Annotated in this window: 51 protein-coding genes (2 of these 51 cut by a window edge); 39 read left to right on the top strand and 12 right to left on the bottom strand. The window is 62.3% G+C overall.

Features of this window, described 5'->3' with window-relative positions; all coding sequences use genetic code 11:
- The 8 genes from LFT44_RS19325 to LFT44_RS19290 form a co-directional block, all read right to left on the bottom strand.
- Window positions 1–457 carry the 5' portion of a fumarylacetoacetate hydrolase family protein gene (locus LFT44_RS19325; RefSeq protein WP_236800141.1) on the bottom strand. 110 nt of this gene lie to the left of the window's left edge, so the window shows 457 of its 567 coding nt (coding positions 1–457); its start codon is at window positions 455–457; the stop codon falls past the left edge of the window.
- A 527-nt stretch (window positions 458–984) separates the two neighbouring features.
- A complete protein-coding gene (locus LFT44_RS19320) occupies window positions 985–1497 on the bottom strand; it encodes an NADPH-dependent FMN reductase (RefSeq protein ID WP_236800140.1) in 513 nt (170 codons plus the stop codon).
- A gap of 73 nt (window positions 1498–1570) precedes the next feature.
- Window positions 1571–2365 (bottom strand): carbon-nitrogen hydrolase family protein, encoded by a 795-nt coding sequence (locus tag LFT44_RS19315; RefSeq protein ID WP_236800139.1) that lies wholly within the window; start codon window positions 2363–2365, stop codon window positions 1571–1573.
- A gap of 60 nt (window positions 2366–2425) precedes the next feature.
- Window positions 2426–3115 carry a GntR family transcriptional regulator gene (locus LFT44_RS19310; protein ID WP_236800138.1) on the bottom strand — a complete coding sequence of 230 codons (690 nt, stop codon included), beginning with the start codon at window positions 3113–3115 and terminating at the stop codon, window positions 2426–2428.
- A gap of 106 nt (window positions 3116–3221) precedes the next feature.
- A complete protein-coding gene (locus LFT44_RS19305) occupies window positions 3222–4304 on the bottom strand; it encodes an LLM class flavin-dependent oxidoreductase (protein WP_236800137.1) in 1083 nt (360 codons plus the stop codon).
- Window positions 4305–4456: 152 nt separating this feature from the next.
- Window positions 4457–5803, bottom strand: coding sequence for a purine-cytosine permease family protein (locus LFT44_RS19300; RefSeq protein ID WP_236800136.1), 1347 nt, complete (start codon window positions 5801–5803; stop codon window positions 4457–4459).
- 226 nt (window positions 5804–6029) lie between these two features.
- Window positions 6030–6968, bottom strand: coding sequence for a cyclase family protein (locus LFT44_RS19295; RefSeq protein ID WP_236800135.1), 939 nt, complete (start codon window positions 6966–6968; stop codon window positions 6030–6032).
- A gap of 2 nt (window positions 6969–6970) precedes the next feature.
- Window positions 6971–7270, bottom strand: a complete 300-nt coding sequence (locus LFT44_RS19290) for a Dabb family protein (protein WP_236800134.1) — start codon at window positions 7268–7270, stop codon at window positions 6971–6973.
- A gap of 127 nt (window positions 7271–7397) precedes the next feature.
- On the opposite strand from LFT44_RS19290, the gene LFT44_RS19285 reads away from it, so the two are divergent.
- The 11 genes from LFT44_RS19285 (at window position 7398) to LFT44_RS19235 (ending at window position 19225) form a co-directional block, all read left to right on the top strand.
- Window positions 7398–8312 (top strand): LysR family transcriptional regulator, encoded by a 915-nt coding sequence (locus LFT44_RS19285; RefSeq protein WP_236800133.1) that lies wholly within the window; start codon window positions 7398–7400, stop codon window positions 8310–8312.
- Window positions 8313–9264: 952 nt separating this feature from the next.
- A complete protein-coding gene (locus LFT44_RS19280; protein WP_236800132.1) occupies window positions 9265–9972 on the top strand; it encodes a FadR/GntR family transcriptional regulator in 708 nt (235 codons plus the stop codon).
- A complete protein-coding gene (locus LFT44_RS19275) occupies window positions 9969–10841 on the top strand; it encodes an SMP-30/gluconolactonase/LRE family protein (RefSeq protein WP_236800130.1) in 873 nt (290 codons plus the stop codon). Before LFT44_RS19280 ends, LFT44_RS19275 begins: the two co-directional genes overlap by 4 nt.
- A gap of 57 nt (window positions 10842–10898) precedes the next feature.
- A complete protein-coding gene (locus LFT44_RS19270; RefSeq protein WP_236800129.1) occupies window positions 10899–11975 on the top strand; it encodes a substrate-binding domain-containing protein in 1077 nt (358 codons plus the stop codon).
- Window positions 11976–13514 (top strand): sugar ABC transporter ATP-binding protein, encoded by a 1539-nt coding sequence (locus LFT44_RS19265; RefSeq protein ID WP_236800127.1) that lies wholly within the window; start codon window positions 11976–11978, stop codon window positions 13512–13514.
- Entirely contained in the window at window positions 13511–14476 is a 966-nt protein-coding gene (locus tag LFT44_RS19260) for an ABC transporter permease (RefSeq protein ID WP_236800126.1), read from the top strand. The genes LFT44_RS19265 and LFT44_RS19260 overlap by 4 nt, the downstream gene beginning before the upstream one ends.
- Window positions 14473–15444 (top strand): ABC transporter permease, encoded by a 972-nt coding sequence (locus tag LFT44_RS19255; protein WP_236800124.1) that lies wholly within the window; start codon window positions 14473–14475, stop codon window positions 15442–15444. Before LFT44_RS19260 ends, LFT44_RS19255 begins: the two co-directional genes overlap by 4 nt.
- 73 nt (window positions 15445–15517) lie before the next feature.
- Complete coding sequence (locus tag LFT44_RS19250) at window positions 15518–16567, top strand: Ldh family oxidoreductase (RefSeq protein WP_236800123.1); 1050 nt, start codon at window positions 15518–15520, stop codon at window positions 16565–16567.
- Window positions 16564–17532: a C-terminal binding protein gene (locus tag LFT44_RS19245; RefSeq protein ID WP_236800121.1), complete on the top strand. Its 969-nt coding sequence runs from the start codon at window positions 16564–16566 to the stop codon at window positions 17530–17532. Before LFT44_RS19250 ends, LFT44_RS19245 begins: the two co-directional genes overlap by 4 nt.
- Window positions 17533–17660: 128 nt before the next feature.
- The gene (locus LFT44_RS19240; RefSeq protein WP_236800120.1) at window positions 17661–18266 is read left to right on the top strand and encodes a bifunctional 4-hydroxy-2-oxoglutarate aldolase/2-dehydro-3-deoxy-phosphogluconate aldolase; all 606 of its coding nucleotides are present in this window, start codon (window positions 17661–17663) and stop codon (window positions 18264–18266) included.
- Window positions 18263–19225, top strand: a complete 963-nt coding sequence (locus tag LFT44_RS19235) for a sugar kinase (RefSeq protein ID WP_236800118.1) — start codon at window positions 18263–18265, stop codon at window positions 19223–19225. Before LFT44_RS19240 ends, LFT44_RS19235 begins: the two co-directional genes overlap by 4 nt.
- A 394-nt stretch (window positions 19226–19619) precedes the next feature.
- On the opposite strand, the gene LFT44_RS19230 is transcribed toward LFT44_RS19235, so the two are convergent.
- Entirely contained in the window at window positions 19620–20624 is a 1005-nt protein-coding gene (locus tag LFT44_RS19230; RefSeq protein ID WP_236800115.1) for an Lrp/AsnC family transcriptional regulator, read from the bottom strand.
- 259 nt (window positions 20625–20883) lie between these two features.
- Here LFT44_RS19230 and LFT44_RS19225 point away from each other — a divergent pair, with 259 nt between their 5' ends.
- The 15 genes from LFT44_RS19225 to LFT44_RS19155 all read left to right on the top strand — a co-directional run bounded on the left by LFT44_RS19225 (window position 20884) and on the right by LFT44_RS19155 (window position 40271).
- Window positions 20884–21804, top strand: coding sequence for a polysaccharide deacetylase family protein (locus LFT44_RS19225; protein ID WP_236800114.1), 921 nt, complete (start codon window positions 20884–20886; stop codon window positions 21802–21804).
- A complete protein-coding gene (locus LFT44_RS19220; RefSeq protein ID WP_236800113.1) occupies window positions 21801–23114 on the top strand; it encodes an MFS transporter in 1314 nt (437 codons plus the stop codon). The genes LFT44_RS19225 and LFT44_RS19220 overlap by 4 nt, the downstream gene beginning before the upstream one ends.
- Window positions 23111–23920, top strand: coding sequence for an SDR family NAD(P)-dependent oxidoreductase (locus tag LFT44_RS19215; RefSeq protein ID WP_236800112.1), 810 nt, complete (start codon window positions 23111–23113; stop codon window positions 23918–23920). Before LFT44_RS19220 ends, LFT44_RS19215 begins: the two co-directional genes overlap by 4 nt.
- Window positions 23910–24929 (top strand): ketopantoate reductase family protein, encoded by a 1020-nt coding sequence (locus LFT44_RS19210; RefSeq protein ID WP_236800110.1) that lies wholly within the window; start codon window positions 23910–23912, stop codon window positions 24927–24929. Before LFT44_RS19215 ends, LFT44_RS19210 begins: the two co-directional genes overlap by 11 nt.
- A complete protein-coding gene (locus LFT44_RS19205) occupies window positions 24926–26122 on the top strand; it encodes a M20 family metallopeptidase (protein ID WP_236800107.1) in 1197 nt (398 codons plus the stop codon). Before LFT44_RS19210 ends, LFT44_RS19205 begins: the two co-directional genes overlap by 4 nt.
- A gap of 94 nt (window positions 26123–26216) precedes the next feature.
- On the top strand, window positions 26217–27299 hold the full coding sequence (locus tag LFT44_RS19200) for an NADH:flavin oxidoreductase/NADH oxidase (RefSeq protein WP_336885631.1): 1083 nt from the start codon (window positions 26217–26219) through the stop codon (window positions 27297–27299).
- 135 nt (window positions 27300–27434) lie between these two features.
- Window positions 27435–28583, top strand: coding sequence for an o-succinylbenzoate synthase (menC, locus tag LFT44_RS19195; RefSeq protein ID WP_236800103.1), 1149 nt, complete (start codon window positions 27435–27437; stop codon window positions 28581–28583).
- Between the two features lie 1214 nt (window positions 28584–29797).
- Window positions 29798–30970 carry an FAD-dependent oxidoreductase gene (locus LFT44_RS19190; RefSeq protein ID WP_236800101.1) on the top strand — a complete coding sequence of 391 codons (1173 nt, stop codon included), beginning with the start codon at window positions 29798–29800 and terminating at the stop codon, window positions 30968–30970.
- Entirely contained in the window at window positions 30967–32118 is a 1152-nt protein-coding gene (gene torT / locus LFT44_RS19185) for a TMAO reductase system periplasmic protein TorT (protein ID WP_236800100.1), read from the top strand. Before LFT44_RS19190 ends, torT begins: the two co-directional genes overlap by 4 nt.
- A gap of 41 nt (window positions 32119–32159) precedes the next feature.
- Window positions 32160–33773: an amidohydrolase gene (locus tag LFT44_RS19180; protein ID WP_236800098.1), complete on the top strand. Its 1614-nt coding sequence runs from the start codon at window positions 32160–32162 to the stop codon at window positions 33771–33773.
- Window positions 33770–35266 carry a sugar ABC transporter ATP-binding protein gene (locus LFT44_RS19175; protein WP_236800097.1) on the top strand — a complete coding sequence of 499 codons (1497 nt, stop codon included), beginning with the start codon at window positions 33770–33772 and terminating at the stop codon, window positions 35264–35266. The genes LFT44_RS19180 and LFT44_RS19175 overlap by 4 nt, the downstream gene beginning before the upstream one ends.
- 32 nt (window positions 35267–35298) lie before the next feature.
- Window positions 35299–36294, top strand: coding sequence for an ABC transporter permease (locus LFT44_RS19170; protein ID WP_236800096.1), 996 nt, complete (start codon window positions 35299–35301; stop codon window positions 36292–36294).
- 90 nt (window positions 36295–36384) lie between these two features.
- Complete coding sequence (locus tag LFT44_RS19165; protein WP_236800094.1) at window positions 36385–36984, top strand: helix-turn-helix domain-containing protein; 600 nt, start codon at window positions 36385–36387, stop codon at window positions 36982–36984.
- Between the two features lie 342 nt (window positions 36985–37326).
- The gene (locus LFT44_RS19160; protein WP_236800091.1) at window positions 37327–38808 is read left to right on the top strand and encodes an NAD-dependent succinate-semialdehyde dehydrogenase; all 1482 of its coding nucleotides are present in this window, start codon (window positions 37327–37329) and stop codon (window positions 38806–38808) included.
- A 314-nt stretch (window positions 38809–39122) separates the two neighbouring features.
- Window positions 39123–40271, top strand: a complete 1149-nt coding sequence (locus LFT44_RS19155; protein ID WP_236800089.1) for a GGDEF domain-containing protein — start codon at window positions 39123–39125, stop codon at window positions 40269–40271.
- Window positions 40272–41158: 887 nt separating this feature from the next.
- Here the strand turns inward: LFT44_RS19155 and LFT44_RS22025 are convergent.
- From LFT44_RS22025 to LFT44_RS19145, 3 genes are all read right to left on the bottom strand, one after another.
- Window positions 41159–41287, bottom strand: a complete 129-nt coding sequence (locus LFT44_RS22025) for a hypothetical protein (RefSeq protein WP_272910874.1) — start codon at window positions 41285–41287, stop codon at window positions 41159–41161.
- A 270-nt stretch (window positions 41288–41557) separates the two neighbouring features.
- On the bottom strand, window positions 41558–42820 hold the full coding sequence (locus LFT44_RS19150; protein ID WP_236800087.1) for an MFS transporter: 1263 nt from the start codon (window positions 42818–42820) through the stop codon (window positions 41558–41560).
- 142 nt (window positions 42821–42962) lie between these two features.
- On the bottom strand, window positions 42963–44543 hold the full coding sequence (locus LFT44_RS19145) for an IclR family transcriptional regulator domain-containing protein (protein ID WP_236800085.1): 1581 nt from the start codon (window positions 44541–44543) through the stop codon (window positions 42963–42965).
- Between the two features lie 151 nt (window positions 44544–44694).
- On the opposite strand from LFT44_RS19145, the gene LFT44_RS19140 reads away from it, so the two are divergent.
- The 13 genes from LFT44_RS19140 to LFT44_RS19080 all read left to right on the top strand — a co-directional run.
- Window positions 44695–45978 (top strand): Rieske 2Fe-2S domain-containing protein, encoded by a 1284-nt coding sequence (locus LFT44_RS19140; protein ID WP_236800083.1) that lies wholly within the window; start codon window positions 44695–44697, stop codon window positions 45976–45978.
- Between the two features lie 28 nt (window positions 45979–46006).
- Window positions 46007–47176 (top strand): zinc-dependent alcohol dehydrogenase, encoded by a 1170-nt coding sequence (locus LFT44_RS19135; protein ID WP_236800081.1) that lies wholly within the window; start codon window positions 46007–46009, stop codon window positions 47174–47176.
- A 29-nt stretch (window positions 47177–47205) separates the two neighbouring features.
- Window positions 47206–47721, top strand: a complete 516-nt coding sequence (locus LFT44_RS19130; RefSeq protein WP_236800078.1) for a hypothetical protein — start codon at window positions 47206–47208, stop codon at window positions 47719–47721.
- A 2-nt stretch (window positions 47722–47723) separates the two neighbouring features.
- Entirely contained in the window at window positions 47724–48701 is a 978-nt protein-coding gene (locus LFT44_RS19125) for a PDR/VanB family oxidoreductase (protein WP_236800076.1), read from the top strand.
- 882 nt (window positions 48702–49583) lie between these two features.
- Window positions 49584–50588, top strand: coding sequence for an ABC transporter substrate-binding protein (locus LFT44_RS19120; protein WP_236800074.1), 1005 nt, complete (start codon window positions 49584–49586; stop codon window positions 50586–50588).
- Window positions 50585–51412: an ABC transporter ATP-binding protein gene (locus tag LFT44_RS19115; RefSeq protein ID WP_236800072.1), complete on the top strand. Its 828-nt coding sequence runs from the start codon at window positions 50585–50587 to the stop codon at window positions 51410–51412. Before LFT44_RS19120 ends, LFT44_RS19115 begins: the two co-directional genes overlap by 4 nt.
- Before the next feature lie 38 nt (window positions 51413–51450).
- Entirely contained in the window at window positions 51451–52200 is a 750-nt protein-coding gene (locus LFT44_RS19110) for an ABC transporter permease (RefSeq protein ID WP_236800071.1), read from the top strand.
- Window positions 52197–52994 carry an ABC transporter permease gene (locus tag LFT44_RS19105; protein WP_236800070.1) on the top strand — a complete coding sequence of 266 codons (798 nt, stop codon included), beginning with the start codon at window positions 52197–52199 and terminating at the stop codon, window positions 52992–52994. Before LFT44_RS19110 ends, LFT44_RS19105 begins: the two co-directional genes overlap by 4 nt.
- A 49-nt stretch (window positions 52995–53043) precedes the next feature.
- Window positions 53044–53706, top strand: a complete 663-nt coding sequence (locus LFT44_RS19100; protein WP_236800069.1) for an N-carbamoylsarcosine amidohydrolase — start codon at window positions 53044–53046, stop codon at window positions 53704–53706.
- Window positions 53707–53730: 24 nt separating this feature from the next.
- Window positions 53731–54903, top strand: a complete 1173-nt coding sequence (locus LFT44_RS19095; protein ID WP_236800068.1) for an MFS transporter — start codon at window positions 53731–53733, stop codon at window positions 54901–54903.
- 64 nt (window positions 54904–54967) lie between these two features.
- Complete coding sequence (locus LFT44_RS19090) at window positions 54968–55834, top strand: aldo/keto reductase (protein WP_236800065.1); 867 nt, start codon at window positions 54968–54970, stop codon at window positions 55832–55834.
- 119 nt (window positions 55835–55953) lie between these two features.
- Window positions 55954–57408 carry an aromatic ring-hydroxylating dioxygenase subunit alpha gene (locus LFT44_RS19085; RefSeq protein ID WP_236800062.1) on the top strand — a complete coding sequence of 485 codons (1455 nt, stop codon included), beginning with the start codon at window positions 55954–55956 and terminating at the stop codon, window positions 57406–57408.
- 2 nt (window positions 57409–57410) lie between these two features.
- On the top strand, window positions 57411–57671 hold the 5' portion of the coding sequence (locus LFT44_RS19080; protein WP_236800061.1) for a 3-phenylpropionate/cinnamic acid dioxygenase subunit beta. It continues 336 nt past the right edge of the window; only the first 261 of its 597 coding nucleotides appear in the window; the start codon lies at window positions 57411–57413; its stop codon lies beyond the right edge, outside the window.

Genomic DNA, 57671 nt, shown 5'->3' with positions numbered 1-57671 from the left:
CGGGTTCCGGTGCCATCCACTTCGTCACGTGAACTAAGCACTCCACCACGCCGGAGCTAAGGTTAAAGGTTCGTGAGCGAGCTTCGGCCCGGCCATTGACCGTGACATTGATGCCAAGGTTCCCCGGATCCGCGATATCAGTTTCAATCCACGGCCCTAACGGGGTGAAATGATTTCCTGATTTGGCTTGAAAGAGTCTTTCGTCAATCACCGCCCGGGCGGCGTTGGTGGCATCGTTGGCAATGGTATAGCCCAAGACATGATCCAGAGCATTTTCCGCCGTAAGGGCAAAAGCACTCTTACCAATAACGACGGCAAGTTCACCTTCCACGTTCACAGCGCCCACCCGCCAGGACGGCTCGATAACATCATTCGGGCCAGCAACAGTGTGGACTGACTTGAGCCAAGGCTGTATAGGCAGCGGGGTGATAATCGTCGTTGTGCCCGATTCCGACAATAACTGCCGGGCAGGCTGGGGCCAGCAGCTTCGCCTTCCGGGCGGATGTTACTGGACCCAAGAATGTTGGAACCGGAGCAAACGGATCATCTATGTGATGCCATTCCTCATTCAGGTAGATGGGATGCCGAATGCCTTCGCTGGTCAATAGCCGTGCCATTCGCATTGCGTTCTCATTCTCTCGCCGTGCCCCGGAGCCCCAGCGCTAGTCGGGACAGGCCAAACCCAGTGGGAGCGGCGCAGTAGTGGTCGGATCAATTGGCGTCGGCGTCACTGATACCTATGGATCGCGCGTGGAGGCCTAGCCGGCGCCGTGGATAGTTGGTCATGACGCTGAAGGAATCCGGGCGTTAGGTCGAGACGGAGTAGAAGGACTGGCAGGTAAAGCCGATCAGCCGTCCTCGTCATGCCGCTGATGATGGTGTTGCTGTAAGCGTAGTGCCCGAGCGTGGCACGGAAGACCCGCGGATCAAACGCCGAGTCTGGACCCTCGCAGGGTTGGGACGAGAGACGTGCTGTTCCTCCACTCAGGCACCAGGCGCGGGCAATGACGCGGCGATGCCCGCGGCACGGCTGAGATTAGCCGCGTACTCCGCCGCCGCCTGGGTAATAATTTCGTCGAGGTTCTCCATCTGGCTGGACACGAAATAGAAGCCACGGCCCGGGACCACCGCGCCGAGTTCGACCAGAAGCGGTGCGAGGCTTACCGACGGACCCAAGGCGTGGGTGAGATCACCCCCGGTATGGAGCGGAATTGCCGTCACCCCGGCCAGACCATTCGCCGAATACCTGTCCAAGAAGGCCTTGAGAAGACCCGTATAGGTGGCCTTGTAAGTGGGAGACGCGAAGACCACGAAGTCGCTCTCCGCGACGCGGCCGTTCAAGGCCGCCATCTCCTCGGAGGGCCACGCGAAAATCTCCGCCGTGTGGTCCGCCAGATCGATGATCTCCAGCTTGTAACTGCCTGGCGCGAGGAGCTTCTCGACGAGGCTCTTCGCTACTTCCAGGGTCCGCGACTTGGGTTTGGGGTTGCCTACCACGATCGTAGCCTTTAGCGTCATTGTTTGTTCTCACTTCTTCCTAGTCAGTGCGTAGTTGCGGCTTAGCCGAGCCCTAGAACTGGCGTGCATTGACCAGCACTGGAAGTTTGCTGCGGACGTCGTAGAGCTGTGACGGTTCGATATCGACAACGATCAGTTCAGGTTTGCCCCCAAGTTTCGCCAGTTCGGTTCCCAGCGGAGAGATCACCGCGCTGCGACCGATCCCGGTGGGAGCAGCGCCCGCGGTGTCGGCACCGATAGTTTCGGGGTCCCCTTGGCCGCAGGCGACCACGAAAGTCGTGCTGTCCAGTGCGCGGGCCCGGACCAGCAGGTCCCATTGTTCAGCCTTGCCTTCACCTGTACCCCAAGAGGCACACACGATATTGACCTGGGCTCCCGCTCTTGCGTTGGCCGAAAACAGGGCGGGGAAGCGCACGTCGTAGCAGGTGGCCAAGCCGAAAACCGTCCCATTGAATTCAAAGGTCACAGGACTTTCGCCGGCGTCGACGCTTTCGGACTCCGCGAAGCCAAAGGCATCGAAGAGGTGGACCTTGTCATAAGAGGTATCAACCCCCGGTCCTGTAACCAGCAGGGTGTTCCGTACCCGTCCGTCCTGTCCGGGCGTGAACATTCCGGCCACAATCACAATGCCTAGGTCCTTGGCGATTTCGCGCAGTTCCTCCGCCCAGGGGCCGTCGAGAGGCTCAGCGACATCAGCCAGGGAGTGGCCAAAAGCCCGCATGACTGCCTCGGGGAACACGACGAGCTCGGCCCCGGCCGTTTTGGCTTCGGCGGCATAGTTCCGGACGAGATCGAGGTTTCGCGCCGGGTCGGCGCCGCTGACGATCTGGGCGACTGCGAGACGCATGGAAGAGCTCCCATCTATTGTGTGCAATTCGAGGTGTCAAAGGGGACGGAGGTATGCCGGTCAGGCTCGCAGCAGGACGTTCCGGATCGCGGCGAGATGCTCATCGATCGCCTTTTGCGCCTGGAAAACATCGTCTGCCACCAGGGCGTCGAGAATCTCCTGATGTTCGGTACATATCGTGTTGCGGCGACCGACGGTTGGGCACACGACCGAGACTCCCGCCAAGGTTTGCCGGACGTGGAGGTTGCTGTAAGTACGGGAAATCAGTTCGCTTCCGGCGGCGTCGATGAGTTGTTGGTGGAACAACGTGCCAAGCCGCATGAAATGGCGGGCCGCCCCCGGGTCCTCGTTCTCTGAAATTGCGACCTGGAGGTCGAGTGTGTCCTGCATCCGGTCCGCGGGGACCCGCTGTTCGGAAATTACCAGCCGCGAGGCATGGCCTTCCAGGATGCTGCGAAGTTCCATGAGTTCGGAAATCTCCCTGCCGGAGATGGCTGGCACGTAGGCTCCACGTTGTGGAATCAGCTCGACCAGCCCCTCCGAGACCAGAAGCATGAGTGCTTCGCGTACCGGGGTGCGGGAAATGCCCAGCTCGGCGGCGAGGTCCGCTTCCTTAAGGAATTGACCCTGTAATTCCGGATCAGTTAGGACACTTTCGCGCAGGTGCACATAGGCCTTGTCACGGCCTGACGCAGCCGTTCCCGAGATCTTTCCCATGCCGAGGCCTCCGAATACGTTGCGTGGATACATACCAAGCCCCGCTGGCGCAAAGGGCCACCTAGGCGGTTACCCCCAGGCGGCCGGGCGAGGCACGCCACGTGCTCGTCCGACCGCCTGGAAGGAGGCTTCAGCCGTCTTATGCCGGCTGAAGTGCGGCGAGCTTCTCGCGCACCAGAGGCAGTACCTTCTCACCGAAAATCTTGATGTCAGAGACGTAGTCGACGAACGTCATGAGCACGCCGGCGACTCCCGTATCGCGCTCCATTGTCGCGATCTGTTCGGCCACGTTCTCATAGGAGCCGTGAAGTACCGGGAAGCTCATGAAGGTCAAGTTACCTTCTTCTGCAGGCGCAGTGAGCCCTGCGACAAAGTGTTCGCTGGTGCCTCCTGTCTGAGGATCGAGCGCCGCACTGCCGGCAACGTTCTTCAGCGCCTCCATGTCCCGACCGTCGACGATGTGCTTAGTCTTTGCGAATGCCTCTTCGTCGGTCTCGGCGGCAATGATTGTAAAGAGCGCGTAGGTGCCGACTTTCCGCCCAACACGCTCTGCTTCCTCAAGCATCGGCTTCGTGATCTGGGGCAGCAGCTCACGGTCGCCGAAGACGAAATTGTAGTCACCGTGGTGCGCGGTATACACCTGCCCCTTCCTGGACTGGCCAGCCGTGACGATGGGGAGTTCACGACCCGAGCTCGGCAGGCATGTGGCGTCGTTGATGTCGAAGAACTCCCCCTTGAACGTGGTGCGCCCATCTCGCCACAGTCCACGCATGATCTGTACGTATTCCGAGGCGTAGTCGTACCGCTTGTCGTAGTATTCATCACCGGGCCATAAGCCCATTGGGTCGTATTCAGGGCGGTTCCAGCCGGTGACGAGGTTCACTCCACCGCGACCCTTTGCGACCTCATCGAAGGTCGCGAGCTGGCGGGCCGCGATCACTGGAGGGATACCGAGGATCGGAACCGTTGCGAACACATCGATCTTGCTGGTGAGGGCGGCGATGCCAGTAGCCAGGACGACCGAGTCGAGGCAACCATCCCAGTAACCGGTCTTTCCGCCAAAGCCGCGATATTTGATCATCGAGAGAACAAAATCGAGACCAATGTTTTCGACCTCCTGGGCGATCTCGAGGCAGTGTTCAAAGGACGGCTCGTACTGCGGTGCGTTCTCCGAGATGATGTATCCGTTTTGGCCATTCGGAAGGAAGACTCCGAGTTTCATTGCTACTTCTTCTCCAATTTCATTGTTGGTGGATTGCGTGCGCGTCAGATTTCTGCTTGATGATTCGCACGCGATTAGTCGGATCGTCCAGGAGGACGGGCGGGGCCAGCAATCGTTGGACGCGATAGCTACCGCGCGTCCGGGCTTCCCGCCTATGCCGGTGTTGTACTGGTCTCCATCGGGGCGTTCAGGGCGCTATGCTGCTTGGATGCTCCCCGCAGCGCTGCATACAGGCCGCTGGCTACAGCCACGGTGGTGATTGGGCCCCAGGTCGCACCCCAAGGGAAAGCACTGGTGAGGAAAATACCGACCACTGTTGCCACGGCCCATGCGATCAGGCCGGGGTAGTGGACCTGCCGGTAGTGCTCGTCTCCGAGCAGCCCGTGTTCTTCCTTCCGTGTCCGGTTCAGAAGAATGTGCGTGAGGGCGATTGAGACCCACCCGCTGACCAGAACTCCCTGCCAGGCCAAGGCAAGGAGCAGGTACTGGATGATCGGAAGCAGCATCAGCAAGTAGATGATTACCGAGGAAACGATCACCCAGAATGCTGCCGGAAGCTTGACGCGGAATAGTCGTTCGCCGAATTCCTGCAGGTTGGCTGCGCCCATGAAGTAGTTCGCCGTGTTGATTCGGGTTTGGAAGACGAGTATGAGCAGAAGCCCGATGGGTCCCATCAAGTTCACCAAGCCCCCTGAGAGGCCCGCCTCCGAGCCATCCAGACCGGGAATGGTGAATGTCAGGAAGATGCCAACCAGAGCGTTCACACCGTAGGTAAGTACCCAGAAAACCCAGGTGAAGGTGAACTTGGTGTGGAAACCGGTGTCCTGGCGCTTGCCCAGCGCTGCGTAGTCCATGACGTACATCATCAGCACCCACACGCCCAAATATGCCGCGAAGGTGGCAAGCCAACCAGGGCCACCGGCAGCGAGGGGAAGCTCAGGACCGGGGGTGTGGGTCAGCCATGCGTCCGAGAACCCGTGCTTGATTCCTGCCCAGGCCACCATGACGACAAGTCCAAGGAAGTAGAGCGGAAGCAACCAACCGTTGAGTTTGTCCAGGAAGCGCCGGACTCCGCCCATGATCAGGGGGGTGGAGTAGGCCACGACCACGAGGCTCCATATCCAGTTTTCCCCACCGAAAGCCGTGCGAAACGCGTGCACGATAATGAGGCCCTCAAAGACGGCGTAGTAAATGGCGGTGAGAGCCAGGATAACGCTGGCAATGATAGTGCCGGCCTTGCCCAGGATGGTCCGTGAGAACCGAGCTACCGTAGTGCGGTTGTTGATTGAGTGCTTCGCAAGCACGCGGTTAATCAGGCTGTACACCACAATGGTCAGCACTAGGCCGATAATTGCATTCACCGTGCCGTACGCGACCGCCATCGCCGCGCCGATGTAGAGCATGAACATGGCGCTGGCGATGCCGTAGAAGGCCATCAGCAGTGACCACTTTCCCATCTGGTCCTCGTCGGAACCAGTACGGTACAAGGCGTCTGTCACCTCGACAGTATTATTTGTGCCCTTGAGATCCATATGTTTCTCCTTTGAAACGTGGAACTTATAGCCCGTGATGGTGACCGGCTGCACAAAACCGTAAATTTCTAGAGGCGCTGCCCCCCGCTCCGGTTCCGATCTGCGAGTCGTACTTGGGCTCCCCTGTGGTTAATTGGATTGTTGTTCAGGTCGCGGGGACCTGGACGGCTGAGCTGATTCTAAATGAGCGGAGTCAGTTCAGTTTCAAAGCCATGGGACGAATGGGTGCACCTGTTGCTCCCTTGAGACGGATCGGTGCTGCTATCACGCAGAACTCGTTGACGTCATCCGCCGAAAGCTCTTCAAGGTTCAACAGTTCAATCATTGGAACACCGGCCTCAGCGAGGAAGTGGCAGTGGCCGGGAAGCCAGTTGTCTTCATGGTTGCTCGGGCCAACCTCCACGCACTCCTGGTCGGCGCCAATGACACTGATTCCCTTGGCGGTGAGCCAGCGGGCAGCGTCCAGGCTGAGGCCAGGAGGGTTACCAAGGGCCTTGCTGCCGTCGGGCCAGAAGGCCATCCGGCCTGTTCGGACGAAAACGACGTCACCCTGCCCGATAGTCAGACCCGTGCGCTGCAACTCGTCCTCAATATCTGTGACCGTGATGGCGTAGGAGTCCTCGAGGCACTGCACACCCTTGAGTTTGGCAATGTCCAGCAGCACGCTGCGGGCGATGATCGGCGGGATCGTGTCCACGCCGCCCTTGGTCCAGTTGCGGCTCCCAAGGTGTTCCTTTGCTGTGAAGCCGTTGTAGATGGCGCCATCGACGCCGAAATGGTTGAGGGCATCGATGTGCGTTCCCGTGTGGGTGTACAAGAACACGACATCGCCCGAGTAACAGACGTGCTGATTGACCTGGTCCCCAGCGCCGTTCAGGTTGTCCACGACCGTGCCATCAGGCGTGTGGCTCATGAAAATCTGGTAGGACGGGTCGCCGGCCGCCTGGAAGCTGGGCATGCCAACGAAGTAGTCCACGCTGAGGTCATAGACCTTGGATGTGTCTACACGCCCCAAGGCATTAGCCTGAGCCGCCAGAGCAAGAGTGTTCAGCGCGCCCAGCTCGTCGTCAGGACCGTAGGGGCTGGTGGCGACCTTGATGCCGGCCTTCGCTTCCGCGATGTTCGTCGTCACTGTTACTCGGCCTCACGAACGAAGTCGACAACCGCGCGACTGCGAACCATCGGCAGCAACTGCTGTACGATCTCTTCGTGGAACGGGTCCGACGAGTAGGCCTCGAGGTCGGCCCAGGAATCGAAGTCTGTGATCAGGACGCCGTCCCAAGGGTCACCGTTCTCGTTGGGTTCTCCCACATGCCCGCCCATTTCCCAGCTGCGAATCACGGTCAGCTTGTCGGAAAGCTGGGTCAGAAGGTCAAGGATGGCTGAATTTTCAGCCGTTTTTGCTGCCTGCCACATGAATACGTGCCTGATCAAAGCTGATCTCCTTCTCGATCTGAAGACCACCGCTGCGGGGTTCCGATAGCTTGCACGCCTTGTGCACGGGTGGTCTTTTTCTTGCGTACTGCAATCCTGCTTGCCACTCCGTCTATGAGTCCAACACATGCTTGTCATCGGTCCTATCTATATGGATCATGAATGGATGGAGCTACAACAATTCCGCTACGTCGTCGCTGTAGCCGAGGAAGGCAACTTCACCCGGGCCGCCGCGCGCTGCTTCGTGGTGCAGTCAGCACTAAGTCACCAGGTCAAACGCCTAGAGGAGGAATTGGGCGTCACCTTGTTCAATCGGACAAGCAGGCGTGTGGAACTTACCCCAGCAGGCACGGCCTTTGTTGCGGCGGCGCGTTCAACGCTGAACGCCGCGGAACGGGCAGCTGTCGATGCCGCAGCGGCCGCCGGCCACATAACAGGACGCCTAAGCGTGGGAGTCATTCCGACCGTGACCGCAATCGAAGTCTCGGCCTCGCTTAAGGCCTTTCGAGAAGCTCATCCCCAGATCCACATAATGCTGCAGGTCGGAGGCAGCGACGAACTGGAGGCCGCGATTATTCAAGGAGACCTCGACGTTGGCTTGCTCGGGCTACCGGAAAACCGGCAACCACGCGGCGTAGCTTGGCGGCATCTGGGGTACGACCCGCTGGTTGCTGTCGTCAGTCAGGAACACCGACTTGCAGACTCGCACGAGGTACAACTATGCGACCTGGCCCAAGAGACATTCGCCGACTTTCCCAGCGGCACCCCGGCACGGGAAGAAAGCGATCAGGCCTTTGCCGCCGCGAACATACACCGTGAAGTGGCCTTCGAGTCAATGGCGACAGATCTCACAGTAGATCTGATTCGCCACAACCTGGCCGTAGCTCTCCTGCCAGCCGGATACGTGCCCCGCCATCCCGCCTTGATCAGCATCGCTATTGCCGATGGCCCGTCTCGATCCGAATACGTGGCCTGGAGCAGCTTCAACCCCAGTCCAGCGACACACGCATTCCTCGAGATCATCGCCCAGAACGGAAGGTGAGGCTCTTATCGGGCCGGCCGCACTCATGTCACGGCGGATCGACGCCGTGCCTCCCTGGCGGCTAATTTCGTCCGGACAAGCAACGGCACTGCAGTCTTCCCCAACGGAGCCGGATGCCGCATGCTGCGCCGCCTCTGAACTGGGATTTCGGGCGCAGCGCTACTTGGGAGTCCGGTGAGCGGGCAGCAGACCGAACCTCTTAAACAGCCCTGTCCTACGGTGGGCGACATGGAGTTGCGGCCCCGGCGGTCGCCGGGGCCGCAACTCGTTCCGAGGTCACCTGCATGTCGAGAAATCAGAGTCATCTAAACCGGTGGTCGGTGAAGGCCCCCCAACGCCTTCAGGCGATGCCTCCCACCGTCGCCACATCCTGATTCGGCTTGTCAAACCTGGAGTCGAGATTGTTCTTGATTGCGCCCATCAGCGCTCATTTCGTGCCTCCTCTTCGATTAACACTTCAATCCGGGAGGCGGCCAGGGGAATCGTCGGAGACGGGTATAACGGCGGTCCCGCTACTTCTTTTCAAGTCCGGCCGCTTCCAGCTGAGTAGTGCGCAAGGCGGTGGTGGGTCTTCCGTCACCTAGGGGCTGGAGGAGCCTACGTTCCTTTTTTCGCGTTGGGAAGCATCTTTCGTGCTCTCCTGGCCTAAGGGACCGGTTCCTAGCTGGGCTCATTCATTGGTTCGCCCGATGTTTGATCCGGGTTGGCGATGCCACGCCAGGTCTGGCGCTCAATCAAATAGGTTTTACACGCTCTGCGATAGCCGTCGCGGGCCGGAAGCCGGCGCGGGTGGCATAGGTCGCTGTCTCACAATGCTCGCAGCTCGATGGCCGCCGCCCGGGCCCAATCGAGAGGTACGATCATTTGCTATGAGGGCGCGTGTTTGACGTCACTTTCTGCGTGTGTAATAGTTCTCGTAGCCAAAGAGGTAGAACCAATCAGGGGGACAAGGATGTCGCGGGAGAATGTCATCACCGCTTCCCAGCGGGCGATGGAGCTGATACGTGAACGGATCAGCGCGGGCGACTTTGCACCTCTGTCCCAGCTGCCCCGTGAGACGGATTTGGCACTCCAGCTGGGGGTCTCCCGAGGTGCCCTGCGGGAGGCCATACGGGCTCTGCAGGCTTTGGGTGTTATTGAGAGCCGGCATGGTTCCGGTACCTATGTGACCGGGCTGCAGCCGAGCGATCTCTTACCCGCACTTGGGTGGACCGACCTGTTGCAGCACGGGCATTCAGCCATCGAGCTGGCTGAGTTCCGAAGGGTAATCGAGCCAACGGCGTGCGGACTCGCCGTTGACCGGGCATCGGTGGAAGAGAAGCAAGAAATCCGTCGCATCCACGAGCACATGCAGTCCGTAACCGATCCCCGGGAGTACGCCACCTTGGACGGGCAGTTTCACCAGGCGATTGTTACCTCCACGGGGAATGGCATCCTGTCCAGTGTTCTCACTTCGCTTGCTTACGGTGACGCTTGGAAGCGGATGTGGCGGGCCGCAACCGCGGACGTCATTCCCGAGCGCACCCGGCGTGAGCACGAAGCACTGGTCACGGCTTTGGAAACCGGCGACCGTGAGCTGGCAATCGCCACCGCCCACGCCCACATCAGTTCGACCCAGCGGCAGATCCGTGAGGTCTTCGAGAAAGATGGCAACCAATGACTCTGCGGCGTACTCCCGCCTTTGACCTGCTGGACGTGAAGGGCCGGGACCAGCTGGGTGAGGGCCCCTGGTGGTCGGCTGCAGACGAACTCTTGTATTGGGTTGACATCACTGGACGGCTGGTCCGGAGCGCCCGTCTGGACGGAACGGAGGAGTCGGCCATCCCGGCACCCTGCGAAGTCGGCTTTGCGGTTCCGGACGACACAGGTGCGATCATCGTCGGTCTGCGCTCGGGAGTCCATCGACTGGACCCCGGCAGCGGTACGTACGAGTTGTTGGCCGACCCCGGTCACGCACAGCACGACCACCGCATTAATGACGGCAAGACCGACCGGTCAGGGCGGCTCTGGTTCGGCACGATGCACGACCAGGAGACAGAGCCCTCCAGCGGTCTCTACAGCTTCAACGGCGGAAGGCTGCAGCACGTTTACAGCGGCATCATCACCTCGAACGGTCTCGGATGGAGTCCGGACAACAGCGTTTTCTACCATACGGACTCCATCACGCGCACGATTTCAGCCTACGACTTCGACGAAGAGTCGGGCTCCATCAGTCGCCCCCGCGTCTTTGCCCGGGACGGGGGAGCGTATGTGCCCGACGGACTTACCGTCGATGCCGAGGGTTTCCTTTGGTCAGCGAAATGGGACGGCGGCATCGTCGTCCGGTACGCCCCCGACGGCACTGTCGTTGACGAACTCGAGCTGCCCGTTTCGCGCCCAACCAGCTGCATGTTTGTCGGTCCGGGGCTCCGCACGCTTGCGGTAACTTCTGCCCTTCCGGCCCATGGGCTGCACGAACCGCTGGCAGGATCGGTTTTCCTCATCGACGCCGGCGTAGCCGGGCTGCCGGAAAGCCCCGCCACCACCTGATTTTCCCGAACACAATCACCTGATACGCACTGATCACATCTACATGGAGGTAGAGATATGTTGACTGCACGGAAGACGGCCGTGCGCCGCCGAAAGGTTCTGACGGCGGCGTTGGCTACGGCGCTGCTGCTCGGCACGGCAGGATGCTCCACTGTTGGGGGCGAAACGCAGACCGCGAACGCATCGCCTTACCTGGTCAAGACAAAAGAAGGCCCGCTGAAGGTCGGCTTCTCCAACTCGTTCGCCGGTAATGCCTTCCGAACCCAGATGATCGCTGAATTGCAGTACGCGGCGGACAACCGCAAGAACGACGTGGCCTCGCTGACCATCACGGACGCAAACAATAGCGTCGACACCCAGCTCTCCCAGATCAACGACCTACTCACGAAGGGAATCGACATTCTCTTGGTTGATGCGGCCTCGGCAACAGCGCTCAACGGCGCCATTGAACGGGCCTGGCAGCAGGGGGTGCTTGTGGTGTCCTTCGACAACGAGGTCACCAGTGAACACGGGATCGTGGTGAACATTGACCAAACGGAGTTCGGCAAGGTCGGTGGCGACTGGCTCGCGGGCAAAGTAGGAAAGGGCGAAAGTGTTGTAACCCTCGATGGAGCGGCCGGAAGCCCCGTAAATGATTCCCGCTTGAACGGCGCGATGGCACCGCTCAAGGCAGCCGGCATCCTGACCGCTGGGCAAGCGAACACAGACTGGGACCAGGCCAAGGGACAGTCCGCCGCCTCCAACCTCCTCTCGGCGCACCCTGACGTCAAAGGCATCTACTCCCAAGGAGGCGCCGCCTCGCTGGGGGCCATCAATGCCATCGAGCAGCGTGGCGGAAAGCTAGTGCCGATCACCGGCGAGGGCTACAACGGCTTCCTGAAAAAGTGGAAGCAGCTCAAGGACGCCAGCGGATGGGAGTCCATCGCCCCCTCCGCCCCTCCGGCTCTGGCTGCCAATGCCCTCGACATCGCCATCAAGGCCATGCGCGGCACAGATCCAGGTAGGACACCCAAGGTCGAACTGCCTGTCATCACCCAGGACACCCTGGAAAAATACGTTCGCCCTGACCTGTCCGACGCCCTCTTCCTGCCCACCGGACTGCCGGACGACATCCTGAACAAGAATTACAAATAAATGACTACACCCACTTCCACGGATGCCCCGGAGCCTCAACCACTGGTTGAGCTCCGGGGAGTCAGGAAAAGCTTCGGCGGCGTGCATGCCCTCAAGGGCGTCGACCTAGTGATCCCCCCCGCTACGGTCGTAGGGCTGGCCGGCGAGAACGGTGCCGGCAAGTCAACCCTGCTGAAGATCTTGTCAGGCATTTACACCCCGGACGCAGGGTCCGTTCTGTACGATGGCGTTCCGCAGGAGCACGTGACGCCGGCGATTGCCCGCAACGCGGGCATCGGCGCAGTCACCCAGGAGCTCTCGCTCTTCGAGCACCTCAACGTGGCTGAAAACATCCTTATTTCCCAAGAGCCGATGCGCGGCCCCTTTGTGGACCGGAAACATCTGCACCGTCGGGCCGCCGAAGTCCTGGAACAGGTGGGCGCCTCGGTTTCGCCCACCGCCATGATCCGGGATCTGTCCTTCGCGGACCGGCAACTTGTTGAGATCGCGAAGGCCCTTGTAAGCGAACCACGCGTGCTGGTACTGGACGAACCCACGTCTGGTTTGCGTGAAGCCGAAGTCGACAGGTTGCTCGAAACCATTCGTCGTCTGAAGCAGTCGGGCCGCAGCGTCATCTTCATCACGCACCGGATGAGCGAGATGTTCGCTGTGTGCGACAGATTCACGGTCCTGAAGGACGGTGAATCTGTCGCCTCCCGACGCAGTGAAGAGATTGGGCCTGAGGAGCTGGTCCGGCTAATGGTCGGCCGCAGCCTGTCCGCCCTGTACCCCGAAAAGCCGGCCGCCCACCAGCAGACAATGACACCACTGCTGAACGTCAGCGATTTCGCGATCCCGGGAACACAGGTGCGCGACGTTTCATTGCAGGTCCATCCCGGCGAAATCGTTGGAATTGCCGGACTGGCGGGAAATGGGCAAAACGAACTGCTCGAAGGTATAGCCGGAGTGCGGCGGGGGCGCGGCAGCCTTACTGTTGACGGCCGCACCGGCCCCTTCCAAACCGCGCGAAAAGCCCTTGACGCCGGGATTGCCCTGGTCCCGGAGGACCGGAAACGGCACGGATTGGTCCTCCCGTTCTCAATCCAGCACAACCTCACACTGCCCACTCTGCGGGCGGTGTCCAGGTTTGGCTTCATACGACGCCGCGCAGAAGCCGACATCGCGGCAAAGTCCATCGAAGACCTCTCGATCCGCCCCAACGACCCCTCTTTGGAAGCGGCCGGCCTGTCAGGCGGCAACCAGCAAAAAATCGTGATCGGCAAGAGCCTGCTGGCAGCGCCCTCGGTCTATGTGTTCGCGGACCCCACCCGTGGCATCGACGTAGGCACCAAACAGGAGATTTACCTACTGATGCGGCGGCTGACCGAAAACCGGAAGGGAATTCTGCTATTGTCCACCGATTTGAGCGAGGCCATCGGCGTCTGCGACCGAGTACTCGTGATGTCCAGCGGCCGAGTCGTCGCCGAGTTGTCGGGCGATGACCTGACCGAGGAAAATGTGACCCACGCGTCCTTCGGCGGGGTGGCGCACGCATCATGACCGCGAACATCGTCGCTTTCTTCCGCAGGGAGCCCTCAGTACTTGTCGCCTACGCCGTGCTGATGGTCATCCTGGCCATATGGGTGGCCCTGACTCCCAACCTGTCCCTGACATCACTGACGAATTCCATCGGCGCGAAGCTGCCCCTCGTCATGCTCGCCATCGCGGCAACGATCGTGATAGTAAGCCGGGGCATCGACCTTTCAGTCGGCGGGACGCTTGCCCTGACAAACGTCATTATTGCCCGGGGCTCGGCTTCGGACGGAAATGTACTGCTCTGGATCGTCGTGGCGATCGCCGTGGCCCTCATCGCCGGGCTGATCAACGGAATCTTCGTCTCGCTGCTGCGGCTTCCGCCCCTCATCGTCACGCTGGCCATGCAGTCGGTACTCGTCGGAGCTGCACTTTATGTGCTGCCAACCCCGGGCGGAAGCGTCCCGTCCTGGTTCTCACGCCTGTCACTGACCCTGGTCGGACCGGTACCGCTGGTGCTGATGCTGATGATCGTGGTTCCCCTGCTTGTCTGGCTGCCACTGCGCCGAAGCCGTTTCGGCACTGCGTTGTACGGAGTCGGCAACGACGAAGCCGCGGCCTTCGTCAGCGGCGTTAAGATCCGATCCACAGTCATCGGTGCATACATGCTCTCGGCCTTTTTCGCGGCCTTGGGCGGCATCTTCCTGACGATGAACACGGTGTCCGGCGACCCAAATATTGGCACCCCGTACACCTTGAACTCCATCGCCGCCGCGGTCCTGGGCGGAGCCCTGCTCGCCGGAGGCAGGGGAACCATCTCCGGAGCGATTGCCGGTGCCCTCATTCTCTCCTTCATCACCAATTTGCTGTTCTCGCTTGGGGTCAGCAGCTACTGGCAGTACGTCGTGACAGGGGTGCTTCTGGTAGCCACCCTTTCTGTTCCCTTCGTTGCCGAGTTTTTCCGCTCCAGAAAGGCGGCCCCTCAATGACCAGCATGTCGCTCAGCTCCGGCCTCAAGCGCCCGGACTCGAACGCCATCCGGGCGGTGGTGCCCTATGCAGTGCTCGTCCTGCTCTACCTCGCCACGGTGATCATCGCTCCGGGCTATCTCGCCCCCGCACAGATCGGCAGCCTCCTACAGCTGGCCACGATTCTGGGCATCGTCGCGATCGGGCAAATGCTTGTCATCCTGGTGGGCGGCATCGATCTGTCCGTGGGGTCGGTCGTGACTTTGTCCAATCTGACGGCGGCCAGCCTGATCGATGGAAAGGACGGCAACCTCGCGGTCGCATTGGTCGCCAGCCTGGCAGTAGGTGCCCTCACGGGTTTGGCTAACGGCCTGATCATCAGCTACCTCAAGGTCCCCGACCTGGTCGCCACGCTTGCCACGATGACCATCCTCATCGGCGTGGGTTATCTGATCACGAACGGTGCGCCGCGGGGGTCCTCCAGCCCGCTGCTGAACGGCGTCATGACCGGACGGCTGTTCGGGGTACTCACAGTTGGCACGTTGCTGTGGTTTGCTCTGGCCGCAGTGACGATCCTGGTGCTGCGGTTTACCACCGTGGGCCGGCGTGTCTACGCAGTCGGGCTCAACAGGGAAGCGAGCCGCTATGCCGCGGTCTCCGCAAACCAGACCGTCATAGCTCTCTACGTCCTCTCGGGCCTGGCGGCCGCCTTTGCTGGCGTCCTGCTCACCGGCTACACCGGTTCCAGCTACCTGGGTTCGGGCGCCAGCTACCAGCTTGCGTCCATTGCCGCCGTTGTCCTTGGAGGCGTCAGCATCTTCGGGGGACGCGGGGGATACGGCGGAACGATTGCCGGCGTCGTGATCACCGTGCTGTTGCTGAGCATCCTGCAGGTGGTCGGCATTCCGCAAGCCGGACAGAACATCGCTTACGGCATCGTCATCCTGCTGATGCTGATCGCTTTTACTTCACGGCGCTCCAACCGTTAGCCACGCCGGCGTCGTCCGTTTGAACCACCGGGTGGGCCGGAACAATCTTGCCTCCCGCCGAAAGGAATCCCCCATGAGTGCCTCATTTGATCGATCGGCCATCGAGGCCTTTGCCGCCGCCGCACTGACAAGCGTCGGTGTACCGGACAGCCACGCCGCCATCGTGGCAGAATCGCTCACCGTGGCGGACCAGCGCGGCACGCATTCCCATGGTCTGCTTCGCCTGCCGCTGTACGTCGGTGCCATCCAAAGTGGCGGCATCAACGCGAACCCCAACTTTCAGTGGAAGACCGACAGAGGAACTGTTGCACTCCTGGACGCCGACGCCGCGCTGGGCCAAGTGGCGATGCACGAGGCAGTGGAGTACGTGGCGCGCAATATCGACACGCACGGCATTGTGGCGGTCGCGGTGCAGGACAGCACCCATTTCGGGGCTGGCTCGTACTGGGCTGAGACCTTGTCCAAACGCGGCTGCATCGTGTTGCTGACCTCTTCAACCGGAGCGAGCGTGACACCGTACGGCGGTGCAGAACGGCTTCTGGGCACGAACCCGTTCACGATCTCCGCTCCCAGCACCGCGGATGCGCCGTTGACTCTGGACATCGCGACCAGCCGGATTGCCTATGGCAAGGTCGTCGCGGCCCGCAACGAGGGCCGCGCCATTCCGGAAGGCATGGCTGTGGACCGCACAGGTGCTCCGACCACCGATCCGGACAAGGCCCTTGAGGGCGCTCTCCTTCCCTTCGGGGAGCACAAGGGGTCGGGGCTCTCTGTTCTGCTGGAGGCCCTGTCCGTCATCCTCGGGGGCGCAGCTTTCGCCCACGAAGCAGTCGACATCTGGGATGACCCGACGTCGCGCATGAATACGGGCCACCTGCTGATTGCCCTGGACGCCAACGCCTTTGGCGGAGTAGACGCGGCTGGTGCGCGGGTGGCGCATTTGCAGAACAGGGTACGCAACAGCGGCGGCCCAAACGCAAGCGTCCTCGCCCCCGGCGACATTGAAGCGGCCACGGCAGCGCGAAGCGGCAACCTCGTCCGCGTCGACGACCCCACCGTGGTCGCCCTTGAGGAGCTTGCACGCGGATTGTCCTTGCCATTCCCCGCCTCCACCGCAGCATGAAAATTGTCATTGTCGACTGTGATCATGAAGGCACCGGGATTGAGCGTGGCGTAGCCGAGGCCGCGGGGCACCACCTCGTCGTCGCTTCAGCGCGTACCGAGGACGAGGTCATTGCCGCTGCTGCCTCCGCGGCCGCCATCGTGGTGCAGTATGCTCCTATCACCCGCCGGGTGTTGGAGTCACTGCCAGAGCTGAAGGCGATCGGACGCTACGGCGTCGGCTATGACACGGTCGACGTCGAGGCCGTGACAGAGCACGGCGTAGCCTTGTGCACGGTGCCGGACTACGGCACCGAGGACGTCAGCGACCACGCCCTGGCACTGGCCCTGTCCCTCGCCCGCGGGGTGGTCCGACTGGACGCGGCACTGCGCCGGGGCGAGCACGACCTGGCCCCGGTCAAACCGCTGCACCGGTTTTCCGGGCGCGTCTTCGGCGTGCTGGGTCTTGGAGCCATAGGTGCGGCCACGGCCCGTAAAGCAGCAGGCCTTGGCTTCTCCGTCATCGGCCACGACCCGGCGCTGGAACCGGGCACCACGACACCGGCCGGCGTACCCACCCGGACCTTCGATGAGCTGATCGCCGAAGCCGACATCCTGTCGCTGCACGTTCCACTCAACGCACACACGCATCATCTAATCGACACCGCAGTGCTTGCAGCAATGAAGCCCACCGCTTTCCTCATCAATACATGCCGCGGTGCGGTGGTGGACACCGACGCCGTCGTGCAGGCCCTGGAGCGCGGGACAATCGCCGGCGCGGGCCTGGACGTTTTCGAACAGGAACCCCTGCCCGTCGACCATCCGCTGCTCGCGCTGCCCAATGCCGTGCTGACCCCCCACGCCGCATGGTATAGCGAGGAATCCTATGCGGAGCTCAAGCGTCGCGTTGTCGAAAACGTCGTTGCCGTCATTGACGGGCGGGCGCCCCGAAACATGATCAACCCCGAAGTACTCGGAATCCCGTGACGGAATCCGATGGCCGAGTATCCGCCGTCGCTCACCAGAAGCAAGCCAATGAAAGAGAAGCCCCCGTGCAAGTGATCCCAGAACAACCGAGCCGTGTCCCCGTCTCCGCCACCTTTAGCGCGAACCCTGTGGTCGCTGTCCTTCGGGCACGGGACGCCTCGCTGTACCCGCCGGTGGTGGAAACTCTGGTGGAGAACGGAGTGCTGTCGATCGAACTGACGCTCACGACACCCCGCGCGCTTGAAGTCCTTCCGGGTCTCCTGGATCGACTCGGTGGCAGCGCGGAGGTCGGCGTCGGCACCGTCCTGAACGCAAGCCAGGCGGCCGCCAGCATCGAAGCGGGGGCAGCTTTCCTGGTCACCCCTACCACCCTGCCCGAGGTCGTCCACGCCGGACTGAAAGCTGGGATCCAGACCTACCCTGGCGCTCTCACGCCCAGCGAGTTGTCTACGGCGTGGGAGGCCGGGGCCACGGCGGTCAAGCTGTTTCCAGCCTCGATCGTGGGCCCGGACTATCTGACTCAGCTGCGCGGCCCGTTTCCGCAGATCCCAGTGCTACCCTCAGGCGGAATCGGCATAGATGACGTCCCGGCGTGGATCGCCGCCGGGGCGGTCGGAGTCAGTATGGGCGGCCCGCTGATTGGCGACGCCCTCTCCGGCGGGGATCTAAAGGCCCTTGCCCAGCGCGCCCGACGAACAGTTGACCTTGTCCACACGGCGGGGGACGCGCGATGACGACCGCAGTCGCTGCCCGCAGCCAAGTGGTCACAATCGGGGAGACCCTGGCGCTGATCCACACGAATTCCCCGGGCCCGTTGGCGTACTCGGAGAGCCTTATGCTGGGCAGTGGGGGCGCGGAAAGCAACGTAGCCATAGCCTTGACCCGGTTGGGGACCGACGTCACCTGGCTCGGCCGCGTCGGACAAGACTCCTTGGGTGATCGTGTGGTGGCGGACATCAGAGGCGAGGGCGTTACCACTCTTGCGTTGCGTGACGATGCGGCGCCCACCGCGCTGATGCTTAAAGAACGACGGACTAACGCCTACACGGCCGTCTGGTACTACCGGGCAGGCAGCGCCGGCGCCCGGCTGCGGCCAGGAGACATTCCCCCCGGGCTCATCGAATCGGCCGCCCTGCTCCACCTCAGCGGAATCACGCCAGCACTCAGCGAAACCGCCAGGGAAACATTCTTCATGGCCATCAGCCGGGCACGCGATGCTGGCGTGCCAGTCTCCCTTGACCTTAACTACCGCAGTCGACTGTGGTCCCCAACCGAGGCCGGCGCTATTTACCGCCGGACCATCCCCCTGGTGGACATCGTCTTCGCCAGCGACGACGAGGCAGCCATGGCGGTAGGGGACGGAACACCGCAGGAACTCGCCGAACGCGTGGTCAAGATGGGGGCGAGGGAAGCCGTCATCAAACTCGGTGCTGAAGGATGTGTAGCCAACATCGGTGGCATATGCCATTCCAAGGCTGCTGTTCCCATCACTGTCGTGGACAGCGTGGGTGCCGGCGACGCATTTGTAGCAGGCTACCTAAGTGAATGGCTCGGCAACACCGGCGTAGATGATCGACTAACCACTGCCGTGACCGCAGGGGCATTTGCCTGCATGGTCCCCGGCGACTGGGAAGGAATGCCACGTCGCAAAGAACTGGCCATTCTAGACGCAACTGACCCCGTATCAAGGTGAGCTGCGCACAAGAACGACCCCTCTTGGCTACCTTGATCAGTGGCAGGAGTGAGAGCCGAAGATATTAATGCAGTGTTGGATGCGCGCACCCCTCTTGAATGAGCGAGGCTCCACCACGCAGTCATGCGGCGGCTCACGTCCTGGGATCTGAGAACACGACTTGAGGATGCGGCTGACTCCGGTCTCGCCGGCAATGCGTGTGAAGGCACCGATGATGGGGATTCCGTCAAGCTAATGACAGTGTCAGGTTGCGATGTGCCCTAATTCGGCGGAGACCATGAAGCGTCGCGTATCTTGAGGCACAGTCGGCTGGCAACAATTGCGGTCGAAGGAAACCACTGCAACAGCAGTTGCTGTCTCCGGGGAGCCAGCCGAGCGTTTTGCTTTGAATGTGCTAGCGGCGGAGCAGTCCCTCCACCTGGTCCCCGATGAGGATCCCGTCCCTGTCCATCCAGTATCGGCGAAGCACGTTGAGGCCAACGCAGGTATCCATGGCCTGGATGCCCGGCAAAGCGCCGATGTCTTGGGTGATGAATGCGGCGAGTTCTTCCGGGCCGGTGAAGAGCCCATGGAAGACCACAGGCGCCTTACCGGTCACCATGGATACCATGCGGGCGGAGTCGTGGACTGAGAGCCGGTCCAGTACAGAACCGATGAACTTCGGCTTGACCTGCAGTGAGATCGCGGCGCTGAGGGGAAATCCGACAGCACTTGGTTCCACCTCGACCCGAGGTGAGATGGCCCCGGTTCCCAGCAGCATCTGGATGGCCCGGTAGACAGACGAGCTACTGGCGTCGACTGTTCGTGCGATTTCTGCGGCGGATGCCCGTGCATTCCGCCCCAGCTCCACCATGGTGCAAAATTCCACATCGGTCAGCTGCTCCATGGAATCGAGGGCGGGTAGGTTCACGGGCTCAACGTGGGCTTCCAAGGCCTCTGTCTGGCTAGGGGTCAGTCGTCTTAGTCGCCAGGATTGGCCTACGCGCCGCGAGTCCAGCACTAGGCGGCTCTCCACGGATTTAATTCCCTTGATGGAAGGAATCCGGTCGGTGACAAGGTGGTCGATATTGGAGCCGCGCAGCGGAAACAGGTCGGCGTAGATGTCCCCGGTTCCGGACGTGGTCATGACGAACTGGATCTCGGGAAATGCCTTTAGTTCCTCTGCTACCTGCGCGGCCCGGCCGGGAATACAGCGCACCCATAGCTGCTGGGGGTTTCCGGAGAGGATCAGAGGCCAGGCGAAGCGGCCGATTACCTTCATCAGCCGTTCGTTCTGCAGCCGGTTCAGTCTGCGGGTGATGGTGGTGGTGGGGACCCCCAGGATTTCGCCCAGGCTGTTGGCGGGAACCCGCGGCGCTAGCTGGAGGGCGGCGATGATGTCGAGGTCCGTCTGGTCCAAGAATGAAATGTCGATCTCCGCTGCTTGATATCTGACCTGGAAGTAGGACCAGCGTACCCGGCCGCCCGCTTAGATGCGGCAGATTACCCATTTTGCAATCAACTTTTGAACGAATTTTCCATTCTCTATTGCCTTCACGCATGATATGCCCTAAGTTCGAGCCTTGAGAGCTGCATCACTCTCCATGAGTTGCGTCATGGCGCGAGCTGGCCGGATGCCTGCTGCACCACCTGCACCTCGTATCTGAAAAGGAGCGCAAATGAACGACGCCCAGTCCTGGCAATGGACAGAATCCCAATGGCGCGGCCACGTGAACAAGGTTCGCGCTGGACAGCCCCTGACACACCCCGAATCCGCTCTGCGGTGGAAAGGCGGTGCGAAGGCCGCGGTTCTGCTGTCCTTCGACTCGGATCATGAAACCCCGTCCCTGCGCGACGGCGAAACCTCCCCTGGAAGGATGGCGCAGGGCGAGTACGGCGCCCGGGCCGGCGTTCCCCGGATCCTCGAGCTGCTCCGCCGCTACGAAGCTCCAGCCTCTTTTTACATTCCGGCGGTCTGCGCCCTGCTTCGCCCCGACGAGGTTCCCAATTACGTGGACCAGGGTCATGAAGTGGCGGTCCACGGATGGATCCATGAGCGCAACACCCTGCTGACGTATGAACAGGAATTGGACCTGCTCGGCCGGGCCGCGGACGTGCTGCACCGTCAATCAGGTACCCGCCCGGTCGGGATCCGGACTCCCTCCTGGGACTTCTCCGACTCCACTCTCGACGTTATCCGGGAGCTCGGGTTCCTTTATGACTCCTCGCTCATGGCGGACGACGAACCGTACGAACTGCTTGCCGACGGCGAACCGACCGGCATCGTTGAGATCCCCGTGGAATGGATTCGCGACGATGCCCCTTACTTGATGATGGACCGCTTTTCCGGGCTCCGCCCCCACATGCCGCCCCGGCAACTTCTCCAGATTTGGAAAGACGAATTCGATGTGGCCTACACAGAGGGCGGGGTCTTCCAACTCACCATGCACCCGCACATCATCGGGCACCGCTCCCGGATGCTCATCCTCGCGGAGCTGATGGAACACATCCGATCCCACGACGACATCTGGATCACCACCCACGCAGACCTGGCAACGCACGTAGCATCCCAACTCACCACGAGGACCACCGTCTCATGAGCGAACAAACGACCTTAGAACCAGTCCACGAAACCAAGCTCTCGCCGCGGGGGCGCAAGGCCATCATTGCCGGCGGCATCGGCAACGCCGTCGAATGGGTGGACTGGGCTGTCTACACTACCTTCTCCTCGGTCTTCGCCCACCACTTCTTCCCTAAGAGTGACCCCATCGCGGCTCTGTTGGCGACACTGGCTATCTTCGCCGTCGGCTTCGTCATGCGGCCCGTCGGCGCCGCGGTCATGGGCGCCTACGCTGACCGGCACGGACGTAAGAAGGGTCTGGTCCTCACCATCGGTCTGATGGCAGGGTCCACGGCCGTCATCGGCCTCGCCCCGACCTACGAAACTGTCGGGATCCTGTCGCCCATCATCCTGGTGGTCGCCCGGATGGTCCAGGGCTTTTCAGCTGGCGGCGAGTTCGGTTCCTCTTCTGCGTTCCTGGTTGAATCGGCGGCACCACGCCGCCGGGCCTTCGCTGGCTCCTGGCAGCAGGTGTCAGTCGGCGCCGGTGTCCTCCTGGCCTCCGGCATGGGTGCCATCATCACCTCAACCCTGTCCAAGGAAGCCCTGGACGGCTGGGGCTGGCGTCTGGCCTTCATCGTCGCCGCACTTCTAGGCCTTGTAGGACTCTGGCTGCGCTCCTCGGTGGAGGAAACCGACTCGTTTGTCAACGCCAAGGAACGCACTGAGGCTTCCGGGGAGAAGCGCCGCAACTCTGTGTTCACGATGTTCGTGAAGCACCCGGGGTCCACGCTTCGCGTCTTCGGCATCACCATCGCCGGAACTCTGCTCTACTACATGTGGGTGTCATACATGCCCACCTACGCCGCCGTGGCCACGGGCATTCCGCTCAGCCAGGCCCTGTTGGCCAACTTCATTGCCGTGGGCCTGTTCCTGGTCCTGCTGCCCTTCGCCGGGATCCTCTCGGATCGCATCGGCCGTAAGCCCACGATGACGGCGTTCGCCGCCGGCTTCCTGCTCTTCTCCTGGCCCGCCTTCGCCCTCCTGAACGGCAATTTCTGGATGCTTCTGCTCATCGAGGTCGTCGGCATCATCCTGCTGCTGGGGTACTCCGCTAACTGTGCCGTGATCATGGCCGAACAGTTCCCGGCGGAAGTCCGCGCGACCGGCATCGGACTGCCCTACGCCCTGGCAGTGGCGATCTTCGGTGGCACCGCCCCGTACCTGACCACGTGGATGAATGCCAGTGGACTCGGCCAGCTGGTCTGGCTGTACTGCGCCGTTGCTGCAGCTATCGGAGTTGCCGTTTACGCAACTATGCCCGAAACGAAGGGTAAGGCGCTGGATTGAGCCGCCACGCAGTTATTACAGGTGCCGGCAGCGGCATCGGGCTGCAGGTGGCCAAGCGGATGGCGGGGCTCGGCTTCCGGCTGAGCCTCGCGGACATCAACCCGGCGCCGCTGGCTGAGGCCGCGGATAGCTGTCGGGCAGCCGGTGCTGAGGAGGTGGCCGAGCTTGCTGTGGACCTGGCTTCCGACCGCGGCCCGGAGGCACTAATCGCCGGCGCGTGGGCCCTCGCTCCGGTAGATGTCCTGGTCAACTCGGCCGGAATTTACCCGGCCACGCCGTTCCTTGAGCTCGACGCAGGAACCTGGGATTCGGTGCTGAACCTCAACACAAGGGCACCGCTGCTCACCACCGTTGCCTTGGCCAAGCGGGCCGTTGCGGCCGGCCGGTCAGCCAGCGTGGTAAACATTTCCTCCGGCGCGGCCCTGCGGGCCCGCCCGGGCGCAGCACCGTACTCCACTTCCAAGGCCGCCTTGGAAATGACGACCCGCGCTTCGGCTCTGGAGCTGGGCCAGTACGGCATCCGGGTAAACGCGGTGGCGCCGGGATTTGTCACGGTGAACAGCAGCGTCAATCCGGTAACCGAGGAGTACGCCGCCGCCGTGTCCGGCAACCCTTTGGGGCGCCGGGGCGAACCCGATGACATCGCCCGTGCCGTCGTTTGGCTGTCGGGAGATGAAGCGGCGTGGATCACCGGAGAGACCCTCCGCGTGGACGGTGGCGCTTCCACCGGAGCCACAAACCTCCCGCTGCACTGGCCGGTCAGCGGCGCCGCCAGCGGCGAATTGAAAGGAAGCAATGCAAGATAGTCCATACACAGTAGTAGGCGCCGGTGCTATCGGTGGCACACTGGCCGCCCACCTTCATGCGCGGGGCGTCCCGGTCCAACTGATCGACGCCGACGCTGCCCACGTGGCTGCGATACGACGCAAGGGCCTGCAACTGCAGACGCCCGCGGGAGCTACGGTTTCCGAACTGCCGGTATATGGCCTCGACGACGCTCCGGCGGAACTGGGGCGTGTCCTGCTGGCGGTCAAGGCTCAGGCGACAGCCGCCGCCGCTGCCTGGATCGCTCCGCGGCTGGCCCCGGACGGCTATATCGCGTCCATGCAGAACGGGCTCAACGAGGCAACGATTGCCGAGCACGTCGGGGCCGACCGGACTGTAATTGCTTTCGTGGACTTGTTCGCTGACGTGCTGGAGCCCGGCGTCATCAAGGACGGCGGCAGCGGCGCGATGGCACTCGGTGAATACGCCGGTGGTACCAGCGACAGGGTCCGGCAGTTGGCCCAAGACCTCAGCCACTGGGGAAACCCGACCGTCACCGACAACGTGGCCGGGTTCCTCTGGTCCAAGCTTGGCTTCGGCGCCATGCTGACCGCAACTGCCCTGGCCGACGCCGATATGAGCGTCCTGATTGACCGGCACCGGCCGGCGATGAATGGCCTGGCCGCCGAAGTCTTCGACGTTGCAGCGGCCGAAGGCATCCGGCTCGAGGGCTTCGACGCCTTCGACCCCGCCAGCTACGTGCGCGGTGCCGCCCCGGAGCGCAACGCCTCCGCCACGGATGATCTCGTCAAGTGGCTTTCCACCCAGACCAAGACGCGCTCCGGGATCTGGCGCGACATCGCCGTCCGGAAGCGGCCGACAGAGGTACCGAGCCAGTATGAGCCGGTGATCGAAATCGCGGCCAAGCATGGACTGAAGCTGCCCCTTGTGGAGGAGCTTGTCGCCCTGATCAAGCAACTCGAATCACAGTCAATTGCGATGGGCGAGGAACATCTCGACGCCCTCGATAGAAAGGCCATAGACCGATGAGCACCCTTGAGGACCTGCAGACCTGGGTCGGCCAGAAACGGTCAGACATGGTCGGAGACCTGACGGCCTACGTTTCGCAAGAAACGCCGTCGGACGATAAGGCGCTCCTGCAGTCAGGACTGGGGTGGGTGGAAAGCTGGGTGCAGAGCCGCATCGGTGCCCCGGCATCCCGTCGGAGGGTTGACGGCGGCGAATGGGGTGACACCCTCGTGCTGGACTATCCCTCGGAAACCGGGGCAGGGGGCTGGATCACGGCCTTGTGCCACTACGACACCGTGTGGTCGGCCGGCACGCTCCAGAACTGGCAGCCCACGGTTGACGGGGACCGCTTTACCGGGCCCGGCGCCTTCGATATGAAGGCCGGCTTGGTGCAGCTGGTCTGGGCGGTCAAGGCCGCACAGGAACTGGGGCTGCCCCGACCGCACCTGCGCCTGGTACTCAACGGGGATGAGGAAGTTGGCAGTCCGGCCTCGCGGCCGGTCATCGAGGCGGAAACGATTCGGGGCGATGCCGTGCTGGTGTTCGAGGCCAGCGCTGGAGGAGCATTGAAGACCGCCCGAAAGGGTGTCGGTATCTTCCAGGTCCATGTCACCGGGCAGGAAGCCCACGCCGGACTGGACCCCGAGGTGGGGGCCAGCGCCATCGACGAAATAGCCCGCGTGATCATTGAACTGCACGGTAAGACCGACGTGGCCAAGGGCACCACGGTCAACGTTGGGCTAGTGCGCGGAGGGACCCGGACCAATGTCAAGGCCGGGTCCGCTAGTGCTGAAGTCGACGTCAGGGTTTCCTCGGAAACCGAGGCACGACGCATCGACGAGGCCCTCGACGGTCTCAACGTGCAGAACACCAACGCCTCGCTCAGGGTCAGCGGGGAATGGAACCGACCGGTCATGACCCGATCCGAGCAGACGGCACGGCTTTTCGCCGAAGCAGAACAGGTTGCCGAGCGGCTCGGTTTTGCCCTGGCGGAGACCTCCGTGGGAGGGGCCAGTGACGGCAACTTCGCAGCCGCGCTCGGCCTGCCGGTCCTGGACGGGCTCGGCGCGGTCGGTGACGGTGCCCATGCCCGGAACGAATGGATAAGTATCGCGGGAATGCTTGAGCGCACCTGCCTTGCCGCCGGCCTGCTCGCTTCCTTGGCGCAGTCTTCGCAGGGCAGCCGCCTCAACGCAGCGACCGTCTCCAGGTAGCCCCACGGCTGCCGCCGGTTCCGCGGAACTGGCGGCAGCCTCACGCACCAGTACAAGTGCCAACGCAAGCGTTGGCGAAGACACCATTGAATGAATGGATCGAATGGATCGCGGAAGACTTGCGGAACCGTTGACGTTGCGCGGACTTGAAATCTCCAACCGGCTTTGGATGTCGCCGATGTGCCAGTACTCGGCGGGCGCAGTCGGCGTTCCCACGAACTGGCATATGGTTCACTGTGGCTCCCGGGCCGTGGGCGGCGCCGGGTTGATCATGGTCGAGTCCACGGCCGTCGGGCCAAGGCACAGGACAACGGCCCGGGACCTCGGCCTCTGGGATGCTGCGCAGGTCGATGCCCACAAGGTCCTCGCAACCCAGATCAAGTCCTTAGGCTCCCTCGCCGGAGTGCAGCTCAACAGCGCCGGCCGCAAGAGCTCCCATATGGTGCCCGGGGTCCAGGGCGGGCAGAACAGCGCCGTTTCCGTCGAGGACGGGGGATGGGTGCCGCTGGCGCCCTCGGCCAGGCCGTTCGGGAACCTGACGGTACCCACCGAAATGACCGCCGCGGACCTTGACGACACTGTCGATGCATTTTCGGCAGCTGCCCGGAATGCCCACGACGCAGGTTACGATCTCGTGGAGGTGCACGCTGCACACGGGTACCTTCTGCACCAGTTTCTCTCCCCGGTTTCAAACGGCCGCGATGACGAACATGGCGGCTCGCTGGAGAACCGGATGAGGTTTCCGCTCCGGGTATGCCAGGCTGTCCGCAATGCCTTCCCGCAGAACAAGCCCGTCTTCGTCCGGCTGACGGCGACCGACTGGATTGAAGGCGGCATCACGCTGGACGAAGCCACGGTGTTCGCACAGCGGCTGGCTGGACTGGGAATCGACCTGCTCGACGTCACCTCCGGCGCCTTGGCCCCGGATGCTCCGCCCCCAAACAAACCGTGCCTTAACCTAAAATTCGCCGAAGTGCTGAAGGAAGCCACCGGAATTGCCGTCGCACCGGTGGGTCAACTTTCCGACCCTGAGCTTCTGGCGAATATCTCGGGATTTTCCACGGTAGACGCGGTGATAGTCGGCCGCGCTCTCCTTCGCGATCCCTACTTCGCCCTCCGGCTGACGACCGCGCAGGCGAAGGACCACTGGCCCCGCCAGTACCACCGGGCCCTGTAGCAGCAGTGGCGTGCCCTCCATCAGCGCAGGCCTGAAAGTAATGCAGCCTGCTGCAAGGAGGATTTAGGAGCCCAAGGCCAGAGGGCCTCCCTCACACCATCGATGTGAGGCCATTACCTTTTTGAAAGGAACCTGATGCGCATCATCGAGGTCAAACTACACAATGTCCGGCTTCCCATCGTCCGGCCATTCACCACTTCATTCGGAACGCAGACTGTGCGGTCGGCCATTATCGTCGAGGTACGCGCGGAGGCCGCTAACTCGACCGGCAGCCCTACGGAAGTCATCGGATGGGGTGAATGCGTGGCCCTCGCCGATCCGCTCTACTCGCCCGAGTACACTGAAGGCGCGCGACAGATGATGATCCGTTACCTGCTGCCCGCGCTGTTCAACTACCAGGCTCGGCACGGCGTCGTGACAGCCGAAACGGTCGGCCATTCCCTGCGGGCGATCGTAGGACACCAAATGGCAAAATCTGCTCTGGAAATGGCCGTGCTCGATGCCCAGCTCCGCGCCCGCGGTGAATCGTTCGGCCAATACCTCGGCGCTACCGTCGACCGGGTCCCGTCAGGAGTGTCGGTAGGAATTCAGAACTCCATCCCGGAACTCCTCGACACCGTCGCCGAGTACGTCGAGGACGGATACCAGCGCATCAAGCTTAAGATCCAGCCCGGCTGGGACATCGAACCCGTCGCTGCAGTGCGTGAGCATTTCGGTCCGAACCTGCTGCTTCAGGTGGACGCCAATGCCGCGTTCACCTTGGCGGACGCGGTGCTCCTGCGAAAACTGGACGCCTTCGACCTGCTGCTTATCGAGCAACCACTCGGCGAGGCTGATCTGCGCCAGCACGCCGAATTAGCTGCCCTGATGTCCACGCCGATGTGCTTGGACGAATCCATTTCTTCCGCCGAAACAGCGATGGATGCCATCGCCATAAAGTCGGCCGCGGTGATCAACATCAAACCCGGCCGCGTGGGCGGGTACCTGGAAGCGCGTCGAATCCACGACATAGCCCGGGCCAGCGGCGTAGCCGTTTGGTGCGGAGGAATGCTCGAAACCGGGTTGGGAAGAGCGGCGAACGCAGCGCTGTCCGCTCTGCCGGGATTCACATTGCCCGGGGACATCTCCGCTTCCAGCCGGTACTACGAGACTGATCTGACAGAACCGTTTGTCCTCGACAACGGCTACATCAACGTCCCTACCGGTCCGGGACTCGGCGTCGAGCCCATTCCCGAAATTTTGCGGCAACTGACTACCGACCTCTACACGCTAGCTGCCGCATGACGGCCAGCTACCCGATCCCGACCGGCGAAACGATCGGGCCTTCTCAGGCATCTGAAGCCACAATAGGCTCCGGTCCATCTCTGCCCGACGACGGCGGGGCTAAACGCGAGGAAGACGGTCCGGACGATTTAGAACCCGGAGCATGGCGGGCCGGGTCCGGTACGTGAGGAGTCACAGTGTGTGCTCATTCTACGGTAACTGGGTTTTCCTTCAGTCACCCCGCCAAGCCAGAGCACCTCTCTTACGGCGTGGTCTTGACTGCTTCCTTGAGTTTCAGTGGAGCGGAGAGCTTCCATGCACCGGAACTTTCATCATGGGGGTGGAGATGGTTGCCCGGGACAGCGGGCAAGCGCGCCACTGCTGCATTGAGTTCAGGGACGTTAAGCCAACGGGAATCTTGACCTACGATTTCCGTGGGCATTGGCAAGTCAATCATGAGGCGGCAGGCCTCACGGCGAGGGCAAATCTCGTCGGGGAACGGTTTCCCTCCTGGTCTTTCCAGGATTGGACGCCCGATGGGGTCTTCTCTGCATCCGCCATCCATAACGGGGCAACGACCGGCTGCGATGTAGTTGTGTCCGAGGGCAGTGTGGTCGTCGATGAGGGGTCTGACCGCTTCTACCTGCAGGTCTGTTGAACGAAACGACGTCAGCATCTGAGGGTGGATCCCGGTGTCGGAAATAAGAAAGTCAATATCAGCCAGATCTGCGTGTTGGCAGTTAGTAGTGGATGTTTCGAATTCCCACGCGTCGCAGCAGCAGTCCAATCGTTGGTTTCCGATCAAGATGGAATCCCCATCATCCAATACGATCCCAGCACGTTGAGGCTCACACGCGTGGCCACGGCCGAGATGCCTGGAAGGGGCCGCCGTGGATTACATGAGTTGGATAGCCGCGGCCCAGCGAGGTGATCCACGAAAACCTGCCCCCATGCCGACGCAGGCATCTTGCAGCCATCGGTGTCGGGCGCCTCTGTCCAGCAATGCCCCGAGTGGTCATCCAGCTCTAATCGGCACCCAAGGTTTTCCTCCGGAAGCTCCGGCCGAGCCGGTTCTGCTGTGCGCCATAGGCCACTTGCATGCAGAAACCAGCACGTAAGTTAAAAAACTTTGATCTGATCTAAGAAAAGTATTGAGTGTCACAGTTTTTGTGATTAGCATCTCCAAGGGATCTGAATTGCAGATCCAGACGTGGGATGGCAAAGGAGCCACTTAGATGCATATCGAAATCGCGGGTGCGGGTCTGGCTGGGCTGACCGCAGCGGCAGCATTCGGCCAAGCCGGGTGTTCGGTCCGGGTTCACGAAAAGGGGTCCATCCTCCGGGAGATCGGGGCTGGGATCTACCTGTGGGAGAACGGGCTCAGGGCACTGGAAGCCATTGGGGCTTACGAGGAAGTCGTTTCCCGAGCCGAAAAGGTTGAGGTTCCGTTCCTGCGAGACCATGATGGCAGTACCCTCCAGGACGAGTGGCTGCGGAACCACCGGCTCTACACTGTCGGCCGGCGGCACCTTTACCAGAGTCTTCTGAACGCGGCACGTCGACAGGGCGTGGAGATCGTTACCGACTCACCGGTCATCGGTGCCACGCCGAACGGGACGCTGATAACGGCCGCCGGCCAGGAGTGCCCGGCTGACCTTGCCATCGGTGCCGACGGTGTGTTCTCCAAGGTCCGGGATTCGCTCGGTCTTCGCCAGAAACTTGTGGATCTGCGTGACGGCGGTGGACGGCATCTCATCCCGCGAACGGGCGACGATCCGGTGCATCAGACCATCGAGCAGTGGAACGGCGGACGCCGCATCGGCATCATCCCCTGCTCACCGGACGAAACGTACGTTTTTCTCTGCTGCCCCGCAAATGATGTAGAGGGCCGAGAACAGAATCCCTTCAACGCTGCCACGTGGATCGAAACCTTCCCGGAGTTCCGCTCCCAGTTGGAGCGGATCCCTTTCGATACCGAAGGTCGCTGGGCGCCCTTCCACGACGTACACGTCACTCAGTGGTACAGCGGCCGGACGGCACTGGTGGGGGACGCCGCCCATGCCATGTCCCCGAACCTGGGCCAGGCCGCCTGTGTTGCGATGACCAATGCCGTTGCCCTGGCGATTTCGGTCACAAACAGCAGCAGCATCGATTTCGCCCTTAAGTCGTGGCAGGAAGGCCAGCGCGAAATGAGTGAAGGAGTCCAGCGCTACTCCCGCGTCTATGGCAAGGTCGGCACCATGTGGCCCAAGGGTTTCTTGAACGCACGGTCCGCCCTGGTCAGGAAGCTCACAGCCTCCAGGAAGGTGCAGGGATCCATCAACTTCGCGGCCGAACGTTTTCCCGTTGGGCAGATCAAGCGCATTGATACCGGGTCCGCCGTCCTCCGGACGGACGTGCTCGCATGAAAAAGACCCAGAAATTGAAGATTGTTGCCCTGGCCTCCGCCGGTCTCCTTTTGCTCTCCGGATGCGCTTCGGCAGGTGCCGAGGCCGGGTCGGTCACCGGCGAGTCCTGGTCAGTTCCGGCGCTGCTGACGAACTGCAACTCTCCACAAGTCGACCCCCGTGGCTGTACAGGACCGAACACACCCGGGTCATACACATCCCTGAGCCGGGGTGAGACCACCAAACCCTGGCGTATCTGCTCGGTGCTGCCCCACCTGAAGGACCCTACCTGGGTGGGCATGAACTATGGCCAGGCCTCCCAAGCCCGCCAGCTGGGCGTCTCCCTGACCACCAGGGATGCAGGGGGTTATGAAAACGTCGCCCAACAGGTGACGCAGGTGGAAGACTGTGTCAGCTCCGGCGCGAATGCCGTGCTGTTGAGCGCCGTGAGCAACGAGTCGCTCAACCCTGCCATCACCAAGGCCAAAGCCAAAGGTGTCGCGGTGGTCGACGTCGGCAACGGGGTCTCCTCCGCCGAGGTAGATGCCCGCGTCCTGCAGGATTACGTCGACATGGGCAAGATGATCGGCACTCACCTGGCATCACTAAAGAAACCGATGAAAGTGGCGCTCCTGCCGGGACCCGCCGGCGCCGGCTGGACCGAGCGGTCCCGGAAGGGCTTCGAGGCAGCCATCGCAGGATCCGCCGTCAAGATCGTGGATGTCAAGTACGGAGACACCGGCAAAGAGGTCCAGCTGAAGCTCGTGGAGGACACACTGTCCGCCAATCCCGACATCAATGCAATCGTCGGCACGGCCATCACCATGGAAGTCGCCGCGAACCTGCTGGCCGAGCAGGGCAAAGCGGACAACATCGGCTTGTACGGCACATATGTCACCCCGCAGGCAGTTGAACTCATCAAGCGCGGGCAGGCGAAATGCGCCCCATCGGAACAATCCAGCCAGATCGGCAAAATCTCCGTGGACCTCGCCGTGCGGACATTGGAGCAGAAACCATTGGACAAAGAAATTCAGCGCTACGCCCCGGAGCCCCTCCTGATCTGCGGGCCCAAGGAAGACGGTTACGACAACACCGCGAAGTTCGATCCGACCGGCAGCTTCGCACCTCAGGGATGGTCACCTGCCTTCAATGTTGAAGCGGGCAAGTAATGGGTGAACCTACCTTTGCGCTGACCGGCAACGTCGTCACCATGACCGCGGCGCCCAACGCACGCGCCGTCTATGTGGAAAACGGCAAAATTGCCGGAGTGGGTGACGACGCATATGCCGACAGGCTAAAGCGGGACGGGATCCCTGTCCACGACCTGAGTGGGCGGACGATTCTTCCGGGCTTCATTGATCCTCACGTTCATTTCGCCCAGTACGCGGCCGGAACTCACAGGGGGATAGATTGCCGCGTGCCCGCGTGCAAAACCATCTCGGACGTCCTCGATGCCCTGCGGACGGGGCTGAACGCAGGCCGCACGGTAGGTGACTGGCTCATCGGTTACGGCAACTTGTTCTTCGATCAAAAAATCGCCGAACGCAGGCTGCCCACCCGCATGGAATTGGACTCTGTGAGCAGGACGACTCCCATTGTCCTGCACTGCGGCGGCCACGTGTCTGTACTTAACACCCCTGCCCTGGCCCTGGCCGGGGTCGAACGCTTCATCACCGGTGGGGAGGGCCTGTGGGGCAGCCCCGTTGTCCACCTTGATGACGCCGGCGAGCCCACCGGGGTCGTCGCCGAGATTGACGGTCTTCTGCCCATTCCGGAAAGCAGCATTGAGGAGCTGACACGCTTTTATTCGGCTACGTTCCACAGCGACTTCCTCGCGTATGGCGTTACCTCGATCGGAGAAATGGTTGAATCAGCACGCAACGTGGAGGCGTTGGACGCCGCGGTCTCTGACGGCGGCCTAAACGGGCGGATTGCGCTCTACGCAATGGCACCGTCGCTGCTCCCGGTTGCGGCGGCATGCGACTGGGTCGCCGGATTTTCGTCGCGCAGCGGGCCAGAGCGTATCTGGGCCCGGGGAATCAAGGTGTTCGCGGACGGTGGATATTCCGCACGGAATGCCGCCAGCTTGGACGACTACTCCAGGGACCACAGTCCCCGGACCGGTTACAGGGGAAAACTTAATCTCTCGCGCGGGGCTCTGATGGAAACCATCCGGATTGCGCGTCAGAAGGACGCGCAGATCGCGATCCACGCAAACGGCACCAGGGCACAGCGTGAAGCGATCGAGGCTATTTTGGCCGTCGGCGACGCCCACGGCTACCCTTCAGTGCGTATCGAGCATCTGGGCAACGTGCTGGACTCGGTGGACGAGATTGCATCTTGGCGGGCGGCCAACGTGATTCCCGTGATGCAGCCGGGTTTCCTGCATAACTTTATTGGTGACTATGTGCCCATGCTTTTCCCAGCGACGGGCAGCACCGGAAGGCTCCCGCTGCGGACTGTTCTGCACGAGGGAATTTCACCTGTCATCAGCTCGGATATCACCCTTGGCGGAGAGTCGGGAGCGACGAACCCACTGCACACCATTTGGTCGGCTGTGTCCCGGAGAAGCTACTGGGGGAACCACGTCGAACCGGAAGAATCGATCTCGGTAGCGCAAGCTCTCAGGCTGCATACCATCGAGGCGGCGAAAGCCATCGGGCTCGACCAGGTCGCCGGTTCGCTGGAGCCTGGAAAGGCCGCGGACATCGTGGTTCTGGACAGGGACCCCCACACCGTTTCGGAAGCAGAGTTGAGGGACATCCGTGTGGAACGCACCTATGTCAATGGAGTTTTGGCGTATTCCGGCGGTGACGAAGCATGACCGCCAACGCATTAGTTGCTATCCGTAATGTGAGCAAAAAGTTTGCCGGTGTGACGGCGCTCAGCGACGTCTCCTTCGAGATTAAGCGCGGCGAAATCCATGCCCTCATGGGCGAGAACGGCGCAGGCAAATCGACCCTGATCAAGATTCTCTGCGGAGTGCACAAGGCTACGACTGGATCAATAGCGCTTGACGGCAGCGAGACAGTATTCGACGCCCCCCAGGACGCAGAGGAGGGCGGCATCCGGACGGTGTTCCAGGAACTGAACATCGTTCCGCAGCTTTCGGTAGCCGAGAACATCTCCCTGGGCTCGCTGCCCCTCAAATCAGGCCTGGTTGACCGAAGGACAATGCTCGAGCGCGCCGCCAGCGCCCTCGCAGGGTTGGGGGCAGACTTGCCGCTGGAAGCACGTGCAGGTGATCTGCCTCGTTCCTCGCAGCAGCTGATCGAGATCGCCCGGGCCTTGATGGGTGAGGCACGACTCCTGATTCTGGATGAACCCACAGCTTCGCTTGGCGAGAACGAGAGCCGGCAGCTCTTGGACATTGTGAGCGGCCTCGCACGGCGAGGTGTCGCTATTCTCTATGTCACGCACCGCATGCACGAAGTGGAAGCAATTGCAGACCGCGTCTCGGTTCTCAGAGACGGAAAGTTCATCGAGACTCTCAATGCCCCGATGGACGAAGCCATCATCGTTGAAAAGATGATCGGCCGCCCTGCGAGCTCGCTCTACCAGCACTCCAAACGGGAACCCGGCCGTGAGCTCCTTGTGGTTTCCGGGCTTGGCAGCGCAACCTTGCGCGATGTTTCCATGAATGTGCGCGCCGGTGAAGTCGTCGGAATAGCCGGCTTACTCGGGTGCGGAAAGTCTGACCTGGCCCGCGCCTGCTTCGGATTGCATCCGTTCCAGGACGGCGTCATTCAGCTTGAGGGTGATCAGGTTCCCAAACCGACGCCGGCAGGAATGCTGGAGCGTGGCCTTGTCTACTATCCTTCAGACCGGCGGAACGAAGGCCTCATTTTGGGGCGCCCGCTCTTCGAATCGATGACCATGGGTTCGCACCGGTCCGCGCGGATCACACGGAAAGGTTTCCTGAGGGGTCAGAAGGAACTGGAACTGGCGCACGGCATCGCCCAGGAGCTGGATCTGCGGCCCATGGAGCTTGACCGGACGTCCGCGAAGTTCTCGGGTGGCAACCAACAAAAAGCCGTTCTGGCCAGGGGGCGGCTGCGCCCGGCCAAAATTCACCTGTTCGATGAACCGACGGTGGGGATCGACGTTGGAGCCAAAGCAGATGTTTACCGGCTGATCGACAGCTATGCCGATGCCGGCCATGGCGTGGTGGTGGTCTCCTCCGACCTGACCGAGATCATCGGCATCAGCGACAGGGTTTACGTCATGCGCGAAGGCCGCATCGCCGCCCATCTGACTGGCTCCGACATCACCGAAGAAAACATCGCCAGGTCATTCTTTGCCGCAGTCTCGGCGTGACATCCCTTCCCATCTCTTTAGGAGACAAACCTTTGACGACAACACTTAGTCCAGAACGCGCAGCAGCTCCGGCCAGCACCCGGCGCAGCCTGCAGTTCATGTTGACCACCGGCCTGCTGCCCGCCTTGTTGATCCTGATGTGCGTTGGTTTTGCCATCGTAGAACCGCGCTTTGTGGACGGATCGAACCTGCTCAACGTTGCCCGCCAGTCCGTTTTCCTGCTCCTCATCGCCATGGGGCAAATGATCGTCCTGATCAACGCCCAGCTCGATTTGTCCGTCGGTGCAACTGTCGCACTGACGAGTGTCGTGGTTGCCTCCGTGACTGCGGCAAGCTCCGGCGGACCGGAAAGTGTCCTGCTGGGACTGGGAGCCGGGCTCCTTCTCGGCGTCATGATTGGATTGGTGAACGGTTGCATCGTGGCTTTCTGGAAGGTTCCGTCCTTCATGGCCACGCTGGGTTCCACCTCTGTGCTGACCGGCCTGGCCCTGATTATTTCCAAGGGAGCTCCCATCATCGGGCTTCCGATGATCTTTTCCGACGTGCTGGCCACCTCCTCCGTTCTGGGGATTCCGGTTCCGGTTCTGATCGGCGTCGTTGTCGCCATCGGAATGGGCGTCTTTATGTCCCGCACCGTGCCGGGACGCAACATGTACGCCGTTGGAGGCAACCGGGCTGCGGCGCTGGTGGCGGGAGTCAACGTGAAGAAAACGATCATACTCGCCTTCGTACTGTGTTCCGGCCTCGCTTCACTGGCTGGCATCCTCCTCACTGCACGCGTGGGCTCGGGAGAAGCATCGCTGGGGGCAAGCTTCGTGATGCTGTCGATAGCCGCTGCCGTGCTCGGCGGGACTTCGCTTTTCGGCGGTGAAGGGGTCCTGTGGCGTGTCGTACTCGGTGTTCTCTTCCTTGGCGTGTTGAGTAACGGCATGAATTTGCTCCACGTCTCCAGCTACATCCAGGAACTTGTCATTGGCATGGTCCTGATCGCCGCGGTAGCCGCCGAAAGGCTTAAAGGAGCGGCCTGAAGCCGCTCTCCGTTCCACAACCATCCCCACTGATATGGTCGTGTACCAGCCATTATCGGGCAGGCATAAATCGGCGAAGGAGTAATCGTCATGGAAGACGCGGAGCCTACGGTCGACCCCGGAGGCACTCCCGCCGCCACGTCCCCTGGTCCCAGTATCCGCAGAATCCGCCGGTCCAAGGACGTGACCCTTCTCGAGCTGGCGAATCAGACTGGGCTATCCGAAGGGTTTATCTCCCAGATCGAACGGCAAAAGGCCAATCCTTCATTCTCGTCCCTGTTGCGGATAGCGGGGGCGCTGAATGTTCCCATGTCGCTGTTGCTCGCCGAATCTGACGAAACGAATTTGGCGGCCAACGCCGCTCCCCGGGAGCTCGTGAAGCACCCGTCCGGCGTTTACCGGGACCGGCTCGTCACTCCTGCGAACGCGAAAACGATCCAGGTCATCGAAGCGGTGCTGGAGCCTGGCGAGGGCTCACGTGTGGCGCCATACGCGCACCCGGATGAAGAAGAATGCCTCGTCATGCTCGACGGGCAACTCGAGCTCCAATCGGGGGAAACGGTCTACAACCTGCAGGCAGGCGAATCCGTCCTGATCGACCCCGGAACGCCACATTCCTACCGGAACCCGGGGTCGGTGCCGGCACGCTGGCTCTGGATCTCGGCAACACAGGCTGCCCACCGGCACTAGATTGTCGCGAGTTTCCCGTTCCCCCCACCAAACTTTGTGCCTGACATGTGGGACTGCTGCGGGTTGCGGTGGTTCTCGCCGAGACGGGATCTTTCCGTCACCGCTGGCGGGCGCGTGCCGCGGTGGACCAGGCTCGGGATAGGGCTCGCACTTACGGAGTGCCGGCAAAAAGCTGACGTTTGGTTCTGCTGAAGGCCCCAGCGAAATGGTCCTTCGGCCGGGCAGGATCGCCACCGGGTCCAGCAGGAACCCGCAAATACAGCCTGCCCTCATCTCGGCGTCGGGTCTTATTACCGAAACACTGTGCCCAGCGGCGCCACTAAGGATCCATTAAGGAGAAATATGTCTAAAGCTTTAGAACGTGAGAACGAGGTATTGTCGGCTGTCCCCACTGGCCTGCTGATCAATGGCGAATGGCGTCCGGCGGCCCTGGGTGAGACCTTTGAGGTTGAGGACCCCGCCAGTGGCAAGATCCTCCTGAACATCGCAGATGCCGGAGTGGAGGACGGCATGGCGGCGCTTGACGCGGCTGCGGCTGCGCAGGAGTCCTGGGCAAGGGTCCCGCCGCGTGAGCGCGGCGAGATCCTGCGCCGCGCATTTGAGCTGGTCACGGAACGTGCCGACGATTTTGCGCTGCTGATGACCATGGAAATGGGCAAGCCATTGGCAGAAGCCCGGGGTGAGGTGACTTATGGTGCGGAGTTCCTGCGCTGGTTTTCCGAGGAAGCCGTCCGCGCGTTCGGCCGCTATTCGGTCTCCCCGGATGGCAAGTCCCGGCTGCTGGTCGCTAAGAAGCCGGTGGGCCCGTGCTTGCTGATCACCCCGTGGAATTTTCCGCTGGCCATGGCCACCCGGAAGATCGCCCCGGCCATAGCTGCTGGCTGCACCATGGTGCTCAAACCAGCCAAGCTTACGCCGCTCTCGTCCCAGTTGTTGGCGGCCGTGATGATGGAGGCCGGCCTGCCCGCCGGTGTCCTGAACGTCATCCCATCCTCGACTGCCGGAGCTACCACGGGGCCGCTGATTAGGGATTCCCGCCTGCGCAAGCTTTCCTTCACCGGTTCCACCGAGGTGGGCCGCAGACTGCTCTCGGATGCCTCCGAAAACGTCCTGCGCACCTCCATGGAGCTGGGCGGCAACGCCCCGTTCCTGGTGTTCGAGGACGCCGACCTGGACGCCGCCGTCACCGGCGCCATGCTCGCGAAGCTGCGGAACATGGGCGAGGCCTGCACCGCTGCCAACCGCTTCATCGTCCACGAATCGGTGGCCGGCGAGTTCGCAGAGAAGTTCGCTGCGAAGATGAAGGACATGACCACCGCCCGCGGTACCGAGCCCGAGTCCAAGGTAGGCCCGCTGATCGATGCCAAGAGCCGGGACAAGGTCCACGAGCTGGTGTCCGACGCCGTAGCATCCGGCGCCAAGGCAGTCCTGGGCGGCGGCCCGGTGGAGGGGCCCGGCTACTTCTACCAGCCCACCATCCTGTCCGGCGTCACCGAAGGCACCCGTATCCTCTCGGAGGAGATTTTCGGTCCCGTCGCCCCCATCATCACCTTCTCCACAGAAGACGAGGCCGTGCGGCTGGCCAACAAAACCGAGTACGGGCTGGTGGCCTACGTCTTCACCAAGGACATCAACCGCGGCATCCGAATGGGCGAACGCCTCGAAACCGGCATGCTCGGTCTGAACGCCGGCGTCATTTCCAACGCCGCAGCTCCCTTCGGCGGCGTCAAGCAGTCCGGGCTGGGACGCGAAGGCGGCCTCGAAGGCATCGAGGAATACCTCTACACCCAGTACATCGGCATCGCCGACCCCAGCGTGGGCTAACCGGTACGTCCCGCCAACCAATGGATTGAGCAAAGACGAATGCCCTCGTAAGCGGTTGCCTTCACTGCCGCGTTGCCCGCCTGTTTGCGGATTTTGTGCGGGGTGCATCCATATCTTGGGCACCCCGTACGGGAGCTTGCCGATTCGTGAGTCCGAACTGAACGAGGACGAGCCAGACGAGGAGCTGGCACAGTGGGGCAGGTGAGGTGATGGTGTTCTCCCGGGCATGGCTGTTGCTTGAGGCCCGGCAGGGGGGTCACAAGCGATAGTTGGGCCAGAAGCACTTCGGGTTTTGGAGGGGACTTCACCGGAATATGGTCTTGAATACTACGACCCTTCGGGTTGCCTTTGGCCTGATGGCGCTGGTGCTGGTGGTGTTGTTCTATTTCTCCAGCTACCGGGTTACTCGATCCCCGTATAGCGGCTGGTGGTGCATTGGGCTGCTGTTCTTCCTCACCGGGTCGGCGTGTTTCCTGCTGAACGGGACCGGGCATCAAGTTTGGGCAAACCCGCTGGGTAACGTTCTGCTCGTGCGGGGAGCGGTGGCGGTATGGGCCGGTGCACGCTCCCTGAGAGCGCGGCCGCCTCTGAAGTGGCCCTCCGTGGGTTTTCCCGCTGTCACGCTGATCGCCGCAGTCCCGGACAACCCTGCCACCAACACTTGGGCCGGCGGTCCGGTCTTCCTAGCGACCATGAGCATCTGCATTGGGTTGGCATCACTCGAGCTCTGGCGCCTGGAACCAGGATATTCGTGCATGCGGATTCAGATGGCCACGGCCGCCGGCGGCGTGGCCGTCTTTTACTTCTTCCGTTTCCTGGCATTCATCATTGAGGGCCGGGACGGGCCAATTTTTGTGGCCGTCTTCGGTTCCGCCGTGACCACCTTGGTCACGATGGTTCTGTTGGTGGTCGTCTCGTTTAGCATGGCCGCTCTCAGCAGCGAGCAGCAGACCCGGACCCTACGCGTCGCGGCCTCCCGCGATGACCTCACTGGCCTGTTCAACCGCAAGGCTTTCATGGATCTTGCCGCCGAACGGTTGGCCGACCACAGCATCACCCCAGACACCGGGGTCGTGATTCTGGCCGACCTGGACCATTTCAAGGCTGTTAACGACACCTACGGTCACGCCGCTGGCGATCACGCGCTGCGGCGATTCGCGGAGGCCTGCACGGCCACGGTCCGCCCCACGGACCTTGTCGGACGCTACGGCGGCGAGGAGTTCGTTCTCCTCCTCCCGGGATCCAGTGTGGAACGGGCGCAAAGATTGGTTGAGGAGATCAGCCGTCGCCTGGCTGCCTCCCCCGTTAAAGGTGGGATGGGAATGCCCACGGTGAGCTACGGGATCACGCCGTATGAAAACGGCACCGACGTGGGCGGGCTTGTCATCGCCGCCGATGAGGCCATGTACAAGGCCAAAGCGCTGGGCAGGAATCGTGCCGCTCACAGCGACAGAACACCCTAGCTTTCGGGGCCACCAGCTGTAGCGCCGTTACGAATAGGGAAAGACTAACGTGAAAGTCATCAAAGTAGTGGCAAGCCGGGCCATGCTGTGCGCCAACACGCTGCCTCGCTCCTGGACTATTCGTCCCTCTACAGATCACGTGCGCTTCGCCGCTCTGAATCCGGCAGCCATTCAGCAAGCGAAGCCACTCTGTTGAATGTGGACCAGCTCGCGGTGCGCTCGATCTGCAATCAGATGCAGGTTTCCCTCGTCTAATGACAGCACTGACTAAACGCCAATAATGGAGATTCCGGCAATTACCGGGAGTGGGTCCGCGGTGTGCGTAAGCTGGCAGGAGTAATCTCGCGATGACGGTCGGCTCAGGGGCGGGCCGCTGACTCAAAGGATGCAACATGACCCGACCAAAAGGGATGACGGGCCAGCACTGGACCCGCGCCGGTTGACTCTAGCAACTTTGTCCGCATCGATCGGACCAGTAACTCGACGCTCCCCTGGGCAGTGGCTGCGGGCGGGTCCTCTCCATAAGAGCCGGGTGCCACCATCGGGCCCTCTTCTTGCCCCCGTTCGGCCCTGAGGTGAAAGGCCTTTATGTTGTTGGTGCCTCATCGGCGCCGCATTGGGCGGAGCCGCATACGTACGCCGGGAGGACTTGTCCGGACAGGTGGCGACCTGACCCGGATGACCGACATGATGGTTGGCGTCGAACGGAAGAGGGCAGGTGTGTTGTCCCCGTGCAACGTTGCGGCAACCAGTAAGGCAGCTAGCCGCGTCAAATACCCCCGGGGGTTGGGTCTTCGCACAGCTACTCTTGCTCCCGTTACCTGACCGCCGACAATGGTTTACGCATCAAGTTAATCGCAGGTTGTGGGCTTCTAATCGTAGGCGTTCTACTCGTCCCCCGCGGCCTCGTCGTCGAAAGCGTCGTTGTTTTCTGGGGCTTGCTTGTAGTGAATGCGCTTCGCAGCATCGACTAGATCGGCGGGTACAGGCGGATCCTTCTCGTCATCAGATGTCATGAGGCTCATCCTATGAGCGTTGGAGGCTGGGCGTGATGAAGCGAGGTATCCGCCGATCCCCTCCGAGTATCCAAGGACCGAACAAGTCCCTTGGACGGGGCGATGGCGTTCCGATCCTGTGGCATGCGGGCACGTGACATCGAGCTCGAGCTATATCACCCTTCCCTGGGTTGTTGTTGTGCCTCAGCTCCTCAGGACTGCCTCCGGCAAAGCCGAGGGCCCACCCCTTATCCAGGAGGAAAGGGATGGGCCGGCCGGTACCACAGGAAGCTAAGCCTTTCCCTGATTCGCCACGGCGATTTCAACGTCGTCGGGGTTCTCGTTGACGAAGTACATGATGATCATGCCGAGGAAGGGGCCGGCGGCGAGTGTGATCAGGGCGGCCATGAAGTTATTGTTGGTCGCGGTGAAGGCGGCACCTACAGCAAGGGGGACCAGGACGCTTCCGATTTGCCATACGGCGTTTGTTATTCCTGCTGCACCGCCGAGAACGCGGCTGCTCACGAGGCGGGGTACGAGGGCGACGATGAGCGGGAGGTAGCAGTATGCCCCGAGTCCGAGCAGCGGGGCTGCGATGAAGAAGGCCAGGGCGTTGTCCAGTGTGCCGAAGACGACGAGCATCACGGCGAAGCAGCCGAGGACGACCATTGCGGGTATTCTGCGGGCGCCGTTGAACTTATCGGCGATCCAGCCGATGAGGGGCTTGCCGAAGACGCCGAGGGCTCCATAGACAGCTACGATGCCGCCAGCGACAGTCGGGTCGATGCCGTGTCCTTTAATCATGAGGGCGTTGGACCAGGTGATAAAGCCATAGGTCCCCCAGAAGCCGCCGAATCCTGCCAGCGCGAGGAGAAACAGGTTCTTGTTGCGTCCGAGTTCGATGAGGACCGACCGGCCCTCGGAGCGGTTGGCCCTTTTGGCCACGACCGGGCCGGGCCGGAGCATGAGGTAGCAGGCGATGCCGGCCACGATGGAGATGCCGCCGAAAAGCAGGTAGGAAGCGTGCCAGGAGTAGTGCTGGATGAGATATGGGACGGCGGTGTTGGCCACAACGACTCCCAGCGAGGTTGCGGAGGTGTAGATTCCCATGGCCTTGCCGAGTTCTTCGGGGCGGAACCAGCTGGATATCAGCTTGATGCCCGCGGCGTATTCGGCTCCGGCGAAGAAACCGATGACGGCCTGGACGGCGATCCCAATCCAGGCAGATGTTGTGGACCCGAAGAGAATCATGGATGCTCCGGCACCCACGAGGGATACGGAAATCAACAGGCGCCCGCCTACCTTGTCCGTCAGAAATCCGGTGCCCGCGTTCGAGACGACGTAGCCGATGTAGTAGAAAGTGGCGAACAGCCCAAGGCTCGCCAGGGGCACCCTGAGGTCGTCTCCGATAAATGTTGAGGCTGGACCCCAGGTCGAACGGTCAACGGAGGTCATGGTGAAGGCCAGCCAGCAAAGGACTAGGACCAGCCAGCGGTAGGGGCGCCTCGATGGGTCGAGATCGGTGGAGGCGCGGGCACGGTCAAGGGTAGTCATGTTTATCCCATTCTGGAGAGGCGTCGTTGCCGCGGGACATCGCGAAAACAAGATTTTGAGTGTGATGAATATAACCGCCCTCGGTAACGGAAAGCAATGCTTTTTATCCGCATCGTGTCAGGACGCGCGTAAAGCGGATGCTTTAGATGTTGAGGCCGTCCCTCAAATCCGTGATGAACTCGCTGGCCGTGTCCCTTAGGGCCGGCAGGAAGTTGTCCGTCATATCGCGGTTGGGGGTAGTGGCTTCATGGACCGAGGCGCTCATGGCGGCGACAACTTCGCCGCGGCGGTTTCGAAGCGGGACTGCAACGGCGCGTATTCCGGCTTCGAGCAGTTGGTCAACGTAACTCCAGCCTTGCTCTCGGACGGCCGCCAGTGTGACGTCGAGGTCTGACAGGCCGTTGGCCACGTCCCTGCCTGCCGAATGCCTTGCGTCTTCAATGGTGGCAGGGGGCAGAAGGGACAGGAGGACTTGGCCCATGGCCGTGCGCTCTGCTGGAACTCGGGTGCCCGGGCGGATATTGACGGTCAATGGGCTTGGTGCACTGGCCCTGGCGACATAACGCACGTCCATGCCGTCCAGGACGCCAATGGAAACCGACGCCCCGAGTTTTCGCGCTAACGCTTCCAGCCGGGGTTTGGCTACGTCTGCGAGCGAAAGCCGAGGCAGGAGTGAGTATCCCAGCTCCAGGACCAGGGGAGTCGGGGCGTAGCTCCGCCCCTGCTGTTCAAGGTAGCCAAGGGAGGTCAGGGTCAGGACGAAGCGACGCGCCGCCGAGCGCGGGAGCTGGCACTGCTCGGAGATCTGTGCCAGGTTCATCGCTCTGTGGTCCTCATCGAATGCGGTGAGAATGCGCAGGCCTCTCTCCACCGATTGAATTACATCGGATGGACGCGCCCGCGCGTGAGCGGCGGTGGCAGGCGCTGGCGCGGACCTCGCCGGCGCCGTCCCGGAAGCCGGCCAAAGGGCTGCTGTCGTTCGCTGTGCGGCAGGCTGGAGCAGCGGAACGAAGTCGTCTTTCAGCACCGCGGCGTCGACGCGGGTGGCGTGGGCTGCAATGTTCAGAGCAGCGACGATCCGGCCCCTTGGGTCGCGCAGGGGAACGGCCACTGACCGGATTCCGGGGGTCAGCTCCTGGTCGGCCACCGCCCACCCGTTGGTACGCGCTTCTTCTATCCGTTGCCGCACGTAGTCCGGATCGAAACTGGGACTGGGCTCCATGGCCGACAGGTAGTCTTCGAGGTCATCCGGGGTGAGGCCGCCCAGCAAAACCCGACCGGTGGCCGTGCTGTGTGCGGCGACGCTTGTGCCAACGGTGATGTTGGCTGTGACGATCCTGTCGGCTGCCACGCGGGCGGCGTAATATACGCGGCGCTTGTGCAAGACGGTCAGGGAGGCTGTTTCCCCAACCGTCCGGACAAGTTCCTCCAGATGGGGGTGGGCTGCGTCAGGGAGTGGATTGCTGCGAAGGTAGGCGTCCCCGATCGCCAGTACCCCCGGGGCCAGCCTGTATCCCTCCGCTGCCTGGCTTGCGTACCCCAGATATTCCAAGGTCAGTGCGAATCTGCGGGCCGCAGTGCGTGTAATACCTGCAAGCGAGGCGACTTCCCCCACGGAGAGTGCCTCTTCCTGCTCGCTGAATGCCCTAAGGACCGATAGGCCGCGTTCCAGGGAATCAACATAATCCGGGCCTGTCGCCGCCAGCTCCACGGCGGTCGGCATTGATGCGTTCACATCCTCGAATCTAGACCATTACATGCGGTGAGGGTCGCCACGCTTGACGGAGGAATGAGACGCATGCAACACTCTGTCGACCGACAAGCGCGCGTATGCGCGCAAAACGGATAAAACAAGGCTTAGCGAAAGGCGCATCGTGCTTACTTCAGATCAGAATGTCTTGCTGACCCAGACCGGCCCGGAAACACCCATGGGGCGCCTGTTCCGGCGGTACTGGTTCCCCGCACTCCTGGCCGAGGAACTGCCCGAGGCGGACTGCCCCCCAGTGCGCGTGCAGCTCCTGGGTGAGAAGCTCATTGCATTCCGGGACACGTCCGGCCGCCTGGGCCTGTTGGACGAGTTCTGTGCGCACCGGACTGCTTCCCTGTACTTCGGGCGGAACGAGGAAAACGGCCTCCGGTGTGCCTACCACGGGTGGAAGTATGACGTAGAGGGCAATCTGACGGACATGCCGTCCGAGCCGGAGGACTCAAAGTTCAGGTGCCGGATCAAGCAGAAGTCCTACCCCCTCGTAGAACGGGGAGGCGTGCTCTGGGCGTACATGGGCCCCGCGGACAAGATGCCCGAACTGCCGGAGCTTGAATGGGCCCTGCTCGGCGACGGACAGCGCTTCATTTCCAAGCGCCTCCAGGAAACCAACTACCTCCAGGCCATGGAGGGTGGCATCGACTCCAGCCACGTGTCCTTTGCCCACCGCTTCAACCTGGACGATGACCCCATGCACTCCGGGACGGCCGGCAATGAGTACATCAAGGCGGACACTCGCCCGAAGTTCGAGGTCGCCGAAAGCGACGGCGGGCTGCTGATCGGAGCAAGGCGCAATGCGAACGAAGAAGAGTTCTACTGGCGCATCACCCAGTGGATTATGCCCTTCTACACGATCATCCCGCCCTTCGGCACCCACAACCCCATGGGCGGGCACGCCTGGGTTCCCATCGATGACACCACCTGCTGGGCCTGGTCCTGGAACTACCACCCCACCCGTGACCTGCGGGAAGATGAACTGCAGCAGATGCGAAACGGTGACGGCATCCACGCCAAATACATCCCCGGCACCTACCGGACCCTCGCCAACAAGGACAACGACTACCTCATGGACCGTGAGGCCCAGAAGCAGAAGAAGACCTTCTCCGGTATCGAAGGCATCGCCGCCCAGGACTTCTCGCTGCAGGAAAGCATGGGCGAGATTGCGGACCGCACCAAAGAGCGGTTGGGCACCTCGGATGCCGCTATCATCCTGGCGCGCCGCCGCCTGCTCGCAGCGCTGGACTCCATGGAGGACGACGTTCTTCCCGGCCTGGACACCGCTGACCAGCGTGTCCGCTCGACGTCGGTGCTGCTCCCCAAGGACGTCCCGTTCCATGAGGGTGCCCAGCAGGCCATTCAGGTAGTCCCCGGAACCGACTTCGTTTCCATCTAATCCGATCCGAACACGTGAGGAGTTCCGCATGATTGACCACGGTTCCGCGGTCGCGTCGCCGGATCCGGCCCCTGCGCTGACAGCGCCCCTTCCGTCCGCTGTCAGGGCTGCTGTTTCACTGCCTGATTCGACCACCCGGGTCCAGACGGTGGACCCTGGTCTGGCCACGGACGCCGCAGGGTGGCTCAAGGTGGAATCCTCCGCCCTGTGCGGGACCGACCTGGACCTGTACCAGCAGGGCCTGGGCCACCCCACAGTGATGGGCCACCACGTCGTTGGCGAAATCGTCTCCGTCACGCCGGTTATGCAGTGGTCGTGGGACGTCGCGGTCGGCGACAGGGTGGCGCTGGAGGAATACCTCCCCTGCGGCCAGGCTACCTGCGCGGCCTGCCGCCAGCCGGACGTCTACCGTTTCTGCCCGGACGCGGACCTGTGGGGCGGCCAGCGACGGGTGGGAATGCTCGGACTCCACGAAGGCTCCGGTCTTCACGGTGGCAACGCTGAATACATGGAGCTGTCAACCCGGACAGTGCTGCACAAGCTGCCCCGGGATCTCGACTCAAACCTTGCTGCCTGGACGCAACCGTTCGCCAACGCCGTCGATTGGGTCATCAACATCGGTGGCGCGACCGGCGGCTCACGGGTGGCCATCATCGGGCCGGGCTACCACGGCATCGCCGCTGTCGCGGCCGCACGCGCAGCCGGCGCAGACGAGATCGTCGTACTTGGACGCAACTCACGCACGAGCCGCGACCGCCTGGAGATCGCCGAGGCCATGGGCGCCTCCATCGTCGTCAATGACGACGCCGCTGCAACGTCGCTGGCCTTGGGCCGACACGGCAAGGCCACCGGATTCGACACCATCGTCGATACCGTCGGCCTTGGTGGACCCGCACTCCAAACTACCGAACACCTCCGAAAACTGGGGCGACTGGTACTGGCCGGACTCGGAGAAACCCCCGTCGCCGAAGTGAACCTCAAGACCCTGGTGCGCGGGGCATCCGGTGTGGTTGGCGTACGTGGGCGTTCACCCCAGGCCCTCACCAGGAGCATAGAGCTTCTTGCCGCCCATGACACGGGCTTGGAACACGTGCCCAGCATCGACGTCGGACTGGAAGGCGTCGATGAACTCTTCCGGACCCTCCTGGACCGATCGGGACCCAGCAGCCCCCACGTGGTCATTCGACCTTCGCTTTGAGCAGCGACAACACAACATAAGGAAAGCCCATGACTCACCTGACGTCGCGTGCCTATTACAAGGCCCGCATCCTTCTTGTCCCGCTCGGACCGTCTGGCGCGGCGCTCGTCTCGTCAATGTTCGACGCCGGACTGCGCGAAGTCCTGATCGCTGCACCCGCAAGCCACCCGGACGGGGTGTTCGTGCGGGCAATCGACGAACCGGAAACGCACTTCGCGACCGAAACCATCAGCGACCTCGCAGCCAGCACAGACATGATGGTCTTCCTCGGATCGCGGCTCGAGGAGATTCCCGACGATTTCGTCGAGAACATGGCCACAGCCGGGCGCAACCAGGGGACTCTCCTTGCAGGCGTCTTCGTTGGTCTGGGCGGCTGGAGTTCCGAACCCGGCTCGACCTCCATGAGGGTCCTCCGCCGCGAACTGGACATGCTCGTCACAGTCAGGAAAACGGACCTGGCACGTGACTTCATTGAGGTCCTCAAGGGCGGAACCAGGGAAGCCATTCCCGGCAAACTCTTCCAACACCCCATCACCGGAGCATGAACATGTCCCACGACACTTTAGACCTCGTTGTCCGAGGCCTGCGCCAGGAATCGGACAATGTCATGTCCCTCGAACTGTCCCTTCCCGACGGGGCCCCACTCCCTCACTGGGAGCCCGGCGCCCACCTGGAAGTCATCCTGCCCTCGGGCCTGGTGCGGCACTACAGCCTGTGCTCGGAGCCACGTCAACTCCAGAACTACCGTCTCGCCATTCTTCGTGAGAGCGGCGGACGCGGCGGGTCAGAGGAACTGCACTCCCAGATCCGCCTTGGTACAAAACTCAAAGCGCGCGGACCACGCAACCATTTCAAAGTAGAGGACGGCGCCACACACTACCTCCTCGTCGCAGGGGGCATCGGCATCACGCCCATCATGGCCATGGCACGGGAACTAAAGGCAGCAGGCAAAAGCACACGCCTCGTCTACTGCGGATCCAGCCGGCAAACCATGGCTTTCATCGACGAGCTCCAGGAAATCATGGGAGATTCCCTCGCGCTCTACCCAAGGGATGAGCGAGGCCGCGCCGACCTGCTCGCCGAAATCCAGAACGCGCCCGAGGGAACCTCCGTGTATGCGTGCGGACCGGAACGGCTACTGACCGACCTCCAGAGCATCACCGCCGCCACACTCGGTGCAGAGGCCTTCCATGCCGAACTGTTTGGATCCGCCACCCCACCGGCCCGCACACAGGCCGAAGATGAAACGAAGGCAGACGCACAATTCGAAATTGAGCTGCGCCAATCCGGCTGCACCTTAACCGTTCCACCAGAAAAGTCCATCCTCGACGTCGTACTCGAGGTGAACCCCTCCTTCATGTCCTCCTGCGAGGAAGGGTTCTGCGGTACCTGCGAAACCAAGGTCCTGGAAGGCGAAGTCGACCACCGAGACAGCATCCTCTCTCTAAAGGAACGCGCCAGGAACGACACCATGTTCATCTGCGTCAGCCGCTCCAAGTGCCCAAAACTAGTCCTGGACGCGTAGAGCTATTTTCGTTGCGGCGTCACTGGCTGAGGCCGGGAAGTTGACTGCGGCAGCGCTGATCGCTGCTAAACGCCCGGCCGGCCGGAATCGGTCGCGCTTCCCCCGCCAGGTCCCGACCCCTGACCCCTGATGTGGGCGTTAGCTACCGCGCCCTCCCTGGCCAAGCCCTTGATGGCTTGCGAGGGTGGGGCATCATGACGGACCTGAAGCTGTTACTGCACTCTTGGCGTCCGCGACCCACGGCGGACTTTTGTCTGTCAGGGAAACGAGCCCTGCACGGTCCGTTAAGGCGAACCGCAGGAACCCGGGGATCTCGGGCCTCGAGATGCCGAATTCACGCCCGGCTAATCAAGACAGTGCTCACGGACTTGAGACCCGCACGGGCGGCTTCGACTCCCGACAACCTGCAGGCAGTCACACATGTTTCTTGTATGCTCATCCGCCACGTCCACCTGAGGATGTAACCCGATAGCGGACCAGTTTGGGTAGGGATTGCGTTGGCCCAAGGTCTAGGAAGCCGTTACGGATCCGCCGGCAAGAAGGGTGGGAACAAGCCTGTCGGCATTTTCAGGAGATCTGCAGGTGAACCGACGTGACCTGCGTGCCGAGAGGGGAGACCCGGCACAAGCAGTCTGGGCAAATGGTTGCTCAAATGGTGGACGCAAAGGCCTCGCCAGGTTCTTCACTATGCCCACAGGAGTTGAGCTGGAGAACTCGGGTCATTGGCGTCTGTGTCTGAAAACCCTGAAGTTAGCGACGACGCTCGCTCCAGGGCGCATATCTGGTAAGAGTACTCTGCACAGCAGAGATACACTCTGGACAGCAGTAAAGTGATGTGCTTCACTGGCTCAAACACACGAGCACGATGACAAGGAGAACTGCATGTCAACAACGACTGACCCGCTAGGTCGTCGCGGATTCCTAAAACTGTCTGCCGCGGCGGGAGGTGTTATCTGGTTGGGCTCCTCCCTGACGGCCTGCGGGCAAAGCGGAGCCAGCGGCAACAAAGGCTATTCCGGCGATGCGGCTGTGACGGGCTTGGCAAGCCTGATACATTCGGCGCCGTTTTTCATTGCCCAGGCGGAGGGCTACTACAAAGAAGAGGGACTGACGCTCGAACATATTCAGTTCCCTGGCGGCCTAGACACCGTGCGCGGCATCGAATCTGGAATCGGCTTGGGCACTTCCTCGACCATTCCCGTCTTCATCGCTGCGGAGAAGGGCATGGACGTCAAGATTTTCGGCAATGTCTACACTGCGGCATCCGTGGATTTCATCGCCCTGCCGGACTCCAAAGTGAACTCCATTACAGACGTCCGGGGCAAAAAGATTGCCGTGAGCACGCCAGGCTCCAATTCCTCCTACTTCGCCGAGCGGACACTGCGGGAGGCCGGGTTGGAACCGGGCAAGGATGTCGAGCTCGTCAGCGTAGGATCGGCCAGTGATTCCTGGACCGTCGTCTCCAAGGGGGTCGTCGACGTCGCCTGGACGGCATCACCGTTGTCAGAGAAGATTGCCGATGAGAACGGCGGCAAGGTCATATGGCGCTCCCGGGACTATGTCACCGACTGGTCCGACACCTGCCTGGTGGCCACTGGTTCCTTCACCGACGAGAACGCCGAAGCCCTCAAGGGGTGGGGCCGTTCGCTGAAGAGGGCAATGGACCTCATCACGAACGACCTGGACAAGGCGGCAGCCGTCTACGCCAAGGCCATCGGCTACAAACCTGAAGTAGCGCGTGCGGCCCTGAAAAACTCACAAAGCTACTTTAGCCTCAAGCTGACGGACGCCCAGCTGGCCGCCGTCGTCGACGCCGGCAAGAAACAAGGCCAGATCACCAAGGACCCAAACATGGACACCATTCTGATGCGGGACTTCCTCGCATGAACCAGGTACCCACCATTCCTTCCACCCGGCAAGAGCACGACGTTGTGTTCGACAACATCGGCATGACCTTCCAGACTGCGGCCGGCGCCACCGAAGCCGTCGCCAACGTCACCGGCTCCATCCCGGAACACAAATTCGTCTCCGTCATCGGCCCCAGCGGCTGCGGCAAGAGCACCCTGCTGGACATGGTCGGGGGCCTGCTCAAGCCCACCCGCGGCTCGGTCAGCATCGACGGCGAAACGGTCACCGCCCCGCGGCGCGATACGGCCATGGTTTTTCAAGAAGACTCCACGCTGCACTGGCGTAGCGTGCTGGACAACGTCGCCTTCGGCCTGGAGGTCAAGGGCGTCCCCAAGGCCGAGCGTCACGTACGGGCCCGCGAAATGATCGAACTGGTGGGTCTGCGCCAGTTCGAGGACCACCGGCCCGGACAACTCTCTGGCGGCATGAAGCAGCGCGTCGCGATTGCGCGGGCGCTGGCCATGGAACCGCGGGTGCTCCTCATGGACGAGCCCTTCGGCGCCCTGGACCAGCAGACGAGGCAGTTCATCGGCAAGGAACTGCTTCGTATCTGGGAGAAGACCCGCAACCGTGTTCTGTTTATCACCCACGACATCCAGGAAGCCGTTTACCTTTCCGACGAGGTGTGGGTCATGTCTGCCAGGCCCTCGGTGGTTAAAGAGGTCGTCAAAATCGACCTGCCCCGCCCGCGACCGGAAGGAACCCACACACTGCCGCGGTTCCGCGAACTGGAGGACCACCTGTGGTCGCTGGTCAAAGTGGAGGCGGAGAAGACCCTTGGACCAGGGGCGCAGCTGGCGTGACGATCGCGAAGACTCTGCCAAAGAACCAACCCGTGCCGATGACGCGGCGCGCTGCGGCAGTACGCTGGGCGATCGTTGCCGGACTCGTTGTCCTTCTCGAGGCGACCACCAGGACGGGGCTAGTGGACCGTTCCCTCATGGTGCCGCCGTCCGAGATCCTGGCCCGGCTGGCATCAATTGTCCCTACCGGCCAGTTCGCCGCCGACGGAGCGCGCACCATCACCACCATCCTGGTGGCCTTCGCCGTTGGCCTGGTGCTGGGGATCCCGCTCGGGGTGTTCCTGTGGAGGATTCCCGCCGCCGGGCGCATCCTGGAGCCCTTCATCGTCACCGGCTATGCGATGCCGACGCTGCTCTTCTACCCGGTGTTGCTGGCGGTGATGGGCCTGAACGCGGGTCCCATCATCCTCATCGCAGCGAGCATGTCACTGGTGCCGATCGCACTGACCACGATGGTTGCACTGAACTCCATCAAGCCGATCCTGCACAAGGTGGCCAACTCGCTGAACGCCTCGCCGTCCCAGTACTACGTGAAGGTTCTGCTTCCCGCCGCGACGCCGCTGGTTTTCCCGGGGGTCAAGCTCGGCTTCATCTATGCGGTGATCGGCACCATCGCCATGGAATTCATCCTGGCGGCGCAGGGAATCGGCTTTCGCGCCGGCTTCTACTACCGGGAGCTGAACACCGCGGACATGTGGGCCTACATCACCGTCGTCGTCGTGCTTAGCGTGATTGTGAACAGCATTCTGACCTGGCTGGAAAAGCGCATCAGAAGGGACATGCTTTGAGGACCGCCACACTTCCCTTGTTTCCCCGCACCACCGACCGGAACGCCACAAGGAACCGCTCCACCATCACCGACACCCTCTGGCGCACCGGAGTCATGGTGGTGCTGCTGGCAATCTGGGCAGCTCTGTCCATGGTGACGGACCTCGTCGCATCGCCTGCTGCTTCCCTCACCGCCCTGGTGGAGCTCTTCGCCAACGGGTCCATCTACCGCCACCTGAATGCCACGCTCCAAGCGGTGCTCATCGGATTCCTCATCGCGGCGGCCGCCGGCTTCCCGCTGGGCTATGCGATCGGACGCAGCAAATTCCTGGGCGCGGTCTTCGATCCGATCGTCGCGGGTGCGTTCGCTATCCCGCGCGTGATCTTCTTTCCTGTCCTGTTGCAGATCTTCGGCGTGGGCGTGGGCGCGCAGTCGGCAATGGCTGCCCTGGCGGCGGTCTTTCCCATCATGGTCTCAACCACCGCCGGCGTACGGGCCATAAACCCCCTGCTGCCAAAGCTGGCACGGTCGCTGAGCCTGTCGCCCCTGCAGACGGTGACTAAGATCTACGTGCCGGCCATGGCGCCGTCATTGATGGTGGGCATCCGGATTGGCTTCAGCATCGCCTTCATCAACGTCATCATTGCCGAGTTCTTCGCCGCACGCGCCGGCCTTGGCCTGTTGACCCTGCGCGCCTACGGCCAGCTGGACCTGCCGGCAATGTACGGCATCGTGGTGCTGCTGGCACTGATTGCCCTGGTTGGCAACCTGGCCCTGTGGGCCGTCGAGCGCAGGCTTAGCCGCAAGGCCTGACCCCTGCCGTTTTCCGCGAACTACCACCATTTTCTTAGTGAGGACACACATGACTACGCCTACCAGTACCGCGGTGGAGGAATACCAGCGCCTGCGGACAGAATTCAGGAACAAAGGACTCGGCGGCCGCACAGGGTTCGGGGAGCGTCCGGCACTGCTGGTGATCGACCTGATCCGGGGCTTCACCGACACCCGTTCCCCCTTGGCCGGAGATCTTGACAGCCAGCTCGAGGCCACCCGACAGCTGCTGGGCTCTGCCCGGGAAGCCAACGTTCCTGTCATCTTCTCGACTGTCGCCTACGACGCCGACCTGCAGGAGGCCGGCAAGTGGATCCGGAAAATCCCGTCCAACAGCTGGCTGGTGGAGGGCAGCGAATGGGTTGAGCTGGACGAACGGCTGGGCCGCCGGGACGATGAAATGCTGCTCGTCAAGAAGTACGCATCCTGCTTCTTCGGGACCGACCTGGCCGCACGTCTGGTGGCCAGGGGAGTGGATACCCTGATCCTTGTCGGCTGCACCACCAGCGGCTGTGTCCGTGCCACCGCCGTCGATGCCTGCTCCTATGGATTCCACACCGTCGTGGTAGAGGAGGGCGTGGGCGACCGGGCAGAGCTGCCCCACCTCGCCAGCCTCTTCGACATCGACAACAAGTACGGCGACGTCGTGGGCTTGGAGGAGGCGGAGGCCTACCTTGACGGTGTCGGCCGCTAGGGGCCGCCGGCCGGGCGCCATGTGATGCCCGGGGAGCCGCGCGCCCGGGGCAAGTGGTCTCCCTCGGCAGGCACCGACAGGGCGCTGAATGCGGTCGCGAACGTTTTATTCTCCTTCGCGCTCGGTACGTTGTCGGTTGTGGTCCCGTTGGTCGCCGTCCGCGCAGGCTACAGTCCCAGCCAGGTCGGCCTGCTGGTGGCGGTAGCCGCCGTCGCGCAGATAGCGACCCGCCTATGCATGGGGGCGCTCATGCGCACCTTCCCAGACAAGTGGTTCCTCATCGCGGCCGCACTGCTGATCACGGAATCATGTGCCCTGTTGGCTTCCTCGGACGCTCTCTGGGTCCTCTCCCTAGCCCAGCTGGTCCAAGGCACGTCGCGAGCCTTGTTCTGGACCAGCAGCCAAACCCACGCCGTCAGAACTTCGTCCTCCGCGGTGGCGGCACTGCGGGACGTGAACCTGGCGGCTGCAATCGGTGCCCTGACCGGGCCTGCCGCGGCCGGATACCTCTGGGAGACCTCTGTCCAGCTGCCGATGCTGGCTGGGGCCGCCGCTGGGGCCCTGGCCGTATGTCCGCTGTTGCTCATCATCAAATTCCCCCCATTTGAGGGGACGAAATCCGCGCCCGACGGCGGGAAGCATCTGTGGCGGCGGCCGGGGGTTGACGCGGCCTGCTGGATGAACGGGGCGGCGGGGGCGTGGAAGAGCCTGCTGGACTCCTACGTGCCGGTGGTGCTGTCCCTCGCGGGCCAGTCTGCCATTACCACCGGCGTCCTGATGTCCACAGCCAACACCATGGTGCTGTGCGGCAGCGCGGCCAGCGGCTGGGTCCGGCGGAAGGGAATCAGGGCCTCCCTCATGACCGGGGTGCTCGCGGCTGGTCTGGGCCTGGCAGCTGCGGGACCGGTCGCGGGCTGGACAGCCATCGCGGCTGCCGCCCTGGCGCTCTCGGGCGTAGGTGCCGGCATACTGCAGACGGTAGGCCCGGCCATCGCTGCAGAGGCCGTCCATCCGGAAGAGCGCGGTGACGCCCTGGCCGTCACGGGCACCTTCCGGGCCTCGGCGCTCTTCCTCGCGCCCATCGGCATGGCCGGCCTGGTCACCATCGTTCCCGTGGCAGGGGCTCTGCTCGCGGCCGGCCTCCTGATCTCCGCCCCGGCCGCGGCAACCTGGCTGCCTGGGCGGCGGGGCCTGTGACAGCACCCGGGCCCCGTCGTCGTGCCTGTTTCCTACCCGAATCCACACTCAAGGAGGGCATCCCATGACCTATGACAACCCTATAACCACCGACGCAGCCGCACTCCCCAGGCTGGACCTTCAGCACGGACACACAATTCCCCGGATCGGGCTGGGAACCTGGCCCCTGGTGGGGGACGAATGCGAAGCCGCCGTCCGCTATGCCGTCCAGGCCGGCTACCGGCTTCTCGACACGGCCTTCCAATACCGGAATGAGGCAGCGGTGGGCAGAGGCGTGCGGACTTCGGGTATTCCCCGGGAGGAGTTGTTTATCGCCAGCAAGTTCAACAAGGAGTCCCACAGCATCGACGGCGTGCAGCGGGCCTACGACGACAGCCTGCGGCGGCTTGGCGTGGACTACCTGGACATGTTCATGTGCCACTGGCCCAATCCGGGCTGGGGACAGTATGTCGAAGCGTGGAAGGGCCTGGTCAAGCTGCTCGAAGAGGGCCGCGTCAAGGCCATCGGAGTCTCCAACTTCAAGCCCGGGCATCTGGCAAGGATCATCGAGGCAACTGGTGTGGTTCCGGATGTCAACCAGATCCAACTCAGCGTGGACCTGGCACGCCTTGAGCCACGCGCCGTGCACCGGGAGTTGGAAATTGTCACCGAAGCGTGGAGCCCCATCGGGCGCAATTCCGGGCTGCGCGAGAACCCGACCGTGGTCGGGATTGCGGAACGGCTGGGGAAAAGCCCGGCCCAGGTCCTTCTGCGCTGGCACGTGCAGCAGGACCTGGTGCCTGTTCCGCAGGCTGCCGCTCCGGAGTGGCTCAAGGAAAACATTTCGGTGTTCGATTTCGAGCTCAGAGCCGCCGACATGGAGGCGCTGGCCGCCTTGGACCGGGGAGAAGCGGCGGCCCGCGATTCGGATTCACCGGAAAACGGTCACTAATCGGACCCCTCCCACCCGCGCCCCGGCAAAGGGGTTGACGCAGCTCACAATTTCCGACATTCTCTTATCTAAAGAAATAGTCTCTGCTGTGCAGAGAAAAACTTCCAAGGAGAACAGCTATGACAGACCAGAGTGTGGTCCTGCAGGATGTGCGGCAAGGGATGATCCCGGCCCATATCTACAACGACAAGGAAATCTTCGACCTCGAGAAAGAGCGGCTCTTTAGCCGCAGCTGGCTGTTCGTCGCGCATGAGTCTGAGGTGCCGGAAACCGGCGACTATGTTGTCCGGCGGGTGCTCGAAGATTCCTTCATCATTTCCCGGGACGAAATGGGCGAAATCCGCGCCCTGTTCAACATGTGCCTGCACCGGGGCATGCAGGTGTGCCGGGCGGAGATGGGCAACGCGTCGCACTTCCGCTGCCCCTACCACGGCTGGTCTTACCGCAATGACGGACGCATCGTGGGGCTGCCGTTCCACCAGGAGGCCTTCGGCGGCGAAGAGGGCTTCCGGAAGAAGGGCCAGACCCTGCTGCCGGCGCCTTCGCTGGGAATTTACAACGGCCTGATCTTTATCAGCATGGATCCGGATGCGCAACCGCTAGAGGACTTCCTCGGCGACTTCAAGTTCTACCTGGACTACTACACGAAGCAGAGCACGGATGGAATTGAACTGCGCGGCCCCCAGCGATGGCGGATCAAGGCCAACTGGAAAATCGGCGCCGAAAACTTCGCAGGCGACATGTACCACACGCCCCAGACCCACACCTCTGTGGTGGAGATCGGCCTGTTCCGCGAGCCCAAGGCGGAAAAGCGCAAGGACGGCACCACCTACTGGGCGGGCAACGGCGGCGGCACCACCTACAAGCTCCCCGAAGGCAGCCTGGAGGACAGGCTGCGCTACGTGGGTTACCCGGACGACATGATTGAACGGATGAAGGAGCAGTGGAGCCAGCAGCAGCTGGATGTCATCGGCAAGGACGGTTTCATGATTTCCGCCGCCTCCCTTTTCCCCAACATGAGCTTCGTGCACAACTGGCCCCGCGTGGAGGAAGACTCAGACGAAGTCCTTCCCTTTATCTCCATCCGCCAGTGGCAGCCCATCAGCGAAAACGAAACCGAAGTGCTGTCCTGGTTCGCCGTGGATAAAAACGCCTCCGAAGAGTACAAGGCGCTTTCCTACAAGGCATACCTGATGTGCTTCGGCAGCGGCGGCATGTTCGAGCAGGACGACGTCGAAAACTGGGTGTCCCTGACCAATACCGCGGCCGGATCCATGGCACGGCGGCTGCTGCTCAACGGCCGCATGGGCCTGCTGGAAAACGGCGGGAACGTCGTCGAACCGCTGACCCCTGAACAGTACTCCGGCCCCGGATCCACCCGGGTGGGGTACAGCGAATACAACCAGCGCGAGCTGCTGCTGCGCTGGGCGGACCACCTCGAACGCCCGGCCCGGGCCGCGGCCCAGCTGCACGTCGGGGTTGATCCGGTGTCAGCCGCACCCGCGGCCTGTGCAACTGAAACCGCCCCGCACACCGCAGCAGCTGTGCCCGCGATGATGTCCCAGGAGGCCTAGGAATGACTGCCACTAAAGTCAACGGCATGACCCTTTCGGAACAATCGGTACTCGGAGCGCACGCCCCGCGCACGCAGCGGACCGGGCACAGCCTTCCCTTCAACGACGAACTGCACCTGGAGGCGCACCGCTGGCTGGTGGACGAGGCCTATTTGCTCGACGCGCAGGATTACGACGAGTGGCTGGCACGGATCGCCGACGACGTGCACTACCTCATGCCCGTACGCGTCACCACCGCCCTCGGTGCCGGCTACTCGACCTCA

This window comes from Arthrobacter sp. FW306-05-C (assembly GCF_021801725.1).
Taxonomy (GTDB): Bacteria; Actinomycetota; Actinomycetes; order Actinomycetales; family Micrococcaceae; genus Arthrobacter.
Note: the sequence above shows the minus strand (reverse complement) of the source record. Positions and strands in the feature narration are given on the sequence as shown.

What these genes read in the sequence shown, in the direction of transcription:
- LFT44_RS19175 (WP_236800097.1), top strand. Translation starts at nt 33,770, where the DNA reads ATGACCGCCAACGCATTAGTTGCTATCCGTAATGTGAGCAAAAAGTTT.
- LFT44_RS19280 (WP_236800132.1), top strand. Translation starts at nt 9,265, where the DNA reads ATGTCGCGGGAGAATGTCATCACCGCTTCCCAGCGGGCGATGGAGCTG.
- LFT44_RS19165 (WP_236800094.1), top strand. Translation starts at nt 36,385, where the DNA reads ATGGAAGACGCGGAGCCTACGGTCGACCCCGGAGGCACTCCCGCCGCC.
- LFT44_RS19190 (WP_236800101.1), top strand. Translation starts at nt 29,798, where the DNA reads ATGCATATCGAAATCGCGGGTGCGGGTCTGGCTGGGCTGACCGCAGCG.
- LFT44_RS19095 (WP_236800068.1), top strand. Translation starts at nt 53,731, where the DNA reads ATGCCCGGGGAGCCGCGCGCCCGGGGCAAGTGGTCTCCCTCGGCAGGC.
- LFT44_RS19210 (WP_236800110.1), top strand. Translation starts at nt 23,910, where the DNA reads ATGCAAGATAGTCCATACACAGTAGTAGGCGCCGGTGCTATCGGTGGC.
- LFT44_RS19125 (WP_236800076.1), top strand. Translation starts at nt 47,724, where the DNA reads ATGTCCCACGACACTTTAGACCTCGTTGTCCGAGGCCTGCGCCAGGAA.
- LFT44_RS19250 (WP_236800123.1), top strand. Translation starts at nt 15,518, where the DNA reads ATGAGTGCCTCATTTGATCGATCGGCCATCGAGGCCTTTGCCGCCGCC.
- LFT44_RS19275 (WP_236800130.1), top strand. Translation starts at nt 9,969, where the DNA reads ATGACTCTGCGGCGTACTCCCGCCTTTGACCTGCTGGACGTGAAGGGC.
- LFT44_RS19285 (WP_236800133.1), top strand. Translation starts at nt 7,398, where the DNA reads ATGCTTGTCATCGGTCCTATCTATATGGATCATGAATGGATGGAGCTA.
- LFT44_RS19150 (WP_236800087.1), bottom strand. Translation starts at nt 42,820, where the DNA reads ATGACTACCCTTGACCGTGCCCGCGCCTCCACCGATCTCGACCCATCG.
- torT (WP_236800100.1), top strand. Translation starts at nt 30,967, where the DNA reads ATGAAAAAGACCCAGAAATTGAAGATTGTTGCCCTGGCCTCCGCCGGT.
- LFT44_RS19245 (WP_236800121.1), top strand. Translation starts at nt 16,564, where the DNA reads ATGAAAATTGTCATTGTCGACTGTGATCATGAAGGCACCGGGATTGAG.
- LFT44_RS19315 (WP_236800139.1), bottom strand. Translation starts at nt 2,365, where the DNA reads ATGCGTCTCGCAGTCGCCCAGATCGTCAGCGGCGCCGACCCGGCGCGA.
- LFT44_RS19255 (WP_236800124.1), top strand. Translation starts at nt 14,473, where the DNA reads ATGACCAGCATGTCGCTCAGCTCCGGCCTCAAGCGCCCGGACTCGAAC.
- LFT44_RS19270 (WP_236800129.1), top strand. Translation starts at nt 10,899, where the DNA reads ATGTTGACTGCACGGAAGACGGCCGTGCGCCGCCGAAAGGTTCTGACG.
- LFT44_RS19180 (WP_236800098.1), top strand. Translation starts at nt 32,160, where the DNA reads ATGACCGCGGCGCCCAACGCACGCGCCGTCTATGTGGAAAACGGCAAA.
- LFT44_RS22025 (WP_272910874.1), bottom strand. Translation starts at nt 41,287, where the DNA reads ATGACATCTGATGACGAGAAGGATCCGCCTGTACCCGCCGATCTAGTC.
- menC (WP_236800103.1), top strand. Translation starts at nt 27,435, where the DNA reads ATGCGCATCATCGAGGTCAAACTACACAATGTCCGGCTTCCCATCGTC.
- LFT44_RS19145 (WP_236800085.1), bottom strand. Translation starts at nt 44,543, where the DNA reads ATGCCGACCGCCGTGGAGCTGGCGGCGACAGGCCCGGATTATGTTGAT.
- LFT44_RS19305 (WP_236800137.1), bottom strand. Translation starts at nt 4,304, where the DNA reads ATGAAACTCGGAGTCTTCCTTCCGAATGGCCAAAACGGATACATCATC.
- LFT44_RS19100 (WP_236800069.1), top strand. Translation starts at nt 53,044, where the DNA reads ATGACTACGCCTACCAGTACCGCGGTGGAGGAATACCAGCGCCTGCGG.
- LFT44_RS19310 (WP_236800138.1), bottom strand. Translation starts at nt 3,115, where the DNA reads ATGTATCCACGCAACGTATTCGGAGGCCTCGGCATGGGAAAGATCTCG.
- LFT44_RS19085 (WP_236800062.1), top strand. Translation starts at nt 55,954, where the DNA reads ATGACAGACCAGAGTGTGGTCCTGCAGGATGTGCGGCAAGGGATGATC.
- LFT44_RS19130 (WP_236800078.1), top strand. Translation starts at nt 47,206, where the DNA reads ATGACTCACCTGACGTCGCGTGCCTATTACAAGGCCCGCATCCTTCTT.
- LFT44_RS19135 (WP_236800081.1), top strand. Translation starts at nt 46,007, where the DNA reads ATGATTGACCACGGTTCCGCGGTCGCGTCGCCGGATCCGGCCCCTGCG.
- LFT44_RS19235 (WP_236800118.1), top strand. Translation starts at nt 18,263, where the DNA reads ATGACGACCGCAGTCGCTGCCCGCAGCCAAGTGGTCACAATCGGGGAG.
- LFT44_RS19155 (WP_236800089.1), top strand. Translation starts at nt 39,123, where the DNA reads ATGGTCTTGAATACTACGACCCTTCGGGTTGCCTTTGGCCTGATGGCG.
- LFT44_RS19110 (WP_236800071.1), top strand. Translation starts at nt 51,451, where the DNA reads ATGACGCGGCGCGCTGCGGCAGTACGCTGGGCGATCGTTGCCGGACTC.
- LFT44_RS19205 (WP_236800107.1), top strand. Translation starts at nt 24,926, where the DNA reads ATGAGCACCCTTGAGGACCTGCAGACCTGGGTCGGCCAGAAACGGTCA.
- LFT44_RS19260 (WP_236800126.1), top strand. Translation starts at nt 13,511, where the DNA reads ATGACCGCGAACATCGTCGCTTTCTTCCGCAGGGAGCCCTCAGTACTT.
- LFT44_RS19200 (WP_336885631.1), top strand. Translation starts at nt 26,217, where the DNA reads ATGGATCGAATGGATCGCGGAAGACTTGCGGAACCGTTGACGTTGCGC.
- LFT44_RS19220 (WP_236800113.1), top strand. Translation starts at nt 21,801, where the DNA reads ATGAGCGAACAAACGACCTTAGAACCAGTCCACGAAACCAAGCTCTCG.
- LFT44_RS19160 (WP_236800091.1), top strand. Translation starts at nt 37,327, where the DNA reads ATGTCTAAAGCTTTAGAACGTGAGAACGAGGTATTGTCGGCTGTCCCC.
- LFT44_RS19225 (WP_236800114.1), top strand. Translation starts at nt 20,884, where the DNA reads ATGAACGACGCCCAGTCCTGGCAATGGACAGAATCCCAATGGCGCGGC.
- LFT44_RS19090 (WP_236800065.1), top strand. Translation starts at nt 54,968, where the DNA reads ATGACCTATGACAACCCTATAACCACCGACGCAGCCGCACTCCCCAGG.
- LFT44_RS19120 (WP_236800074.1), top strand. Translation starts at nt 49,584, where the DNA reads ATGTCAACAACGACTGACCCGCTAGGTCGTCGCGGATTCCTAAAACTG.
- LFT44_RS19115 (WP_236800072.1), top strand. Translation starts at nt 50,585, where the DNA reads ATGAACCAGGTACCCACCATTCCTTCCACCCGGCAAGAGCACGACGTT.
- LFT44_RS19265 (WP_236800127.1), top strand. Translation starts at nt 11,976, where the DNA reads ATGACTACACCCACTTCCACGGATGCCCCGGAGCCTCAACCACTGGTT.